This is a genomic window from Bifidobacterium merycicum DSM 6492, from assembly GCF_900129045.1.
GTDB lineage: Bacteria > Actinomycetota > Actinomycetes > Actinomycetales > Bifidobacteriaceae > Bifidobacterium > Bifidobacterium merycicum.
In genome coordinates, this window is the sequence record NZ_FQTX01000002.1 from 457,794 (window position 1) to 515,464 (window position 57,671).

Annotated in this window: 51 protein-coding genes and 3 pseudogenes (2 of these 54 cut by a window edge); 41 read left to right on the plus strand and 13 right to left on the minus strand. The window is 53.4% G+C overall.

Annotated features, from left to right (window positions below; all coding sequences use genetic code 11):
- From BUB29_RS04600 to BUB29_RS04660, 12 genes are all read left to right on the plus strand, one after another.
- Window positions 1–2,212, plus strand: the 3' portion of a protein-coding gene (locus BUB29_RS04600) for a type I restriction-modification system subunit M (protein ID WP_033523977.1). It extends 350 nt beyond the left edge of the window; the window shows 2,212 of its 2,562 coding nt (coding positions 351–2,562); its start codon lies beyond the left edge, outside the window; its stop codon occupies window positions 2,210–2,212.
- A 1-nt stretch (window position 2,213) separates the two neighbouring features.
- Entirely contained in the window at window positions 2,214–2,840 is a 627-nt protein-coding gene (locus BUB29_RS04605; protein ID WP_051915119.1) for a restriction endonuclease subunit S, read from the plus strand.
- An 8-nt stretch (window positions 2,841–2,848) separates the two neighbouring features.
- Complete coding sequence (locus tag BUB29_RS04610) at window positions 2,849–3,496, plus strand: DUF3990 domain-containing protein (RefSeq protein ID WP_033523982.1); 648 nt, start codon at window positions 2,849–2,851, stop codon at window positions 3,494–3,496.
- A 13-nt stretch (window positions 3,497–3,509) separates the two neighbouring features.
- Window positions 3,510–3,926 carry a hypothetical protein gene (locus BUB29_RS04615; protein WP_051915118.1) on the plus strand — a complete coding sequence of 139 codons (417 nt, stop codon included), beginning with the start codon at window positions 3,510–3,512 and terminating at the stop codon, window positions 3,924–3,926.
- Window positions 3,923–4,411: an NADAR family protein gene (locus tag BUB29_RS04620; RefSeq protein ID WP_033523978.1), complete on the plus strand. Its 489-nt coding sequence runs from the start codon at window positions 3,923–3,925 to the stop codon at window positions 4,409–4,411. Before BUB29_RS04615 ends, BUB29_RS04620 begins: the two co-directional genes overlap by 4 nt.
- 298 nt (window positions 4,412–4,709) lie before the next feature.
- Window positions 4,710–5,672 (plus strand): restriction endonuclease subunit S, encoded by a 963-nt coding sequence (locus BUB29_RS10105; RefSeq protein WP_167332714.1) that lies wholly within the window; start codon window positions 4,710–4,712, stop codon window positions 5,670–5,672.
- Window positions 5,659–8,859, plus strand: a complete 3,201-nt coding sequence (locus tag BUB29_RS04635; RefSeq protein WP_033523828.1) for a type I restriction endonuclease subunit R, EcoR124 family — start codon at window positions 5,659–5,661, stop codon at window positions 8,857–8,859. Before BUB29_RS10105 ends, BUB29_RS04635 begins: the two co-directional genes overlap by 14 nt.
- 286 nt (window positions 8,860–9,145) lie before the next feature.
- The gene (locus tag BUB29_RS04640) at window positions 9,146–9,352 is read left to right on the plus strand and encodes a hypothetical protein (protein ID WP_033523827.1); all 207 of its coding nucleotides are present in this window, start codon (window positions 9,146–9,148) and stop codon (window positions 9,350–9,352) included.
- A 101-nt stretch (window positions 9,353–9,453) separates the two neighbouring features.
- Window positions 9,454–10,200: a helix-turn-helix domain-containing protein gene (locus tag BUB29_RS04645; RefSeq protein WP_033508100.1), complete on the plus strand. Its 747-nt coding sequence runs from the start codon at window positions 9,454–9,456 to the stop codon at window positions 10,198–10,200.
- A 162-nt stretch (window positions 10,201–10,362) separates the two neighbouring features.
- Window positions 10,363–11,175, plus strand: coding sequence for a histidine phosphatase family protein (locus tag BUB29_RS04650; RefSeq protein ID WP_033523826.1), 813 nt, complete (start codon window positions 10,363–10,365; stop codon window positions 11,173–11,175).
- Window positions 11,176–11,307: 132 nt separating this feature from the next.
- Window positions 11,308–12,597, plus strand: a complete 1,290-nt coding sequence (locus BUB29_RS04655; protein WP_033523825.1) for a uracil-xanthine permease family protein — start codon at window positions 11,308–11,310, stop codon at window positions 12,595–12,597.
- Window positions 12,598–12,795: 198 nt separating this feature from the next.
- Entirely contained in the window at window positions 12,796–13,176 is a 381-nt protein-coding gene (locus tag BUB29_RS04660; protein WP_033523824.1) for an MmcQ/YjbR family DNA-binding protein, read from the plus strand.
- A 57-nt stretch (window positions 13,177–13,233) separates the two neighbouring features.
- Here the strand turns inward: BUB29_RS04660 and BUB29_RS04665 are convergent, their stop codons facing one another.
- From BUB29_RS04665 to BUB29_RS04675, 3 genes are all read right to left on the minus strand, one after another.
- The gene (locus BUB29_RS04665) at window positions 13,234–13,944 is read right to left on the minus strand and encodes an SDR family oxidoreductase (protein ID WP_033523823.1); all 711 of its coding nucleotides are present in this window, start codon (window positions 13,942–13,944) and stop codon (window positions 13,234–13,236) included.
- A gap of 71 nt (window positions 13,945–14,015) precedes the next feature.
- Window positions 14,016–14,804 (minus strand): ABC transporter permease, encoded by a 789-nt coding sequence (locus tag BUB29_RS04670; protein ID WP_033523822.1) that lies wholly within the window; start codon window positions 14,802–14,804, stop codon window positions 14,016–14,018.
- A complete protein-coding gene (locus tag BUB29_RS04675; RefSeq protein ID WP_033523821.1) occupies window positions 14,801–15,595 on the minus strand; it encodes an ABC transporter ATP-binding protein in 795 nt (264 codons plus the stop codon). The genes BUB29_RS04670 and BUB29_RS04675 overlap by 4 nt, the downstream gene beginning before the upstream one ends.
- 183 nt (window positions 15,596–15,778) lie before the next feature.
- Between BUB29_RS04675 and BUB29_RS10320 the strand changes: the two are divergent.
- A pseudogene (locus BUB29_RS10320) lies at window positions 15,779–16,015 on the plus strand (DivIVA domain-containing protein); the annotation flags it as partial.
- Between the two features lie 1,485 nt (window positions 16,016–17,500).
- Window positions 17,501–17,863: pseudogene (locus BUB29_RS10325) on the plus strand (DUF4839 domain-containing protein); the annotation flags it as partial.
- Between the two features lie 167 nt (window positions 17,864–18,030).
- Here the strand turns inward: BUB29_RS10325 and BUB29_RS04685 are convergent.
- A complete protein-coding gene (locus tag BUB29_RS04685) occupies window positions 18,031–18,297 on the minus strand; it encodes a hypothetical protein (protein WP_033523820.1) in 267 nt (88 codons plus the stop codon).
- A gap of 377 nt (window positions 18,298–18,674) precedes the next feature.
- Window positions 18,675–20,147: a hypothetical protein gene (locus BUB29_RS09685; RefSeq protein ID WP_143155149.1), complete on the minus strand. Its 1,473-nt coding sequence runs from the start codon at window positions 20,145–20,147 to the stop codon at window positions 18,675–18,677.
- A 219-nt stretch (window positions 20,148–20,366) separates the two neighbouring features.
- On the opposite strand from BUB29_RS09685, the gene BUB29_RS04695 reads away from it, so the two are divergent.
- The 21 genes from BUB29_RS04695 to gndA all read left to right on the plus strand — a co-directional run bounded on the left by BUB29_RS04695 (window position 20,367) and on the right by gndA (window position 46,379).
- Window positions 20,367–20,993: a type I restriction-modification system subunit M N-terminal domain-containing protein gene (locus tag BUB29_RS04695; RefSeq protein WP_234945692.1), complete on the plus strand. Its 627-nt coding sequence runs from the start codon at window positions 20,367–20,369 to the stop codon at window positions 20,991–20,993.
- 154 nt (window positions 20,994–21,147) lie between these two features.
- Window positions 21,148–21,495, plus strand: coding sequence for a hypothetical protein (locus BUB29_RS04700; protein WP_033523833.1), 348 nt, complete (start codon window positions 21,148–21,150; stop codon window positions 21,493–21,495).
- 55 nt (window positions 21,496–21,550) lie between these two features.
- The gene (locus BUB29_RS04705) at window positions 21,551–22,333 is read left to right on the plus strand and encodes an AAC(3) family N-acetyltransferase (protein WP_033523817.1); all 783 of its coding nucleotides are present in this window, start codon (window positions 21,551–21,553) and stop codon (window positions 22,331–22,333) included.
- A gap of 44 nt (window positions 22,334–22,377) precedes the next feature.
- On the plus strand, window positions 22,378–24,432 hold the full coding sequence (gene pglX, locus BUB29_RS04710) for a BREX-1 system adenine-specific DNA-methyltransferase PglX (protein ID WP_051915114.1): 2,055 nt from the start codon (window positions 22,378–22,380) through the stop codon (window positions 24,430–24,432).
- Window positions 24,433–24,447: 15 nt separating this feature from the next.
- Entirely contained in the window at window positions 24,448–27,054 is a 2,607-nt protein-coding gene (pglZ, locus tag BUB29_RS04715; RefSeq protein WP_033523815.1) for a BREX-1 system phosphatase PglZ type A, read from the plus strand.
- Between the two features lie 11 nt (window positions 27,055–27,065).
- A complete protein-coding gene (brxL, locus tag BUB29_RS04720; RefSeq protein ID WP_033523814.1) occupies window positions 27,066–29,132 on the plus strand; it encodes a protease Lon-related BREX system protein BrxL in 2,067 nt (688 codons plus the stop codon).
- A gap of 15 nt (window positions 29,133–29,147) precedes the next feature.
- The gene (locus BUB29_RS04725) at window positions 29,148–30,947 is read left to right on the plus strand and encodes a GmrSD restriction endonuclease domain-containing protein (protein ID WP_033523813.1); all 1,800 of its coding nucleotides are present in this window, start codon (window positions 29,148–29,150) and stop codon (window positions 30,945–30,947) included.
- Window positions 30,948–30,982: 35 nt separating this feature from the next.
- On the plus strand, window positions 30,983–31,636 hold the full coding sequence (locus BUB29_RS04730) for a hypothetical protein (RefSeq protein ID WP_033523811.1): 654 nt from the start codon (window positions 30,983–30,985) through the stop codon (window positions 31,634–31,636).
- Entirely contained in the window at window positions 31,629–32,663 is a 1,035-nt protein-coding gene (locus tag BUB29_RS04735) for a hypothetical protein (protein WP_033523810.1), read from the plus strand. Before BUB29_RS04730 ends, BUB29_RS04735 begins: the two co-directional genes overlap by 8 nt.
- A gap of 11 nt (window positions 32,664–32,674) precedes the next feature.
- Window positions 32,675–34,087 (plus strand): AAA family ATPase, encoded by a 1,413-nt coding sequence (locus BUB29_RS04740; RefSeq protein ID WP_051915112.1) that lies wholly within the window; start codon window positions 32,675–32,677, stop codon window positions 34,085–34,087.
- 2 nt (window positions 34,088–34,089) lie between these two features.
- Window positions 34,090–34,407 carry a hypothetical protein gene (locus tag BUB29_RS04745; protein ID WP_033523809.1) on the plus strand — a complete coding sequence of 106 codons (318 nt, stop codon included), beginning with the start codon at window positions 34,090–34,092 and terminating at the stop codon, window positions 34,405–34,407.
- Window positions 34,404–34,589 (plus strand): hypothetical protein, encoded by a 186-nt coding sequence (locus tag BUB29_RS04750; protein WP_033523808.1) that lies wholly within the window; start codon window positions 34,404–34,406, stop codon window positions 34,587–34,589. Before BUB29_RS04745 ends, BUB29_RS04750 begins: the two co-directional genes overlap by 4 nt.
- A gap of 3 nt (window positions 34,590–34,592) precedes the next feature.
- On the plus strand, window positions 34,593–35,336 hold the full coding sequence (locus BUB29_RS04755) for a hypothetical protein (protein ID WP_033523807.1): 744 nt from the start codon (window positions 34,593–34,595) through the stop codon (window positions 35,334–35,336).
- A 62-nt stretch (window positions 35,337–35,398) separates the two neighbouring features.
- Window positions 35,399–35,830, plus strand: coding sequence for a hypothetical protein (locus tag BUB29_RS04760; RefSeq protein WP_033523806.1), 432 nt, complete (start codon window positions 35,399–35,401; stop codon window positions 35,828–35,830).
- Between the two features lie 242 nt (window positions 35,831–36,072).
- Complete coding sequence (locus BUB29_RS04765) at window positions 36,073–37,041, plus strand: HsdM family class I SAM-dependent methyltransferase (protein ID WP_234945693.1); 969 nt, start codon at window positions 36,073–36,075, stop codon at window positions 37,039–37,041.
- Window positions 37,034–38,233: a restriction endonuclease subunit S gene (locus tag BUB29_RS04770; protein ID WP_051915110.1), complete on the plus strand. Its 1,200-nt coding sequence runs from the start codon at window positions 37,034–37,036 to the stop codon at window positions 38,231–38,233. Before BUB29_RS04765 ends, BUB29_RS04770 begins: the two co-directional genes overlap by 8 nt.
- Before the next feature lie 86 nt (window positions 38,234–38,319).
- Complete coding sequence (xerA, locus tag BUB29_RS04775) at window positions 38,320–39,291, plus strand: site-specific tyrosine recombinase/integron integrase (RefSeq protein WP_033523489.1); 972 nt, start codon at window positions 38,320–38,322, stop codon at window positions 39,289–39,291.
- Window positions 39,288–40,586: a restriction endonuclease subunit S gene (locus tag BUB29_RS04780; protein WP_051915109.1), complete on the plus strand. Its 1,299-nt coding sequence runs from the start codon at window positions 39,288–39,290 to the stop codon at window positions 40,584–40,586. Before xerA ends, BUB29_RS04780 begins: the two co-directional genes overlap by 4 nt.
- Before the next feature lie 19 nt (window positions 40,587–40,605).
- Entirely contained in the window at window positions 40,606–44,013 is a 3,408-nt protein-coding gene (locus BUB29_RS04785) for a DEAD/DEAH box helicase family protein (RefSeq protein ID WP_033523491.1), read from the plus strand.
- A 213-nt stretch (window positions 44,014–44,226) separates the two neighbouring features.
- Window positions 44,227–44,844, plus strand: a complete 618-nt coding sequence (locus BUB29_RS04790) for a Type 1 glutamine amidotransferase-like domain-containing protein (RefSeq protein ID WP_033523492.1) — start codon at window positions 44,227–44,229, stop codon at window positions 44,842–44,844.
- Between the two features lie 86 nt (window positions 44,845–44,930).
- Window positions 44,931–46,379 carry an NADP-dependent phosphogluconate dehydrogenase gene (gene gndA, locus BUB29_RS04795; protein ID WP_033523494.1) on the plus strand — a complete coding sequence of 483 codons (1,449 nt, stop codon included), beginning with the start codon at window positions 44,931–44,933 and terminating at the stop codon, window positions 46,377–46,379.
- A 117-nt stretch (window positions 46,380–46,496) separates the two neighbouring features.
- Here gndA and BUB29_RS04800 read toward each other — a convergent pair.
- A pseudogene (locus BUB29_RS04800) lies at window positions 46,497–46,838 on the minus strand (ABC transporter ATP-binding protein); the annotation flags it as partial.
- Between BUB29_RS04800 and BUB29_RS09945 the strand changes: the two are divergent.
- Window positions 46,783–47,049 (plus strand): helix-turn-helix domain-containing protein, encoded by a 267-nt coding sequence (locus tag BUB29_RS09945; protein WP_033523496.1) that lies wholly within the window; start codon window positions 46,783–46,785, stop codon window positions 47,047–47,049. The pseudogene BUB29_RS04800 and the gene BUB29_RS09945 sit on opposite strands and share 56 nt — an antisense overlap.
- A 411-nt stretch (window positions 47,050–47,460) precedes the next feature.
- Here BUB29_RS09945 and pgl read toward each other — a convergent pair whose 3' ends face one another.
- From pgl to zwf, 3 genes are read right to left on the minus strand one after another with little or no spacing between them, the layout of a single operon-like run.
- Window positions 47,461–48,252 carry a 6-phosphogluconolactonase gene (pgl, locus tag BUB29_RS04805; protein WP_033523497.1) on the minus strand — a complete coding sequence of 264 codons (792 nt, stop codon included), beginning with the start codon at window positions 48,250–48,252 and terminating at the stop codon, window positions 47,461–47,463.
- Between the two features lie 56 nt (window positions 48,253–48,308).
- The gene (locus BUB29_RS04810; RefSeq protein ID WP_033523558.1) at window positions 48,309–49,265 is read right to left on the minus strand and encodes a glucose-6-phosphate dehydrogenase assembly protein OpcA; all 957 of its coding nucleotides are present in this window, start codon (window positions 49,263–49,265) and stop codon (window positions 48,309–48,311) included.
- Entirely contained in the window at window positions 49,262–50,821 is a 1,560-nt protein-coding gene (gene zwf, locus BUB29_RS04815; RefSeq protein ID WP_193349153.1) for a glucose-6-phosphate dehydrogenase, read from the minus strand. Before zwf ends, BUB29_RS04810 begins: the two co-directional genes overlap by 4 nt.
- 94 nt (window positions 50,822–50,915) lie before the next feature.
- Here zwf and BUB29_RS09950 point away from each other — a divergent pair, with 94 nt between their 5' ends.
- Window positions 50,916–51,647, plus strand: coding sequence for a 1-deoxy-D-xylulose-5-phosphate synthase N-terminal domain-containing protein (locus BUB29_RS09950; protein ID WP_073117585.1), 732 nt, complete (start codon window positions 50,916–50,918; stop codon window positions 51,645–51,647).
- On the plus strand, window positions 51,607–51,888 hold the full coding sequence (locus BUB29_RS09955) for a transketolase C-terminal domain-containing protein (protein ID WP_033523501.1): 282 nt from the start codon (window positions 51,607–51,609) through the stop codon (window positions 51,886–51,888). The genes BUB29_RS09950 and BUB29_RS09955 overlap by 41 nt, the downstream gene beginning before the upstream one ends.
- Here the strand turns inward: BUB29_RS09955 and BUB29_RS04830 are convergent.
- The 4 genes from BUB29_RS04830 to BUB29_RS04845 all read right to left on the minus strand — a co-directional run bounded on the left by BUB29_RS04830 (window position 51,842) and on the right by BUB29_RS04845 (window position 55,638).
- Window positions 51,842–52,678, minus strand: coding sequence for an SDR family NAD(P)-dependent oxidoreductase (locus BUB29_RS04830; RefSeq protein ID WP_033523502.1), 837 nt, complete (start codon window positions 52,676–52,678; stop codon window positions 51,842–51,844). The two genes, BUB29_RS09955 and BUB29_RS04830, sit on opposite strands and share 47 nt — an antisense overlap.
- Before the next feature lie 177 nt (window positions 52,679–52,855).
- Window positions 52,856–54,040: a MalY/PatB family protein gene (locus BUB29_RS04835; RefSeq protein ID WP_033523503.1), complete on the minus strand. Its 1,185-nt coding sequence runs from the start codon at window positions 54,038–54,040 to the stop codon at window positions 52,856–52,858.
- A 10-nt stretch (window positions 54,041–54,050) separates the two neighbouring features.
- Window positions 54,051–54,974 (minus strand): DUF3737 family protein, encoded by a 924-nt coding sequence (locus tag BUB29_RS04840; protein ID WP_081888419.1) that lies wholly within the window; start codon window positions 54,972–54,974, stop codon window positions 54,051–54,053.
- 148 nt (window positions 54,975–55,122) lie between these two features.
- Window positions 55,123–55,638, minus strand: a complete 516-nt coding sequence (locus BUB29_RS04845) for an NAD(P)H-dependent oxidoreductase (RefSeq protein ID WP_033523504.1) — start codon at window positions 55,636–55,638, stop codon at window positions 55,123–55,125.
- 217 nt (window positions 55,639–55,855) lie between these two features.
- Between BUB29_RS04845 and BUB29_RS04850 the strand changes: the two genes are divergently transcribed.
- From BUB29_RS04850 to BUB29_RS04860, 3 genes are all read left to right on the plus strand, one after another.
- Complete coding sequence (locus tag BUB29_RS04850; protein WP_052109195.1) at window positions 55,856–56,650, plus strand: AzlC family ABC transporter permease; 795 nt, start codon at window positions 55,856–55,858, stop codon at window positions 56,648–56,650.
- Window positions 56,647–56,979 carry a branched-chain amino acid transporter permease gene (locus BUB29_RS04855; protein ID WP_033523505.1) on the plus strand — a complete coding sequence of 111 codons (333 nt, stop codon included), beginning with the start codon at window positions 56,647–56,649 and terminating at the stop codon, window positions 56,977–56,979. The genes BUB29_RS04850 and BUB29_RS04855 overlap by 4 nt, the downstream gene beginning before the upstream one ends.
- A 152-nt stretch (window positions 56,980–57,131) precedes the next feature.
- Window positions 57,132–57,671 carry the beginning of a carbon starvation CstA family protein gene (locus BUB29_RS04860; protein ID WP_033523506.1) on the plus strand. Its footprint extends 1,875 nt past the window's final position, so 540 of the gene's 2,415 nt are visible here — the first part of the coding sequence; the start codon lies at window positions 57,132–57,134; its stop codon lies off the right edge, out of view.

The window sequence follows — 57,671 nt, forward strand, 5'->3', positions numbered from 1 at the left end:
AGTGTTCGATGGTATTTTCGACACGTTGCAGACTGGGCTTTCCAAGCTCGGTACCGACGCGAGAAGCCAGTCCAAGGCCGCGCGAGATTTGATTTACCTCATTAAAGACATTCCGATGGATGGTCGTCAGGATTATGACGTGCTTGGTTTCATCTACGAGTACCTCATCAGCAATTTCGCCGCCAATGCGGGCAAGAAGGCCGGCGAGTTCTACACGCCTTCCGAAGTCTCTCAGCTGATGAGCGAAATTGTCGCATGGCATTTGCAGGGGCGCGAGCAGATCAAGATCTACGATCCGACATCCGGCTCCGGTTCCTTGCTGATTCATATCGGCCAGGCGGTGGCTCGGCGCAACGGCAATCCGGATTCCATCATGTATTATGCGCAGGAGCTTAAGGAGAACACCTATAACCTCACGCGTATGAATCTGGTAATGCGTGGCATTCTTCCCGATAACATCGTTGCCCGCAACGGCGACACCTTGGAGGACGACTGGCCGTGGTTCGACACGTTGGAGAACAAGGAGGAGACCTACAATCCGTTGTTCGTGGATGCGGTGGTTTCCAATCCGCCCTACTCGCAGAATTGGGATCCCACTGATAAGGAGATCGATCCGCGCTTCAGTTATGGCATAGCTCCGAAGTCCAAGGCGGACTACGCCTTCCTGCTGCATGACCTGTACCATCTGCGTGCCGATGGCATTATGACCATTGTTCTGCCGCATGGTGTGCTGTTCCGCGGCGGCGAGGAAGGTCAGATTCGTAAGAATCTGATCGAGAACCGTCATATTCAGGCGATTATTGGTCTACCTGCGAATATTTTCTTTGGTACAGGTATCCCCACCATCGTGATGGTGTTGCGCAAAAAACGCGATGATGACAGGGTGCTCATCGTTGATGCGTCCAAACATTTCATCAAGGACGGCAAGAACAACAAGCTACAGGCTTCTGATATCAAACGCATTGTCGATGTGGTGTCGAGCAATCGCACGGTACCCAAGTTCAGCCGTCTGGTGTCCATCGATGAGATTCGCGCCAATGATTACAACCTCAACATTCCCCGTTATGTTGATTCATCCGAGGATGCGGAGACGTGGGATGTGTACGCTTCGATGTTCGGTGGCGTTCCGAAGAGTGAGGTCGAGCAGCTTGAGGAATATTGGAACGCCTGGCCGAGTCTGAAGGCCGAGCTGTTCCGTGATAATGGTGCCTGCTACGCCTGCGACCATGACGACATCGCCACTGTGGTGCGCAACAATGCCGACGTACAGGCGTTCATCGCCTCGTATGGTCAGGCCATTTCCGGATTGCCTGTCGATTTGCGCTCCCGCTTGGTGGAGCATCCCGAACAGGTGGATGCGCTCGGGCAGGAAACGGCCATTGGCAAGGAACTGGATGCGATGATTGCCGGAACCCCACTGGTTGACCCATATGACGCCTATCAGAAGCTTGATGACGCATGGAACGGCATTTCCATTGATCTGGAAGTGTTGGGGTCCGAGGGCTTCGATGCGGTAAGAGCCGTGGACCCGAATATGGTCGTCAAGAAGAAGGCCGGCAAGGATGTGGAAGTGCAGGATGGCTGGATTGGCCGCGTTCTGCCGTTCGACCTGGTTCAGCGCGAGCTGCTGCACGATGATTTGACTGCAATCGAGACGGACGAACGCCGTGTGCAGGACATCGATTCCGAGATTGAAACCATTTTGGAGGGTTTCGATGAGGATGACAAGCAGAACAGTGATGCGATCAATCAGGACGGTGATGCCTTCGTTGCTACCGAGCTGAAGAAAGCGGTCAAGGCGATCGGCAAGAATCCGGCTTCCGACTTCGAGCGTGGCTTGGTGCAGGCTCAGAAGCTATTCGATGAGACGAAGAAGCTGAAATCTGGTATCAAGACCAAGCGAAACGCGTTGGAGGAGAAGACCTGCAACACGATTAAGGCGTTGACCGACGAGGAAGCCAGGCAATTGCTGGAAGCCAAGTGGATTACGCCATTGCAGAAGCAGTTGGAAGCATTGCCGAATGCCGTGATCGACGAGCTCATTGGCAAAGTGAACGCGTTGAAGAACAAGTACGCCACCACATATGCCGATGTATGCGGTCAAATCGATGAAGCGGAGAAGGAATTGGCCGGAATGCTTGGCGATTTGACCGGCAATGTTCGTGATATGGCGGGCTTGGAAGAGCTCAAAGCACTGCTCGGGGGTGAATGATATGGCCGAACAGCATGGAAAAGCGTTGGTTCCGCAGATTCGTTTCTCTGGTTTCACTGACCCTTGGGAACAGCGTAAGCTGGGTGAACTGTTCGTGATTGGCGGTTCCGGCGGCACTCCATCCGCCACGAATGCTTCGTATTATGGAGGAGACATCCCCTTTCTTGGGATTTCGGATATCAAGAATCGTGATATTACGACCACTGCGAAAAGTATTACCGAAAAAGGTCTAGAAAATAGTGCGGCATGGATTATTCCTGCAGGAAGCATCTGTCTCGCAATGTACGCAAGCGTGGGAAAAGCAGGAATTAATAGGGTTAGTCTCGCAACAAGCCAAGCTTTCTATAACATGGTCTTTGAAGATGAAACGCTTCGAGATTTTATATATACAAGATTGGAAAAAGCAGACACGGACAACGAGTGGAACCCCTTGATTTCGACGGGCACTCAGGCGAATCTCAATGCCGACAAAGTTAAGAGTTTCCGAATCTTGCTGCCATCCTCCGGCGAACGGCGATTGATAGCGAAATACTTCGCTGATCTCGACTCGCTCATCACCCTTCATCAGCGTAAGCTCGAATTACTGCGGAATATTAAGAAATCCATGCTTGACAAGATGTTCGTATAGGGGTGTTCATGGCAACGATCACGTTATTTCACGGTTCCCCATGCAAATCCGTGACCCCCGAGTACGGTTTGGGTAACGACAAGCATGACTACGGTCGTGGTTTTTATCTGACTAAAAGTGTCGAGCTCGCCAAGGAATGGGCCGTGTGCAGGCCGGATGAGTCCAATGGCTGGGTCCACCAGTACGAACTGGACACGAATGGGTTGCGCATCCTGGATTTTCAGGAACATAGCGTGCTTGCCTGGCTGGCCGAGCTGATGAAGCATCGTGATGCCGCCGATTCCAAGCGTTATCGCGTGCTTGCTGCAAAATTCATCGCTCAATACGGCATCGATACCAGCGGTTATGACATCATCAAAGGTTGGCGTGCGAACGCCTCGTACTTCTACATCGCTAAGGAATTCGTCCGAGACAATGTGGACGTCGATATCTTGGAGGAACTGCTGTCGCTTGGCGGACTGGGAATTCAGTATTGTGTCAAGACCGAAAAGGCATACGGGCAACTGCGCGAAGTCAATGAGGGCTTGCTTTCCGTGAGCTACGGCGAATTCAACGACAAATACAATCAGAGGGATGTTGAGGCGCGGCAGAACATGCGTGATCTCATCGATTCCGATGCCAATACGGTGACCAACGTGTTTAGCACGTTGCTCTAGGGGGGTGGTGACAATGCGGGCATATCCAGAGGTCTACCGGGATGATGTGGTGGAAAGCCAGGGCAAGCTTTTCGACTACGTGGCGCAGTCGTTCCCTAACAAGAGCACGGAGGATTTCATCGCCACGTATATGACGAGCAAAACACGCAAAAGCATTGATGAAGCCAAAGCCTACGTCAATACGATGGATGCGGACGAGCTGTGGAAGTATTTCACCGAGACCGAGCACTACCAGTTGAAGGACGGCAAGGCGCTTAAAGGGTTCATGCCCGATTGGATCGGTGAGTTCTATGCCTACTACCAATGGTTCTACGGTATTCCCAGTGCTGAAGTGATCACCAGGGTGCCCTTGGACTTCCTGAAGAAAGCCTATTTCGGGCTGCATGATCTCGATCTGGAACTTGCGGTGCGGAAAGTCGGCGAAGAATGACAGGCATCATCTGCTTCCATAATCCCGATGAGGAGAACGGGTACCTGAGCAACTGGTATCCGTCGCATTTCGTTATGAACGGCATTGAATTCTCCTCGATGGAGCAGTACATGATGCATCGCAAGGCCTGCTGTTTCAATGACGCTGAAACAGCCGCGCGAATCCTCGAAACCGATGACGTGGCTGAGATTAAACGCCTTGGTCGACTGGTGGCCGGTTATGACGATCACGTGTGGAACGGCGTTCGCCAAATCGAAGTTTATGAAGGATTGCTTGCCAAATTCAGCCAGAACGCCGAACTTGGGGCACGGCTTGAGGCAACCGGCATCGCGCTGCTGGCGGAATGCGCCGTCAAAGACCGCATCTGGGGCATCGGCCTGTCGATGCATGACCCAGCCAGGTTCAATCCGAGCCAATGGCGCGGTCGGAACCTGCTCGGATACGCTCTAATGCTCACAAGAAGGAAGCTCAGCCGTATAGATTGACGGTAATACGGCTGTTTTCCTGGTTTTAATTGCCCCCGCTTGGGAACAGCGTAAGCTGGGGAAAGTAGCATCTAAGCGAATTGAAAAGAATACAAACGGGATTAAGGAGACGTTCACCAATTCCGCTGAGCACGGTATTGTAAGCCAATTAGACTACTTTGATCATGACATCACAAACGATGCGAATATTGGGAATTATTCCGTAGTGTATCCAGATGATTTCGTATATAATCCCAGAATCTCGGCCATAGCTCCATGCGGCCCCATTAATCGGAATAGACTTGGCAGAAACGGTGTTATGTCGCCTCTTTATACTGTTTTTTCAGTGGATGACATGATAAACAAGTTATATCTGGAGCATTATTTCAAGACAAATAGATGGCATCAATTCATGTTTCTTGAGGGTAATTCTGGTGCGAGGTCTGATCGTTTTTCTATTTCAGATTCGACTTTTTTCGAAATGCCTATCCAGTGCCCAGTTCTAGAGGAACAAGAATTAATTGCGTTGTTCTTCGACCGTCTGGACTCGCTCATCACCCTTCATCAGCGTAAGTATGACAAGCTCTGCGTGCTGAAAAAATCCATGCTCGACAAGATGTTCCCTAAAGGGGGTTCGCTATATCCGGAGATTCGTTTTGCCGGTTTCACTGACCCTTGGGAACAGCGTAAGCTGGGAGATGTCGCCACTATTGTGGGCGGCGGCACGCCGAGCACCAATAACGATGCGTACTGGGATGGCGATATAGACTGGTATTCACCCGCCGAATTAGGTGAGCAGGTGTACGCCGACAGAAGTGTCCGAAGGATAACCCAGGCTGGTTACGATAGCTGCTCGGCAACATTGCTTCCAGCTGGTAAAACAATTCTCTTCACAAGTCGCGCGGGCATTGGCAATACAGCGATTCTTCGCAGGTCAGCATGTACAAACCAAGGCTTCCAGTCTTTAGTCGTGAACGATGATACCGATGTGTATTTCATCTACTCCATGACCGATCGAATCAAGAATTTCGCTGAACAGAAAGCTTCTGGATCAACCTTCCTAGAGATATCTGGAAAAGGTCTGGCGGCCGGAGAATTCGCCTTTCCTTCAAAGGATGAGCAGACTGCAATAGGGTCTATGTTCAAGCAACTCGACCATCTCATCACCCTTCATCAGCGTAAGTATTGTGGTGTTGCTTCTTGGATGTTAGGGGTTGCGCTCGTAAGATTGGGCTCAGAAGGTGACGGTGCATTCGGGGAGATGAAACATGTTCTACAGTAAAGAATCGGATTTCGAAGACGATCTGGTCGCGGTGCTGAAGCGCCATGGATGGACCGATGGCGTGCTGGAATACCCAACCGAACAGGACCTTATCGGCAATTGGGCCAACATCCTGTTCGACAACAACAAAGGCATCGATCGATTGAATGGGCAGCGTCTTACCAAAGGTGAGATGGCGCAGATCCTCGAACAGATCGAAACATTGCGCACGCCATTGGCGCTGAACTCCTTCATTAACGGCAAGACCGTATCCATTAAACGTGATAATCCAGCAGATCCGGCACATTTCGGCAAGGAAATCAGCCTGAAGATCTATGATCGCCAGGAAATCGCCGCCGGGCAAAGCCGGTACCAAATCGCAAGACAGCCGATGTATCCGGCGAAAAACAAGATGCTGAACGATCGCAGGGGAGACGTTTGCCTGCTTATCAACGGCATGCCGGTCATCCATATCGAACTGAAGAAAAGCGGCATCCCCATAAGCCAGGCCACCAATCAAATCGCCAAATACGCGCATGAAGGCGTGTTCACCGGACTGTTCAGACTCGTGCAGGTCTTCGTGGCCATGAATCCGGACGATGCCGTGTACTTCGCCAATCCTGGCGAAGGCGACTTCAACAGCAACTACTTCTTCCACTGGGCTGACTTCAACAATGAGCCCATAGCGGCGAACAAACACGTTGGGCAGGACGAGTGGAAACGGTTCGCGTCGGACCTGTTGTCCATTCCCATGGCTCATCAGCTCATCGGTTTCTACACGGTTGCAGATTCCGCGGACGGATGCCTCAAAGTGCTGCGCAGCTACCAATACCAAGCGGTGAACGCCATTTCCGATCGTGTACGCACCTGCAAATGGGATGAGCCGGTGCCAAGCGGTACTCCGGGACGCCCAGGCGGCTATGTGTGGCATACCACCGGCTCGGGCAAAACCATGACCAGTTTCAAAGCGGCGCAGCTCATTGCCGGCTCGAAAGATGCCGACAAAGTGGTCTTCCTTATGGACCGTATCGAGTTGGGTACGCAGTCGTTGCTGGAATACCGGTCGTTCGCGGATGATGCCGATGACGTGCAGGGTACGGAAAACACGGATGTGCTCAAGGCGAAGCTGGCAAGCATCGACCCGAAGGACACGCTTATCGTCACGTCTATTCAGAAAATGAGCAACATCAAAGCAGGCGAGGGGCATATCACCGAAGAGGAAGTGAAGAAGCTCGCCGGCAAACGCATCGTGTTCATCATCGACGAATGTCATCGTTCCACATTCGGCGAGATGCTGCAGGATATTCGCCGTTCCTTCCCGAACGCACTGTATTTCGGTTTCACAGGTACTCCAATCCATGAGGAGAACCGTAAGAAGGGCTCGACCACATCAATGGTGTTCGGCGATTGCCTCCACCGGTACAGCATCGCCGACGGCATCCGTGACGGCAATGTGCTCGGCTTCGACCCGTACATGGTGCTGACGTACCGAGACAGGGACGTTCGCCAGGTGGTCGCCTTGGAGAAGGCGAAGGCGTCGACGATTGAGGAAGCCCAAGCGGATCCGGCGAAAGCCGAAGTGTTCTACCATTACATGGATCCGAATCAAATGCCGATGGGACCTATGGAAACGCAGGCCGGAGAACGCATCAAGGGCATTGAGGATTACCTGACTTCGGCACAGTACGCGCAGGGCACCCCGCATGAGGGCAAGGTTGTGGAGGATATCCTCGACCAATTCCCATTGCTGAGCAGGGGCAACAAATTCCATGCGATGCTGGCCACGAGTTCCATTCCCGAGGCGATCAGCTATTATCGCTTGTTCAAGGAGCATGCGCCGCAAATGCATGTGACCGCGCTGTTCGACCCCAATGTCGATAACTCCAACGGCGCGATTCTCAAAGGGGACGCGCTTCAGGAGATCATCGGCGATTACAACGAACTGTTCGGCAAGGATTTCATCATCCCCACATGGCCGAAGATGAAGAAGGACATCACGGCGCGGCTTTCCCACAAGCGGCCATATCTGACGGTCGATCAGCATCGCGAGGAACGGCTGGATCTGCTGATCGTGGTCGACCAGATGCTGACGGGCTTCGACTCCAAGTGGGTCAACACGCTGTATCTCGACAAAATCATCGATTACGAGAACATCATTCAGGCGTTCAGCCGTACGAACAGACTGTTCGGCCCTGATAAGCCCTTCGGAACGATACGCTACTACCGTAAGCCGCATACCATGAAAGGGTATATCGAAGCAGCGGTGAAACTGTATTCCGGAGATAAGCCGCTTGATCTGTTCGTGCAGAAACTACCGGAAAACGTGCGGCTGATGGATGCGCGTTTCGAAGAAATCGCCTCCGTGTTCCGCACCGGAGGTGTAGAGGATTTCATGAAGCTGCCGGAGTCCGTGGAAGCATGCCGGAAGTTCGCGAAGCTGTTCTCGGAACTCAATGATTTTCTTGAAGCCGCCAAAGTACAAGGATTTACATGGCAGCAGCGGGAATACTCCGTCACCCATGACGATGGTTCGGTGGAGGTTGTGCGGCCGGAACTCGATGAACGCACATATCTGATTCTCGTTCAGCGATACAAGGAGTTGTTTGCTGGAGATGGCGAAGGCCATAGTGAGGGTCCTGAGGCTCCATACGATCTTGATGGGCATATCACCGAAATCGACACGGGATTGATTGATACGGATTACATGAACGCTAACTTCACCAAATGGCTCAAGGCGCTTGGTGGAGGAGATCCAGACCTGTTGGCATCAGCTGAGGAGGAATTGCATAAGTCGTTCGCTTCGCTCAGCCAAGAGGAACAACGGTACGCCGAACTGTTCATGCATGATGTGGAACGTGGCGAAATCGAGTTGGAGGAAGGCAAGACGCTGCGCGACTACATCACGTATTACGCTGACAGTGCTCAGAATAGCCAAGTAGAGAAAATCACAGAGAAGCTTGGTGTTGACAGCAATCTGCTCAGAGAGATGATGCGGCTTGATCTTACGGAAAACAGCCTGAACGAGTTCGGCCGGTTTGATCGATTGAAAGCTTCGGTTAACAAGTCTCTGGCGAAGGCATTTTTCGATAAGCCGGATAGTCCGGTCTCACAATTCACTGCAAATCTTCTCGCCACCAAATTGCTGAGGAACTTTATTCTTGAGGGAGGATTTGACCTAGACACGTGGGAACAGCATAGTAGCCATTAATGTGGAGAGAATATCAGCTCGGAACAGTTGCCATACTGACCAGCATCATCTTCGCCTTAGTCTGTGCTGGATTTTTTAGAATTTCTCCGTCTACAGCTTCTTGCAAGGTGCAAAAACCGAGCCATATTGCTCATATGGCTAACGGTTATAAGCCGAAAGCGCAGGTTGTTCGCTCTCCCGGCAATATGAAGCAATGTGCACATTGCCGGTTCGGCAATCCTGAGGATGCCAAGTTCTGCCGTCGCGCCGCAGAACGGTCAGGAACCCGTTGAAGGTTTTGCCGTAGATGCCGCTGCAGATGCTCGGCCTGGGCCTGTTCTCCATGTGGCAGCCCGTCGTGGTGGCGCAGGGCAATTCCACCGCCAAGCGCGACCCCCACTGGGGCTGGATTCTTGCCATGATCGTGCAGATGCTGCTCACGTTGCTGGCTATCGTGCTGATCTTCGCGGTGATTCTTGGCGGGTTCGCCGCCTTGCTTGGTAGCATGCCGTGAGACTGCCGGCCACGTCGACTCGCTTTGGGCGAAACGACGTGGCCGGCTGCGTATAATCATCGTGTTATGCCGACGAAACCGCAACGATGGAGGTCTGGCATATGGCAGTCGTTAATGAGGCAAAACTCGGGTATCTTGACTTTCTGTCGCGTGAAGACAGGGTGCGTCATCACCGCTATGTCGAAGAGATGAAGCAATACGACATGATGCGTTCCGGCGACATCAACGCGATCAACGAAAGCACCAGACTGTGGGATTCTGGACTGTATGGCCACCTGTCGGATGATCCGCTGCTCAATGTGAAATACCGGTTCGTCACCACGATCACGCTGGCCACACGCTTCGCCATCGAAGGCGGCATGGACGAGGAGGATGCCTACAACGCCTCCGACCTGTACATCCAGGATTTGGAACAATGCAAGACGCCCGACGATGTGCGCCGATTGCACACCGACATGATGACCTTCTTCACCTGGGCCATGGCCGACATGCAGAAGCTGGAGACGCATTCCAAGGCCGTCAACGAATGCATGGATTACATCCATTACCATCTGCATGAGAAGATCACCGTGCCCATCCTCGCCGAGCATGTGCACTTGAACCCTACGTACCTTTCCGAACTGTTCGCCCGCGAAACCGGCACGACCATCTCGCAATACGTTACCGACAAGCGCATGGAGGCCGCGGAGAACATGCTCAAGTACTCGGAATACGGGTTCGCTGAGATCGCGCGTATTCTGGCCTATCGTTCCCAAAGCCATTTCACCAAGGTGTTCAAGAAGCACAGCGGCATGACACCGGGGGAGTACCGCAGGAAATACGCGCAGGCCGGCATCTGGCCGGAATAGGTAGGAATAGGCCGATTGGCGGGTGGCGTGGGTGAACGTGGCGTGTCGTGCCTGCGAATTCTTCGCTTCGGGCGCAACAATGCCGTCGTCTGCGTGCATCATCGGCTACGGTAGAAGGTATTCAACGACGAACACGAAGTATGAGGTAAGGAACGATCGAATATGGGAATGCCACTAGATCTGTATGTGATCCGCCATGGCGAGTCCGAGGCGAATGTGATTATCAGCGCCGGCGAGCAGGGCGATAACTCGCTGTATACGCAAGACAACGTGACGGTGCCGGACCGGTCGTGGAGGCTTACGGCCACGGGACGCAAGCAGGCCGACTGCATCGGCCGTTGGCTGGTAGCGCAGCAGCAGCTGTTCGACCGTTATCTCGTCTCGCCTTACGTGCGTACGCGCGAGACGGCTGCCACCATGGCTTTGCCGAAGGCGAAGTGGGAGGAGACGCGCGTGCTGCGCGAACGTTCGTGGGGTGAGATCAGCACCATCACCAAAGAGGAGTTCCGCACCAGCTACAAGCGCAACTGGCTGTTCAAGAACACCGACCCGTTGTACTGGTGCCCGCCGGCCGGTGAGTCCATCGCCGATGTGGCGGAGAACCGCGTGCATAACCTGCTCACTTCGCTGAACCGTAAGTCCGATGCGGAGTCGGTGGTCATGGTCAGTCATGGCGATCTGATGCTTGCGCTGATGCTCACGTTGGAGGATCTGTCCGACGAGGAGTTCATGCATCGCGCCGATTCGCCCGACTGGCGGATCACCAACTGCACGTGCCTGCACTATTCGCGCAGGGATCCGCAGACCGGCCGTACATGCAAGCGTTTCCGCTGGGAGCAGACGGCTCGCCCGGTGTTCAACGAGCAGGCTGGCAAGTGGGAGATGCAGGTGGAGCCGTGGCGTGAATTCAAGCGTCCGTTGCTTTCCAACGGCGACCTGGTGGATGTGGTGCACGCCGTCGACCCGCACCTGTGATATCGCGGTACGACTCGCGGGATTAGGGGGTTGCACACCCGGAAAATAATGCTCTGACAATGCCTTGATTACAATGGACGCTCAGTGCGCGGACGGCAAGAGCCGCGCCCTGATCCCCGATTGAGAGAAAAGATGAGTAATATTTTCCAATGGAACCTGCATGGCGACGGCAAGACGCTGCTGCCGGGCGAGGTCGTAGAACCCGATGAGCGCCTGACTTGGCCGCGTACCGCCGAAATCGGTGCACAGCATGTGATCGCCATGTTCGGTGCCACCTTCCTGGTGCCGATCCTGACAGGCTTCGACCCGTCCACCACGCTGTTCTTCACCGCCATGTCCACGGCGCTGTTCCTGTTGATCAACAGGAATGTGCTGCCGAGCTACCTGGGTTCGTCGTTCGGCTTCATCGCCCCGATCACTGCGGTCACCACCGCGCATAAGGGCATCGCCGTCGCGTCCTTCGGCATCATGGTCACCGGCCTGCTGCTGGCTCTGATCGGCATTGTCGTGCACTATGCGGGTGCCAAGTGGATTGACATCATCATGCCACCGGTCGTCAACGGCGCCATTGTGGCCATCATCGGCTTCAACCTCGCTCCAAGCGTGTGGAACAACTTCAAGGTCGCGCCCGACACCGCCATCGTCACCTTGGTGGCCGTGCTGCTGGTGGCTGTGCTGTTCAAGGGTCTGATGGGGCGTTTGAACATTCTTCTTGGTGTGATCATCGGCTATGCCTACGCATGCTGCCGCGGCCAGGTCGATTTCTCCGCCATCGGCAAGGCCGCGTGGATCGGTCTGCCTCACTTCCACACCCCGCAGGTCGACTTCTCCATCCTGCCGATGTTCGTTCCCGTCGTGCTCGTGCTCGTCGCCGAGAACGTCGGCCATGTCAAGTCCGTCTCCCAGATGACCGGCCGTGATTATGACGACCAGATCGGCACCGCTCTGTTCGCCGACGGCCTCGGCACCACCATCGCCGGCTTCGGCGGCGGCTCCGGCACCACCACGTACGGCGAGAACATCGGCGTGATGGCGGCCACCAAGGTGTACTCCACCGCGGCCTACTGGTGCGCCGCGGGCTTCGCCCTGATCCTGTCGCTGTGCCCGAAGTTCGGCGCAATCATCAACACCATCCCCGCCGGCGTGCTCGGCGGCGTGACCACTTTGCTTTACGGCATGATCGGCATGATCGGCATCCGCATCTGGGTCGAGAACAAGGTCAACTTCGACAAGCCGGTCAACATCATGGTGGCCGCCATCACCATGATCATCGCCATCGGCCAGTTCGCGTTCACCGTCAACGGCATTTCGTTCAACGGCATCGCCATCGGCACGATCGTGGTGCTCGTCGCCTACCACGGCCTCAAGGCCATCGGCAAGGCGACCGGCACCATCGCCAAGGACGATCCGGACGTGCTGTAGTATCGGCAATGCTTGGCGTGCAGCCATAGCGTGACTGCACAATAGATAGGCGTTCTTTCCTCGAATCATGGAAAGAACGCCTATATGTTATTAGGCGCGTCATCCTTTTGATAGGGTTTTCGGATTCCGCAAGCTGACCATATCCGCATTGCGATATCATGATTCAGTTTTGGTGCCTTGATGATGGGGGGGGGAGCTGTGAATCGCGGCGAATTGGAGTCGTTCATTGTGGAGAACTTCGGTGTGGACGCCGATTACCCGTGGGCCAGGTATCCGACTCATGCGGTGTTCCGTCATGGCGATAACCGGAAATGGTTCGCTCTCATCATGGATGTTCCAAGGAACAGGCTGGGATTGCAAGGCGCAGAGCCGCTGGCCGTGCTCAATGTCAAATGCGATCCGTTTCTGATTGGCTCGCTGCGTGAGGAGCCTGGTTGCTTCCCCGCATATCACATGAGCAAGGACACCTGGATCACCGTTGCGCTGGACGGCAGTGTGGCGGATGGCATGATCGCGATGCTGCTTGACATGAGCTACCAGTTGACGGCGTCGAAGACGCGCGGCTCCCGCACAAAGTAGCGGGAGCCGCGCAGACTGGTTCACTGTGCCTTGCCGGTTCAAGAACGCACTGCCGCGTTACCGGTAGTTGCGTTCGATGAGGATGTCGGAGACGGTGAGATTCGCCTCATTGACGAGGTTGAACAGAATCACTTCGGCAAGCTCGGCCGGGTTCATGAAGGAATGCTGCTTGTCGAGCGACACGTAATCGTGGCTGTCGCGGTAGAAGTCGGTGTCGATGCCACCGGGGTAGACGCCCACCACCTTCACGCTCGTGCCCTTGTAGGCCGCCTTGAGACTCTGCGTGTAGCCCTTTTCGCCCCACTTGGTCGCGCAGTACACGGATTCGTTGGCGTTGCCGCGCGTGGCGGCGGTGCTCATCACATTGGCGATTTTGAGATTCCGCTCATCGCAGACCTTCAACGTGGCCACGCTCCACAGGATCATGCCCTTGAGCCCCTTCAGGCACTTGTCCACGTCGGCCGCCACGTAGCCGGTCGGCACTTTGAACGAAGGCTGGCCGGCATTGTTGATGAGTAGGTCGATATGGCCGAGGGCCGCGATCTGGGCGATGGACTCGTTCACGAAACGCTCGTCGGAAACATCGCCGACGAACGCATGGTAGCTGTCCGCGCCGAAGCGTTCGGCGAGCTCGTTCTGACGTTCGGCGTTGAAGTCGATGCCGGCCACGAGCCAGCCGCGTTCGATAAGCTGGCGCGCCAGCTCATAGCCCAACCCCAGGGCGCTTCCGGTGATGATGGCGATGCGCTTGCCAGTGGCTGTTGTCATAGCAGGCTCCTTTGCTCTTTAGAATGCGACGCATATCGCATAAAACGATTGACGTGCATATATTATAGCCATCACGCCGGAACCGGCTGGTACTGGTCGAGTACGGTGAAGCACTTCCGATACGCCAGCACCATGATGACGCTATCGGCCAGCAGGGTGAGCGCCGCAATCGCAGCCAGCATCATGAACTGGTATTTCGCAGCATTGATCGGATCGCCGCCAGCAATGATCTGGCCGGCCATCATGCCCGGCACCGTGACGATGCCCGCCGAAGCCAGCGACGCAGTGGTCGGCATCAGACCCAGACGAATCGACGAAACGACGCTCGGCCGAGCCGCCTCCCACGCCGTCGCACCCAAAGCCAGCAGCGTATCGACCTCATCGCGGCGCTCGCGCATGCTTTCGAAGAAACGGCTCAGCCCAACGGCCAAAGCGGAGACAGTGTTGCCCAACAGCATGCCGGTCAGCGGCACCACCAGCTGCGGTGCATACCAGGGGTGCGGTCGAATCACCAGTTCGGTGACCAGAGACATCATGATGAGCATGGTGAGCACCAGGCTCAGCAATACCGGGCCGGCCAACCCTTTCGGCACGCCTTTGGCGCGTGAAAGCGTGATCTGCACCGCCGCGATCAGCATGAATGCGATGAGCAGCAGTACGAACCACGGGTTGCCTGAACGGATGACGAAGGCCATGATGAAGCCCATCGCGCACAATTGCAGCAGCGCACGGCAGGCCGACCACAGCAGCGTGCGTCCGATGCCCATGCGCATCAGGCTGGAAATGCCGGCCGCCACGGCCACCATGGCAAGTGCGACGAGCAGCCCCCAGATGTCGATGGAATAGTAGTTGCCGCTCATGCCCGTGCCTCCTGGCCGTCTTCCCGATTGTTGCTCTGGCTGATCTTCTGGCTGTTCGTGTATGTTTCGGTAAGCGCGCCGCCGTCCAGTGCGACAATCCGCGAGGCGCGCCCGTCCGGCGGGCGATGCCTGATGCGGACGATAGACATGCCGCGATCCGCATATTGCGCCATGATGGCGGCGACCTTCTCGGCATTCTCATCGTCAAGCCCGGCGTCCACCTCGTCGGCCAGCAGAACCTTCGGCTCGGTGAGTAGCGTGCGCGCAAGACTCACGCGTGCCGCCTGACCGCCCGACAGGTCATGCGGGGCCCGATCCAAGTCGATGTCCTCACAGCCGATGCTGTCAAGCGTTGCGCGAATGCGTTCACTGGGGAGCAGCGCCTTCGCTTGGGCGGCAGGGGACTGGCGGGAAAACAGTCGGCTCAGGCGCGAGGGGCGGCTGGTGCCCGTGGTGTTGCGGATACGCAAGGTCCACGGCAGGCGAATCGCCTCGTCCACGGTGGAACCGGTGAGCAGCGCCTTCTGCGGCAGGTACGCCACCTGGCTGCGCCACTGCTGCGGCGTGAACTCGCTTGCCGGGCGCCCTTCAAGCTCCATGGAACCATGGGCGTGCGGGTTCAGCTGGGCGAACGCGGTGAGCAGACTGCTCTTGCCCGAGCCGGACGGGCCGACCAGATCGACGATCTCGCCGCGTTCGATGGCGAAGCACAGACCCTTGAATATTGTTCTGGACGAATCGGTCCCCGGGACTTCGCATGTCATGCCGGAGGCCGCAAACACATACTGCATGGGTTCCAGCTTACTCGTTGGGGCGTGTGGGATGGGGCGGCGCTGTGACAATAAGGATGACTGAGGATTAGAGACTGATATTGAAATTAAAAATGGGAATCGGTGATTGTGTTGGTTGGATTGTCTCCTTTCGCTTGATGGTAGCATGGTGGCATTATTTCAGAGAAGACAAGGACGTCGAAAATGGGTTATGCAGTCAGACCGATCACTGTGGAAGAACTCCAATCCATCGAATTTCCGGTAGTACATTTCAAGGAGGGGTACGCGGCGGATGAAGTGAATGCATTCCTGGGGGAATGCGTCGAGGCGTTACGTGGCAGATCCGGATTATCCGCCGACGATGTGGAACATCATATATTCTCCACCACATACAAGAGCGGATATAACGCAGGTGACGTGGATCTGGTGCTTGATCGGATAGCCCAAACGCTGAGAAGCCGTTCGAACGGAAAGCGCACCGGGGTTGCTGATTCGCTGGGGATTCCGGGTGCGCCTGCTCAGCCAGCAAGACGACCTGCCGAGGGGAGTCTCTCGGATTCCGCTTCTGCTGGATTAGCGGCGGCTTCCAATGGTTTTCTCTCGAAAGCCTGGAGTGACGCTGAGAAATTCGCCAAGGACAATGATTTGGAGGGAAAGCTCAGATTAGGTAGGGCCAAGGCGCAGAAGGCGTTTGCCAAGGCCAAGGATGAAGCGGGCCGCATTGCCGCCGAAGACAGTCTCGAGGGGAAAATCGCTGTGATGCGCGAGCAGTCGGACCGTGCATGGAGTGGAATCCAATCCAATAAGACGGTGAAGAAGCTGACTGATCACGTACAGAGCGCGGCCCATACTGTAGGGAGTTCCGTCGGAGAAATGCGAACGGCATACGAGGATCGAAGAGCGCAGCGGGAACAGGAGGCCGAGGAACGGCGTCATCAACTTTACCCAGACGAGAATGAACCTCCGTATGGTGTCCCGTTGATCTCGCAGGCCGACTTGGATGCCGGCTACAACGAGCCGGGCTATGTGGGCTCTGATGCCACCGCCGATGCGAACCGGTATGGCGAACCCAGAACTGTGCCTGAAAACGGTGATTCGACCAGAACTATGGAAACAGCCGCCGGAGAGCAGGATTCTACGGCTGTGCTGCCGGATGCTGGGAACGATTCCGCAGCGGAACCGATACCGACGATGCCGCTGCCCGATATGGCGGTGTCGAGCGAAACGGCTGATGGGGGAGAAGCCGGCGACGAGTCGGATCAGCCCATCGCGGCGGATGCCGTTTCAAAGGGACAGAGGAATGGCATCCCCGATGCGGCAGTGCCGGCTGCATTGCATCGGCCTTCCGAAGAGAAGAGGAAGAACGAAAGGCCAAGCCACGCCAAAACCGGTGCCAATGCCATGGCAGGCAATGTCAGGGCATTGTTTGCGGATGAGAGAAACCGCCCCGTCCTCATAGGGTGCATCATCGCGCTCATACTGCTTATGGGTTTCGTCTACTGTGCGTTTCAGCCGTCGAAGGATTCCAAGGAGGATGAGACTCCGGCAAGTCCATCGTATTCAAGCGTGTCCGATTCGGAGGACGAAAGCACGTATGAGTCGTCCACGCCTTCGTTCGAGACGATTGATACGGATTCCCTGAAGGGCGATTCCGTGAAAGATGTGGTGAAGGAACTCGAGGAGAAGGGCCTGACCTATGGGTTCCTGTTCGAGGGCGGCGACGGCACTGATCAGTCCTCGACGGTGAAGACGTCCTTGGAGAAGGGCGAGGAGTGGACCGTTGTTGAGGCCAGACAGTCCGCAACGGACGGCGAGGTCACATTGACCGTTCAGAAGAAGGAAACGCCTAAACCGAAAGAGAAGAAGCAGGAACCGCAACAGCCAGCCAATGACAATGGCGTCATCACGGTCGCCAACAACCAGGAATTCGCCTCCCTGCTTGCGGTGAAGGATCCGTTTGACCCGTCGGTCGCCGCATTCGCGGAGAAATACAAGGGGCGCACCATCGAGTTCGACGGCAATATCGCCGGCACCGTTCCCAATGAAAAGCATCCCCGCTATCTTCTGGACTACATGCTGGTCTATGGCGGGGACTACAGCACGGAAAGCGTCAGCGGCCCAAGCTTCAGATTCGAGGGGGTCATGTGGAGCGATTTCCATGATGGATCGGTTGGATTGCCGCTCTATGTTCGCGAGGGACATAACGTCCATATCAAGGCGACAGTGGGCAGCTACAACCCTGAAAGCGGCATTTTCAAACTGGATTTGGAGAAGATGACCGAGCGCTGACTCTCCATTCAAAGAATGCGTCCTGTAGGTTCACTAGAAAAATGACGAGAGGGCTGCGGAACTGCCCAGGCCCACCGTCCCTGTCGATTGTGGCTACGTCGGGGCACAATCGACAGGGACGCCTGTGTGCGATGATGATGTTGGGCTGGCCTGTTTGTAGATTCGATCTAAAGCCCTCCCAGAGTGTCTTCCAGATCATGCCCATCATTAGGTTTCAACCCGAGTTGGTTTACCTTCTCGCGTAGCTTATCGAAATAATATGGGTCGCTCAAATCTTCCATAGTGGGCACGTCGCCGGTCGGCTGGATAAGCCCTTCGGCGCCTTCCGGCCACAGTGCGCGGGAATCCAGAGTACCTTCCAGGCAAGATGCGTTGTCCGGATTCAGATTCGGATCATTGGAGTCGAAATAGTCAGGGGCGGGTGAATTGTTCATATCGTTTCTTTGCTTGGCTGTTCTAATTCTCTTGTATGAAAAACACGGCATAGTGTGCCGAATAAGAGGGGCGCTGTGTTGTTATACTTCCTTGGTCAGGAAGGATCAAGCTCCTTCAGCGCAAGAGCGAGAATGAGAATTTGCTAGTTGTTTTTTGATCATATACAAATTGATAATTGTTGTGATTGCATTTGATGGTGGCAGGTTTATATCGTGAGCTATGTGAACCACATGATAGATTCAGTATGTACAAAGTTATTTCTGCCAGGGTGTGCAGGAAATTTATGATATATATAAGGCTGGGTGAAATGCTACAAGGATTGTCAGGTCATATCTGACAATCCTTGTAGCCGCCATGTTGAATAGCCGGAAAACGATTACTGCTTGCGGATATTGTTTATAATCTTGGTAAGACATCCTTTCGGCTTTTGCTGTTGCTCAATTAGCATGGATAGGTTTTGATTGATTACATTTTGCGTTTGCAAGAGATTGGTAATATTAGTAAGTTGTTTCTGCAATTTTCTCATATCCTCTTGTAAAATATACGACTCCTGTTCTCTTGACTCCTGTTCTCTTTCCTTTTCTTCTTCTTCTTCTCTTCTTCTTCTATATTCTATTTCTTTTCGCATTTGTTTCAGATCTTTGTTCAACAAGTACGTGCGACTTATTGAAAAACTCTTTTGAAAAAAATGGCTATGAGTTGTTGTAAGTAAATTCCATAAACATATCACGTGTAATGTAAATAAAACAAGGCTGATCCAGTTGAGCCTATATGTGTGTAATAATATGATCAGCAGTGAAAGATGATAAATAAATAATATACTAAATAATATTATTGAGTCAATACTAATTGGTTTATGTGCTAGTGCTCGAATTACATCTGATTGAGTTATTAACGGAGTGAAAATTGAAAAAAATAATAATAATACGCAAAATATAATCAAAGCACAAAGAATTATTTTGATAAAAAAATGCGGGCTACTGTTTATAAAAAAATGCGGGCTACTGTTTATAGAAAAATTAATACTAATAACAAGAACTAAGTAATAGACAAATTCGATGACTGTAGCCCAAAATGTAACTCGTTTAGTCTCCCATCTTTCTATTAATGTTTGTGTTTTATCGTCTTTGCTTTCTGGTTCCGACAGTTGAGAATCGAGTTCATAGTATTTTTCCTGCCAGTCTTTGAGTTTATCTTTCCATTCATTATTTTTTCGATCGATGTCAGCCGTCTTGATGTTGCTTACTCTAAGGAGTTCAATAGACGCCCAAAGAATTGCTAATGAAAAGAAGAGATAAGTATATTGAATATACGGTAAGTCAAGTGTAGAGTCTTTTAAAGCCTCTATAAATGTGTGAATTTGATAGATGCCATTAGGTGCGGCAAAGCCAATAATAAAAGCCGTAAAAAAACTTGTAAACAATGACAAATTAGATAAAATCTCTAAAGATCCGTTTATTCGCTCTTTTCCTGATTCAAATACAATAGCCAAAGCTACTGTAGCTTGAAAGGCAAGAAGTGCAACTAGCAAGGCAAATGAATCGGTATCCTTGGGAAAAGAATTAAGTGCGATTTCTAGAAGTGTTGGTACTTCACGGTGATTGTTCGATATTATTGTTCGAATGAAGAAGGCTGTGTATATTGACACAAATAAGCCTAATAAGATCATCAATCCCATGGAGACCCATAGTCGGAAACGTTTTCGGGTGAAGGCGTAGGGGAATGGGCGTTGTGCGCTTTTGTCGACTTGTTGAAAGAGATAGATAACATCAGAAAAATCTTTTTCTTCCATACCATCTGTATTTTCTTCGTTGCCTGATTCAAGCTGCACTGTGCTCTGATTTACCACGTAGCGAATCCTTTCCTTCTTCTTCAAATTTTAACTCTATTGCCTGCAATGAATGGATTAACCGGCATTTTCAGTATGCAATCGGTATTAGGGTTATGTTGTTTTTGCCAGTTGGCTTTGAATTGTGACTGATGAATGTAAAGCATCGGATGATACTTGGGCGTTTGGGCGGCTTAGGCCGGTAGAATACGATGAGTAGATGCAAAAGGAAGGGGAGCCGTGATTACCGGAGCCGTAAAGAACAAGGTCGATGACATCTGGCAGCGCATGTGGGAGGGTGGTATCACCAACCCCATTGAAGTCATCATGCAACTGACATATCTCATGTTCATGGAATCCCTTGATGACAAGGAACTGGAAATCGAGCAGATGGAGATGATGGGCGTTGCAGCGGGGAAGCGTGTGTTTCCGCAAACTGAGGAAGGCCAGTCTATTCGTTGGAGCCATTTCAAGGATCTTCCAGCCGAGCAGATGTTCGAAGTAGTCAGCCAAAAGGCGTTCCCGTTCATCAAAACCATGCACTCAGACAATGCCTTTGCAGAGAGCATGGAGGATGCTTCCTTCGGGTTCACCAAGCCCAAGACCTTGGAGAAGGCGGTCTCCGGAATTGATGATCTGCTCTCGAATTATGTGAACGAGTCCGATGATCTCGGCGACTTGTACGAATACATGCTGAGTAAGCTTAATACTGCCGGCGCCAACGGCCAGTTCCGTACTCCACAGCACATCAGAAACATGATGGTGGCATTAGCCGATCCAAAACCCGGGCAGCGTATTTGCGATATAAAAACACCGAGATTGATACAATTTAATTATTCGTCGGCGGCTTATCTCCAAGCAGGGTAAGTTTTTTATGAGCAGGGTAAGTTGCACAGGCAGCAGGGTAAGTTGGACACGAGGGGGGTAAGTTTTCATATTACCCCGTCGCTGCGGTAGATTTGGACACATTCGGTCTGTATAATGTGAAGCGGAAATCAGGAGCTTGACGGAGGGGAAAAAGGTGAATGATTATAATGAGGAATTTTGGGATGCATTGGATGAGCTGGTGAAGACTTCCGAAATTGTCGTCGACAGACCGAAGGGATCTATCCATCCAAGGTTTCCAGATTTCATATATCGGCTCGACTATGGTTACCTGAGAGGCACTTCCTCTATGGATGGAGCAGGAATTGACGTATGGGTCGGAAGCGGAAAGAAAACAGTCGATGCCATCATGTGCATTGTCGATTTGATGAAGCGAGACTCCGAGATCAAGATACTGATTGGCTGTACGGAAGAGGAAAAGATGGAAGTATATAAAACGCATAATGAAACGCAGTATATGAAAGGCGTTTTGATACGTCGATAAATCGGTATCTTTAGGGATAATATTCTGAATTGTATACTTTGGTGATGGGGGCAATATGAAAACAGTAGTTAAGTCAGAAATAGCAGATGCTTTAAGGACCATTGGCCTTGAAAGAGGAGATTCTGTGATCGTACATACTTCTCTTGGAAAGATTGGGTATGTATGCGGCGGTGCACAAGTTGTCATAGAAGCTCTGATTGAGACCGTTGGAGAAGAAGGAACCATCATGATGCCAACGCAGTCATGGAAAAATCTTGACCCTGAAACTGGTGTTCATTGGGATGCTGATAAAACTGACTGGGATAGAATCAGAGAGAATTGGCCTGCTTATAATAAGGCGATTACTCCTACCAATACGATGGGGGCTGTTGCAGAAATGTTTCGCTCATGGCCCGGAGCGGTGAGGAGCGATCATCCGTCCAGATCTTTTGCTGCGTGGGGGAGGAATGCTGAATATCTCACGAAAAATCATGATCTTTCTGATATTTTTGGGGACACATCTCCAATTGGAAAGCTTTATGATCTTGACGGAAAGATACTGTTGATTGGAGTGGACTATGACAAAAACACCTCTATTCATTTGGCAGATGTTCGTGCTGAGTATCGAGGAAAGCATACCTGTGTTGAACACAGTGCAGTCATGGAAAACGGGAAGCGAGTCTGGAAAGCATATGAAACGTTATTTGTAGATGGTGAAGATTTTAAGGATATAGGAATCGCTTTTGAAGCACTACATACTGTTAATACAGCAACACTTGGTGAAACAGAATTGAAAATTATGAGGCAGCGTGAGTTAGTGGACTTTGCTATTGAGTGGATTGAAAAGTACAGACAATAGTATTCATAAAGGTAAATTCCTATTTGCTTGGAGATTTCCATACTATGATTTGCCCTGTGGAAATCCTGAGGAAGAAGTATCCGGTTGTCGCAACAAACCCGCCCTATCTTAATAAGTATGATGCAAAACTCAAGGATTATATAAATCTGAATTATAAGGCATACGGAGATGACCTGTTCAGCGTGTTCATGTTCCGAAATTTCGGCTTTTGCAAGAAAGAAGGGTATTGTGGATTTATGACACCATTTGTTTGGATGTCAATTAAATCATACAAGTCTCTAAGAGAGTTTGTAGTTCAGAACAAAACGATTACAACACTTATCCAGTTGGAATACTCCGCGTTTGAAGAAGCGACGGTTCCGATATGCACATTCGTGCTTCAAAATTCTGAGGTCGGTTCCTGTAAGGGCTTGTATTTCAATCTTTCTGATTTTCCGGGAGGAATGGAGGTGCAAGATCAGAAAGTACTTGCGGCACAAAACGATAAGGATTGTGGGTATTATTATGAAGCGAATCAACGAGGCTTTGAAAGAATACCAAGCACACCAATTACAGCATATTGGGTTAGCGATTCCTTTGCTAACTTATATTCTCATCCGTTGATTGGCAGTGCCTTTTCAGCCAAGGAAGGCGTTGGTACTCGAAAGGACGATGTGTTTCTAAAGCAGACATGGGAAGTGTCAACGGATAAAGTCGGTCGGGACAAGCGGTGGATTCTAACTGATAAAGCGGGTGGCTACAGAAAATGGTATCTTGGCTCAACATATGTAATGGATTGGGAAGATGATGGACGTCGGATTAAAGACTATCGCGATGATAAAGGGAAACTACGCTCAAGACCACAGAACACCCAGTATCTGTTCTTGCCCGGGATTTCATGGGGAAAAATAGGATCAGGTGCTACTTCTTTTAGATATAGAGGTGAAGGCTTTGGATTCAATGATGCTGCTCCTACATTATTTGGGGATAACCCATTTCCTCTTTTGGCTGCATTGAATACGAGCATATATAAGGTTCTTCTGCAGATAAGAGGAGGAACGCTTAACATGACTTGCGGTGTTGTCGAAGAATTACCTCTTCTTGGGTATGACAGTATTCAGATGCAAGAGACACTTTCCAGAATTGTCGAAGAAAACATTGCTCTCTCGAAGGATGACTGGAATGCATTTGAAACATCATGGGATTTCCAGATTCATCCGCTTATCAAGTATAACTGCCATCATATTAAAGAGGCTTTTCAAGAGTGGGAGAAAGAATGCGATAATCGTTTTCAGCAGCTTTGGTTTAATGAAACCGAAATCAACAGGCTCTTTATCGAGCAGTATCATTTAGCCGGAGAAATAAAACCAGAAGTTGATAAGGAAAGTGTATCCGTATCGCTATCGGATTTACAGCGGGATATTCGCTCTTTCATTTCATACTCTGTTGGTTGTATGTTTGGTAGATACTCGCTGGATTCAATGGGATTGATTTACGCTGGTGGTAAATGGGATGAAACCAAGTATACGACCTTCCATCCGGATAGAGATGCCATCATCCCTATTTGTGATGATGAATATTTTGAAGACGATATAGTAGGTCGCTTTGTCAAATTTGTAGAGACAGTCTATGGCAAGGAGACTCTTGAAGAGAATCTTCGTTTTATTGCCGATGCTCTTGGCGGGAACGGTTCTTCCCGCGAGGTCATTCGCGGCTACTTTATCAACGACTTCTATGCGGATCACTTGAAGGTATACCAGAAGCGACCGATCTACTGGCTTTTCGACAGTGGTAAGAAGAACGGCTTTAAGTGCCTTATCTACATGCACCGGTATCAGCCCGACACCATTGCTCGCATTCGCACTGACTATGTCCATGAGCAGCAGTCCCGCTATCGCACGGCCATCGCCGATCTGGAGCAGCGCATCAATGGCGCGTCCACTTCCGAGCGCGTGAAGCTGTCCAAGCAGCTGGCCACGTTGCAGGCGCAGGCCGAGGAGATCCGGGTTTACGAAGGAAAAATTCATCACCTTGCCGACCAGATGATCAAGATCGACTTGGATGATGGTGTGAAACACAACTACGAAATCTTTAAGGATGTGCTGGCAAAGATCAAGTAAAGGTAGGTGCCGATTATGGATTCGGAAAAAATCATACAGGACTTGAATCGAAGATTCGCGGCACCGTTGCCAGAGTTCTATAAACGCCGGGTTGTTGTCTGGATAGACGAGGATGCGGAGTTTTTGGACAAGCTGGATGAAATCACGTTGAGCGGGGCCAAGATCATCGCGCTCACTGGCTCCAACAACTTCTATGTGAAGAGGCTGCTGGCAGTGGACGATCCTACCAGCAATTATCTGGTGTATCGGCCTTTCGCCTATGAGTCCGACGAGGATAACTGGCTGTTGGACGTGGAGCTGTACGGCGAGGAGTTCCGCGCCGATCTGGTTTCCATGTGGATGGACGAGATGGGCATCCCGCAGACGCCTGCGCTCCGTCGTGGCTTCAAGCAGTACCGGAAGTTCTTCAACGCGCAGGCTCGTCGAAGCAAGGTGTCCGCTCAGCCGGTCACTCCGGCCACGCCTGCTCAGCTGCAGATGGCCATCATGGCGGCGCTGGCAGGGTTGAAAGACGCCAAGCCGAACACGATCATCAAGGCGGTACTGAAAGCCGGTCTCTCAAAGGACAGCAATGCGGTATATCAGGAATTTGTAAGCTACGGTATCGACGAGGCTTTCTGGCGCATGGTGGCGCAGGGCACCGGATACCAGGACATGGATTCCGACCTTGCTCAACTTGCCACGCACCTGCTGATGACGGCCTCCACTCGAACGATGCGTCAGGAGTTCCTTGCTGGACTCCAGATGTTCATCTCCTCCGCGCATCAGGCGTATTGCTATGACTTCGTGTCCGACTGGATGCACAGTGAGGACGCCGGTGATATCTGTGCCATCGCGGAGCATGTGGAGAACGAGCTGAAACTCCCGCAGCGGTTCATGAAACTGCAGGTGGCCGATCTCGTGGATACGGAGACCTTCCCGTGCGTCAATGAGGTCATCCTCGTGAAGCTGATGACTGAGATCAGCGATCATATTATCGACGTGGACACGATCACCCAGACCGTGGAGAAGCGCCGGACCTGCGTCTGGTATGAAGACGTAAAGAACTACTATGAAGGCATCCTGCAGGTAGCGAAGATGCAGGCCTTCTTCAAAGAGCATTCTTCTGGGTTCCATACCGTGGAGCCTGTGAAGGTGTGGAAGGAATACACAACGGAATACTACATCATGGACACCTACTACCGGGAGTTTCATAAGACCTATTCCGAGAGCCTGAAAAACTACCACGAGGAGCTGTCCGACCTCTTCACCCATGTGATGGAGAAGGTTGAAGGGCTCTATACCACGTGGTTCCTCGGTCAGCTGGGAACCAACTGGTCAGATGCCTGCGCGGACAATCTGCGCGAGTATGGCCGGGTTCTGGAAGTGCCGCAGCAGGCGGATTTCTATCGCCAGAAGGTGGCAGCTTCCGATAGCAAGGTGTATGTGATTGTTTCCGATGCCCTGCGCTATGAAGTGGCAGCCTCCCTTGCAGAGCAGCTGCAGCGGGAGACGCAGGCCAAGGTGGACCTGAAGTCCATGCAGGCAGTCTTCCCGACGATCACGAAGTTTGGCATGGCGGCGCTGCTTCCGCACAAGCACATCCATACGGAGATCAAGGGCGCTGACAGCTCTGAGCGGCTGGTGGTGCTGGCAGACGGCCAGTCCACCGAAGCGAATAATCGGGACAAGCTCCTGAAGGCAGCAGACTCAGCCAGTGTTGCGCTTAAGTATAAAGACATCATCGGCATGAAGCGAGCTGACCGGCAGGCGCTCATAAAGGGCATGAACGTGGTCTACATCTACCACGACACCATTGATGAGGCCGGTCATCTGGAGAGCTCCATCTTTACCGCCTGCGACACGGCGATTGAGGAGATCAAGAACATGGTCCGTATCATCGCCAATGAGTGGGGCGGCGCGAATATCATCATCACCTCCGATCACGGGTTCCTGTACACCTACAGCCCGCTGAAGGAGGATGACAAGGTAAACCTCGAATCGCAGGACGATCAGCGGATAGAGGTTGGCAGGCGTTATGCGATCATGCACAACAGCTATCACTCTAACTTCCTGCTCCCGGTGAAGTTCATTGCTGGAGACAATCCGCACTATGATGGGTGGGCTCCACGCGAGACGATCCGGATCAAGATGAAGGGCGGCGGCCTGAACTTCGTTCACGGTGGCATCAGCCTGCAGGAGATGGTTGTGCCGTTGATCGAGTACCACTTCCTGCGGAACCAGAGTAAAGAATACAAGAGGAACAGGAGCAAGTACGACACGAAGCCTGTGGAGATCAGCCTGCTCTCTGCCAACCGGAAGATCAGCAATATGATCTTCTCCCTGAACTTCTATCAGAAGGAGCCTGTTGGTGGGAACCGAGAAGCGGCGACCTACCAGCTGTACTTCACGGACAGCGCTGGAAAGGCGATCAGCGATGTCCAGAAGATCATCGCTGACAAGACCAGCGACAACGGGCAGGATCGTACCTTCCGCTGCAGCTTCAATCTGAAATCGCTGAAATACAGTAATACCGAGACCTACTATCTTGTCATCGCTGATGAGAACGGCCTGCAAGTGCAGCGCGAAGAATTCCAGATCGATATCGCATTTGCGGTGGATGAATTCGACTTCTTCGGTTAAGGAGGAACATCATGGATCAGTTCATAGAGGGTACGATGGATACCCGTGAAATCATCAAGGGCAAGCTCCGTCAGTGCTTCGACGGAAAGATTGTCCGGAAAGACCTCACAAAGAAGATCAAGGAAGGGGCCAATGTACCCGTCTATGTACTTGAGTTCCTACTGGGGCAGTATTGCAGCTCCGATGACGAAGAAGTCATCGAAAAAGGCGTCGAGAACGTCAAAAGGATTCTCGCCGATAATTTCGTCCGCCCGGATGAGGCCCAGAAGATCCTCTCCATGCTCCGCTCCCGTGGCAGCTATACCGTCATCGACAAGATCACGGTGAGCCTGAACATCAAGCGGGATGTGTACGAGGCAGAGTTCTCCAACTTGGGTCTGAAGGCCGTTCCGATCTCCGACGAATATCCGGAGAAATTTGACCGGCTGCTCTGCGGCGGTATTTGGTGCATCGTTCAGCTGGATTACGAGTACATCGAAGAAGATAAGAAGAACGGGAATCCGATCCAAATCCGTAAACTCACGCCAATCCAGATGCCCCACGTAGATATCAACGAACTGAAGGAAGGCCGGAAGTCATTCACCAAGGAAGAGTGGATGGATGTCCTGCTCCGCTCCATCGGCATGGAGCCAGACACCCTGACAGAGCGTGAAAAATGGCTGTTGCTTCTCCGTATGGTGCCGCTGGTAGAGAATAACTTCAATCTGTGTGAGCTTGGGCCGAGAAGCACCGGCAAAAGCCACCTGTTCAAAGAAATCTCTCCCAACAGCATCCTCGTTTCCGGTGGCCAGACGACTGTAGCGAATCTGTTCTACAACATGGCTCGGAAACAGGTCGGCCTCGTCGGCTTGTGGGACTGCGTCGCCTTCGACGAGGTGGCCGGGATCAATTTCAAAGACAAAGACGGCATCCAGATTATGAAGGACTACATGGCATCCGGTTCCTTTGCCCGTGGCAAGGAAGAAAAGGCCGCCAGCGCTTCGATGGTGTTTGTTGGCAACATCAATCAGAGCGTGGACGTTCTCCTGAAGACCAGCAGCCTCTTTGATCCGTTCCCTCCGGAGATGGGAACCGATACGGCGTTCCTCGACCGCATGCATTGCTATATCCCCGGCTGGGAGATTCCGAAGTTCCGTCCGGAGCATTTCACCGATGACTACGGCTTCATCACAGACTACCTCGCCGAGTTTATCCGGGAGCTGCGGAAGGAGCAGTATGGCGATGCGCTGGACCACTTCTATCATCTTGGTAAGAACCTGAATCAGCGCGATACCATCGCTGTCAGGAAGATGGTTGGCGGCCTCATCAAACTGCTGTATCCGGACGGTGAGTACACCAAGGATCAGCTGGAAGAAATCCTGAAACTGGCACTGGAGATGCGCCGTCGTGTCAAAGAGCAGCTCAAGAAATTGGGCGGCATGGAATTCTACGACGTCAACTTCTCCTACATAGATAACGAGAGCTTTGAGGAGCATTTTGTTTCCGTTCCCGAGCAAGGCGGTGGCAAGCTGATTCCGGAGGGGCTCTGCAATCCTGGTCAGGTATATACCATTGGCCACGGCAAATCCGGCATGATCGGTGTCTTCCGGCTGGAGAGCCAGATGCTGCCCGGTAACGGAAAATTAGAGCGGACCGGCATCGGGACGGACCGGGATGCCCGTGAATCCTCCAATACCGCCTTTAACTTCCTTAAGGCCAACGGAAACCGGATCAGCGGGTCCATCAGCACGACCACGAAGGACTACATCATCAACTATCAGGACTTGCAGGGCATCGGGATGACCGGAAAACTGGCGCTTCCAACACTGATTGCACTGTGCTCTATCGCTCTGAACAAGCCAACACTGAGCAGCCTCGCCGTGCTGGGTGAAATCAGCATAAGCGGCACGATGATCAAGGTCGAGGAGCTGGCCAATGCGCTGCAGGTGTGCTTGGACAGCGGAGCCAAGAAGGTACTCCTGCCGATCACGTCGGCGGCAGACCTCGGCACAGTACCTGCAGAGCTAATCGGCTGCTTCAACCTCATCTTCTACAACAGCGCGGAAGATGCAGTATTTAAAGCGCTGGGAGTCGAGTAAAGGGGGACAGCAGGCATGGCGCAGTTTGATGTAAACAGCACATCCGTTGAGAATATTATCAGCTCCATAAAGGCTGGCGAGATAGCCATCCCGGAGATTCAGAGGCCTTTCGTATGGGACGGATCGAAGGTCCGTGACCTGATGGACTCCCTCTACAAGGGATTCCCGGTCGGATACATCATTGTCTGGAAGAATCCGGACGTCCGACTGAAGGACGGGAAGATTTCATCTGGCAAGAAGATTCTGATTGATGGTCAGCAGCGCATTACAGCGATTCAGGCTGCGGTCGTTGGCCAGCAGGTGGTGGATTCAACTTATAAAAAGAAGCGGATCACCATAGCCTTCAATCCCATCGATGAGGTCTTTGAGGTCTGCAATCCGGCCATTGAGAAGGACGTGAAGTGGATTCCGGATATTGCGCAGGTCTTTGACGTCAGCTTTAATGCGTGGGAGTTCGTGAACAACTACTGCCAGATCAACGGTCTTGACGGGCAACAGCCTGAGATCAACAAGACGCTTATGAAGCTGATGTCCATCAAAGGCATCAACCTCGGCGTAACTGAGCTGTCGCAGGCACTGACCATTGATGAGGTTACGGATATTTTCATCCGCATCAACTCTCAGGGCGTTGTGCTGTCACAGGCGGATTTCGCCATGTCCAAAATCTCCTCCGACGATAAATACGGTGGCAACGAGATCCGAAAGATGATCGACTACTTCTGCCACTTCATGCAGAGGCCTTCAGACTACGAGCAGATTATCAGCAATGACGCTGACTTTGCCAAGTCAGATGCCCTGAATAAGATCAAATGGATCGTGCAGGAGCAGGAAGACATCTACGTTCCAAACTATGCCGACGTGCTCCGCGTTTCCTTCACCCATAAATTCAAGAGAGGCAAGATTGCCGATCTGGTCAGCCTGCTCTCCGGACGTAATTTTGAAACCAGAGAGAATCTGGAAAGCATCGCGCAGGACTCCTTCCAACAGCTGCGGGAGGGCGTTGAGGCCTTTGTCAGCGAGACCAACTTCAAACGGTATCTGATGATCGTCCGCTCGACCGGCATCATCGATTCTTCATTGGTGCGCTCCCAGAACGTGCTGAACTTCGGCTACATTCTGTATCTGTCACTGAAGGACATGAAGGTTGAATCCGCTGTGATTGAAACACTGGTCCGGAAATGGATCGTGCTTTCCATCCTGACGGGCCGCTATTCCGGTTCCGCAGAATCCGCCATCGACTATGATATCAAGCGTTTCACGGAACAAAACCCTGTGCAGTTCCTGAAGAATACTGAAGCCGGTGAGCTGTCAGATGCCTTCTGGGATACCGTTCTGGTACAGCGGCTTGATACCTCTGTCTCCAGCAGCCCGTACTTCCTGACCTTCCTCATGGCTCAGGTCAAGAGAGGTGCACGCGGGTTCCTGTCCAGTCAGATTGACGTTCAGTCCCTGATTGAACAGCGTGGAGATATCCATCACATCTTTCCGAAGAAGTACCTGCAGAAGAACGGCGTCAACAACCGGAAGGATTACAACCAGATCGCGAACTATGTGTACACGCAGTCCGAGATCAACATCAAGATCAAGGACGATGCTCCCTGCGAGTATATGGCGAACATGAGAAAGCAGGTCGCCGGAGAGGGCAACTTCTATGGCAGCATCACCACGATGGAAGACCTCGAAGCGAATCTGGCCGAGAACTGCATTCCGGTGGAGTTCATGGAGATGGATATCTTCGACTACGCGCTGTTCTTGGATACTCGCCGGACGATGATGGCACAGTACATCAGGGATTACTACAGGAGCTTGGATTAGGTCTTGATCGAGAGATTAACTTATGGAGGCAGGCAATGACATATAAAGAATTTGTAGAAGCGACAATCTGCAATTTGAGCCAACCAGTATATGAAGAACTCAAACAGTTGTTGCTCGGAGTATACATATCTTTCTCCATCATAAACCATGAGGATGTCACTATAGATATTCTCGCCGAGAAGGTTTGTGATTACTTTGGCACGCTTGAAATCAAAACAGGTAAGACGTTCGATAAGCATATCGAAACCTACATGAATGATATTGATTCCATTGTGGGGCCACGCATTGCCAAAACTCCACAGGCAAAGAAGGGCGATACGACACCGATCGTTGTTCCTCGGTCAAGGAAGTATTACGAAAAGGCTATTGCTACCAAAGGATTAAAAAAGCCTTCTATGACCCAGCTGGTTGATTATTCTCGGATCATGATGTGCCTTTACACTGCGGCGAATAACAGCGAAGGAAAACCAATTACAAATTTTGACTACGCTGCAGATTGCCTTATTCCAGCAAGTATCATTGATGCCATGAAAAGAGAGGAAGTCTCGGTCGTGTTTCCTCCTTCAAAAAAGAAACGGTTTGACACGAAGGAGCTATACAGCGGTGACGTGTGCACATTGATATTATCTATTCTGATCCTCTGCTCGATCATCAACGGAAAAGTAGAAGGAGAAACTGATCATGAGTAATACGGTAGTTATTGAGACTTTGGAGCAACTGAAAGCATTTCTGAATGAAAAAGGCGTTATGGAAATTGCGGTCAGGAATCAGAACAAGCGGTTCAAAGCCTTTCAGAAGGTCATGATCAACAATCTTCCGGAAACGCAGGAAAAAGAGCTTGCTCAAAAAGTTATTCATGCACTCAATAAAAATACGCTGCTGAACGAACGAAATCTGAATCTTCTGGGAAACGTGGCGAAGTTGCAGCAGATTGGCATACTTTTAAATGGCCTGAATCTGTGTGCTACCTGCGCTGGTTTTGCGATTATGTACGCGAAACTGGATGCGATGAGTTCAGAAATCAATCAGCAGCTCTACCAGCTTCAGAAGACAATAAAGCAGACTCAAGACATACAGAATGATTATGAGTTCAATAAGGTCCTTGCAGAGCATACGGATATGCTGGACAGCCAGCGTAAACAGCAGCCTTATTCCGAAGGGAAAATGCGTGAACTTGTTGATCGCGAGTACAATGTCCTGATGCTTCTGATCAGTTCTTTTCAAAAGGATATCTCAGGGGACCGTAGTGCATTGATCTTTTCGATCTTCTCTATGCTTGCTATGTTTACTGTATCCCTGCGTAGTTTTGACGAGCTGTATTACTTCAACAATCGTCAGGCACTGGGCGAAAAAGACGCATGGCATCTGGCCCATGATAAATGGATGAGTGTATACGACACTTTATCATCCGAGTGGTTTATTGAAAAGCTGCAGGATTATGGGACGTTCGAAACAAAGCTATCAACACTGGGTGTCGATATCTACTACATCAGTTTACTGGATCAGGTGGCTGAGCTGAGAGGCGAAATAGAAGATAATCAGGCCTTGATTATTGCTATAGGAGACATTGAGCTTTTCAGGCAGTTTAAAGAAATGAGTGCACAGGAAGTGGCTGATTCCATTGAATCAGCATTCAGAGAAGCTGGTGGCGATTTGGATGATGAAACCATCAGGGCAGCTTATCAGAATGCAATGCAACAGGCAGCTATGGCATGAGGTGAACGGTTATGGATGTTTCCGTCAAGAATGCTTTTGAGAAGCTCACAAAAGCGTGCGAGCGAGTAGATTCTCTCCGGCAAAAACAGAAGAATGGATTATCCCTGAAAAGACTTCTTGCGGAGGATATCTATGCCTTTATATGCCTGATCTCAAAATCTGGAACAGAAGAAAGATATAGCTATTTCAACGAGGTGTACCAGGGTGGAGCCTTCCCCTCATCTGAATTGAATTGCATCAAGGAAGGCGGCTTGCCCAGAGCATTTATTGCGTTAAATGAGTTTGATCGCTCTGTTCGAAATACGAATACTGTGCAAACAGCCGGTCTGTTTGTGTCCTTCATTTCTGAACTGGGCAAGTCCTATCTGCTCAGCAGATTTGACAAAAAAGAAGTTGATTCCAAGAAATATATAGACTATATCCGGTCATTACAAGATGCTCTTCCTTGCCAAGATGAGGACCGGTCCAACGATAGAGCCAAGGCTTCAGCTGGTGTGGCATCACAGAACAAGCCCTCCCAAGGGATGGAGCTGGAGGAAGGCAAGAAAAGTGAAGAGCCAGCGGAATCCGTACAGGAAGATGTACCGGAAGAAACTTTAGAGGAACTGTTGGAAAAGCTGAATGCCCTGATCGGACTTGCAGGAGTAAAGCAGGAAGTCACGACCCTTATCAACATGATAAAGATAAAGAAGATTCGTGACTCTCGTGGATTGGAAACAGCCAGCATTTCAAAGCATCTGGTTTTTCTGGGAAATCCCGGAACAGGAAAAACTACGGTTGCAAGGCTGCTCTCTAAGATTTATAAACAGCTCGGTGTTCTCGAAAAAGGACAGCTGGTGGAGGTTGACCGGGCAGGCCTGGTAGCCGGATACGTGGGTCAAACAGCACTTAAAACAAAAGAAAAAATCGATGAGGCGATGGGCGGCATCTTGTTTATTGATGAAGCCTACACTTTGGCAAAAGGCGGATCGGACTTTGGACAAGAAGCTATCGATACCATACTGAAAGCAATGGAGGATAATAGGGAGAACTTTGTTGTCATCGTGGCCGGATACCCGGAACCGATGGAGCAGTTTTTGGGATCAAATCCAGGCCTCAAATCCCGTTTCAATAAGAACATTATGTTTGAGGACTATTCGGAAGAAGAACTGTTGTGTATCTTTAATGCCTTCTGTAAGCCCTTCAATATGAAACTCAGCATTGAAGCAGAGTATTGTGTCAAGGAGTACTTGCACTGGCTCGTCCAACATAAATCAGAGAACTTTGCAAATGGACGTGAAATGAGAAATCTATTTGAATTGGCACTTTCAAATCAGGCGAATAGACTGGCTGAAAAAGTAGACATCACAGACGACGAGTTAAACGAGATCGCCAAGGATGATCTTCCTGTATGGGTAATCCATCCGCAGAATAGCGAGGAGTGATTATGGTCGGCAAGTATAAGGTCATTACACTTTGTGGCAGTACCCGGTTCAAGGACGCATTCATGGAGGAACAGAAACGACTGACGCTGGAGGGCAACATCGTGATCAGCGTGGGACTCTTCGGCCACTCTGGCGATGATGAGGTCTGGACCGAGGGCACCAAGGAAATGCTGGATGACATGCACAAACGGAAAATTGATATGGCGGATGAGATTTTCGTGATCAACGTTGGTGGCTATATCGGGTCCAGCACCCGGTCCGAGATCGAGTATGCGACCGCAACTGGGAAGACTGTGAACTATTTGGAGCCTATGTCATGAAACAGAACAATACGGAGAACACCGAATGGTCCTTCCTAAGCTACGAGGAGAAGAACCGACAACTTTTCCTCCGGCAGAAGAAAACGCTCGATATGTTTTTGGAACGCGGTGCCATATCGCAGGCCCAGCACGATAAAAGTCTCCATGACCTGATCGAAAAGATGGGAATAAAGGATAGCTGAGGCATGAAAAATCAATACTTTGGGGATGTTGGCGATTATGGAAAATACGGACTACTGCGCTTTATTGCAAAGCGTGGTGTGACAATTGCGGTCAATTGGTATCTGACGCCTGACGATCAATCGAATGATGGGCACATACGAGGCTATCTTACTAATGACAGGGATCGTAAATATGATCCGGAACTGTTTGATGTACTTCGGGAAATGAGTATTCATAAAGAGAAAAATGTCGGTCGCTTTGCAGAGCGAGAAATGATCCCCGGCACGATTTACTTTGATAGTATCGTTCAGCCACAGCTTTCTGACTCGACATTGTCGGTGACTGACAAGCGACTGGCACGGGAACGATGGCATCAGCAGGCACTTGCGGGATGCTACGGACCAGAACTCGTATTCATGGACCCGGACAATGGATTGAGAGAAGGCAGTCCCACGGCACGGAAAGATGCGCAGAAGTTCGTCTATGCATCGGAGGTATATAGCTACTATAACCGGGGACAGGACGTATTTTACTATTGCCACAAGGGACGACGGACAGAGACCCAGTGGGAAAAGGCAAAGCGCATTATGCAGGAGTCTTGTCCTGATGCGGTAATGCTGGGTATCACATATCATCGTGGAACGCAGCGAAGCTACATTTTTGTGTTGCATCCAGAGAAGGAAAAGTTATATCGCGTCCTACTGAAGGATTTTCTGGAAACTGCATGGAAAGACTGCTTTACATCAGAGCCCATCTCACAGGCATAACACGATAAATACTATTATGTTTTATTCGAGAAAATGGGCGTACAGAAGAATTGAGGTGCAGCATGGCAGACATTTTCAGGATCGTGATTAAAGGCGGTTCCGGGTACGGTCCGGTGGACGAGGCCTTTAGCGACAAAGTGACTATCGACTGTGATTCCATCAGATATGAATATACGCCAGTGGTGGAAAGTGAAATCAATATGCCGAGGAAATGGACATATAAAACCTCCAGCCCGATCTTTCAAAAGCTGTTTAGAGAGGCGGCGGCTGCGGTTGAGGTTATCCTTAACTGGGAAGAGGAACCGTTTGTAACAGATCTCGGTGTTACCTCATTCACAGTCACATACGCGGATAAAACCAAGGCCACAAGGGATTTCATCCTTCCGGGAGATGATTTCAAAGAGTGCTTTGCCATTATCAAACAGATGGTGCCGGGATGTGAATACACTCCAGCGGTACTTCTTACATCGGACGACTACGATGAAGAGGGGTGAGAAGCAGGCTCCACATGACACCTTTTAACGATTCCCCGCACAGTTTAATTATTCCAGCACCTTTTAATTATTCGACCACATTTTAATTATTTGCCGGTCGGCGGTGTGCAGGAGGGTAAGTTTCTCCGGTACCGCACATGCACAATGACAATTGCATAAAGCATCAAGGGCCTTCACAGCTCTGCCGGAATGACCGGTGGGACCGCGAAAGCCCTTGATTTCTTTATGTTTTGGGCACGTATGTGCCGGATGCTGACTTTATCATTTGTATCAAAGACAGCGTCTTTATAGATCCGGCCTGTGGAACTGCCGGCTTTCTTATTTCCGCAGCGGAGTCCATTCGCGCGAACTATGAGAAGAAGATGACCGAGGACGAATGGAGCATGTTCTCCGGCGAACAGTTCACCGGCTTTGATACGGATCAGACCATGGTTCGCATTTCGGCCATGAATCTGTTGCTGCATGCCATTGACCACCCTGACATTCGTAATCAGGATAGCCTTTCCCGCTTGAACACCATCAGAGACAAGTTTGATTTGATTCTTGCCAATCCGCCGTTTACCGGCAGCGTGGATGTTGAGGACATCGATGATTCGCTGAAGGCGGTTGTGGAAACTAAGCAGACGGAGCTGTTGTTCGTCGCATTGTTCCTGCGCATGCTCAAGCTTGGTGGCCGTTGCGTGTGCATCGTGCCGAACGGCGTGCTGTTTCACTCCAACTCGAAGGCCTACCGGCAGTTGCGCGCCGAACTGGTGGACAACCAGAGGCTCGAAGCGATTATCTACATGCCGTCAGGAGTGTTCAAGCCGTATTCAGGCGTAAGCACCGCTATTCTCGTGTTCACGAAGACGGACGCAGGCGGCACGGACAAGGTTTGGCTCTACAACATGGAGGGCGACGGATACACGCTCGACGACAAGCGCGATTCGGACGAGAAGCACAACGACATTCCCGACATTCTCGAGCGATGGGGAAACCTCGACACGGAAGAACAGCGCGCCCGTACTGATAAGAGCTTTCTGGTGCCGAAGAGCGAAATTGTGGAAAACGATTACGATTTCAGCTTCAACAAGTACGCGGAAACAAAGTACGAACGTATTGAATATCCACCGACTGAGGAAATCCTCGCCGATCTTGATGATTTGAACAGGAAGATGACGGAAAGCCTCGCGGAACTGCACAAAATGCTCGGAGGTGCCCAGAATGACTGACAAACCCCAATTTGTCGGAAAGAAAGTGAAGCTCGGAGAGCTGTGCGAGATATGCTCCGGTGGAACTCCCAAACGTTCCGTTGCTGAATACTGGAAAGATGGAACCATACCTTGGGTGAAGATTGGAGACATGTCCGAAAAGTATGTTTCATCAACTGAAGAGCGCATAACAGACGCTGGATTTAACAACTCTTCTGTGAAAATGCTTGAGCCTGGAACCCTGCTATATTCAATATTCGCTTCGATTGGTGCTGTGAGCATCTTGAAGATTCCTGCGACAACGAATCAAGCAATTGCTGGTCTCAAAATTAAAGATGATTCACTTGATCGCGATTTTTTATACCATTATTTAAAATCCCGAGAATCGATATCGAAATCATCGGGCAGGGGCGCTGCACAGAACAACATCAATCTGACCATTTTGCGTAATATGCAGGTCACGTTACCCTCGATAGAAATTCAAAGGAGTATTGTTCGGAACCTCGAAATGATTTCGAATCAAGTGACGATAGCAGAATCGCATCTTATGGACCTTGATGCTCTCGTCAAATCCCGGTTTGTCGAAATGTTCGGAGATCCAATACGCAACCCATTAAGAATGTCTGTTTCTTCGGTAGAAGAACTTGCCGCGCCAATTAAAAACTCAATGAAAGCAGGCCCATTTGGTTCGGCTTTGAAAAAAGAAGTCTATGCTGAATCTGGGTATAAGGTCTATGGACAAGAGCAAGTCATCTCTGGCGATCAATTTTTGGGGAACTATTACATTGATAAGGCGAAATATGAGCAGCTTAATAGTTGTAAAGTAATGCCGGGCGATGTCTTAATTAGCCTAGTGGGCACGGTGGGAAAAGTTCTGATTCTTTCAGAGGACTGTCAGCCTGGAATCATCAATCCGCGACTTGTCAAAATTATTTTTGATAAAAGAAAGATTTTTCCAGAGTATTTCGCTATTGCGTTTTCTCTGGAGTCCGTTCGCAGTTCGCTGCTTGGCAGAGCACATGGACAAACAATGAATGTTCTAAACCTTGGAATGATTAAGAAATTGAAATTGCCCGTACCGCCTATCTCGCGGCAAAAGGAGTATTTGAATTTCGTTGCGCAGGTCGATAAATCGCGATTTGTCGCCCAGCAACAGATCGAAAAACTGCAAATGCTTTACGATAGCCTCGCTCAGGAGTATTTCGGAGATTAGAGTTCGTTAAACCCTGATATTGCAAGGTTCTCGATGGCTTACGGCACCTTTTTTGTAGGGAAACCAACAAGGAGGTGCCTTTTCTCATGCAACAGACAATCGAACGAATTGACCGTCTTATGGCCCCTATGCTGAATGATGAGCAGGCTTCGGAACTTCATACGGTGCTTGTGGCCTGTCTAACTGAGAAAGGTGGGAATCCACGCGGTCCCGAAACAATGACCGAATGCATAGACTTGTTTCTTGCCGCGAAGAAGCTCGAAGGTTGTTCAGAACGGTCGTTGCGTTACTATGCGACCACATTGTCCCGTTTTGCTACGGAAATCTCCAAGCCGGCTCACGACATCACCACCGACGATATTCGCGACTATCTCACACGATATTCGCGTGATGGCCGCGTAGGCAAGACAACAATCGACAACATCCGCCGCGTCATCTCCAGTTGCTTCTCCTGGCTTGAAGAGGAAGACTACATTTACAAAAGCCCTGTACGTAGAATCAAGAAAATCAGGACTTCGAGAACGTTGAAACCCGTGTATTCGGACGAATCGCTTGAACAACTCCGTGACTCCTGCAAGGAGACGCGTGACCTTGCAATGATTGATTTATTGACATCTACGGGCATCAGGGTAGGCGAGCTGGTGCAGCTGAATCGTCGTGATATCGACTTCGATGCACGCGAATGTGTGGTCCACGGCAAAGGGGACAAGGAACGACGAGTCTACTTCGATGCCCGTGCGAAAACTCATCTGCTCGTATACCTTGAACAGCGAATGGATGACGAGCCCGCCTTGTTCGTTTCCCTGCAACGTCCATTTAATCGATTGGAGATCAGCGGTGTGGAGGCTAGGCTTCGCAAGCTTGGCAAGGTCTCAGGCGTCAAGCATGTGCATCCGCATAAATTCAGGCGAACGCTTGCGACGAAGGCTATTGATAAAGGAATGCCAATTGAACAGGTGCAGGTGCTGCTCGGACACAGTAAAATCGACACGACTCTTTGCTATGCGCAGGTGGATCAAAGCAACGTCAAGCGTTCCCATCGCAAATTCATATCATGACACCCAGCAAACACCAATTTGACGGACATAGAGTACGTATTCCCGATGTATTTGATTTGCAGATGGGAAAGACTCCGTCGCGGAAGAATCCCTTGTACTGGCGCGATGGCAATCATGACTGGGTCTCTATAGCAGATTTGGGTTCCTTCGGTAAGTATGTTGGCAAGACGAAAGAACGGATTAATGATTTTGCAGTAAAAGAATCTGGCATTAAACTGACTCCGGCGAATACGGTGTTGATGAGCTTTAAATTATCCCTTGGCAAGACATCGATAACGACAGAGCCTGTGTACACAAACGAAGCCATTATGGCTTTTATCAATAAAGGCTTGTATCCGGTTGACACCAGTTTTATGTACCATCAATGCCGCTCAAAAGATTGGGCTGCGGGGACGAATGCTGCTGTTATGGGGAAGACACTGAACAAAAGGACACTTGGACGGTCCGTTATCTTTTTGCCCTCACTTGAGGAACAGGAAGATATAGCAGCAAAACTTGATTTCATCGATGAACAGCTTCAAAAAGCGAAGGATGTTCTTCATGAGCTTGATTCTCTCGTCAAATCCCGGTTTGTCGAAATGTTTGGGAATGACAAACTATTTCAAGCTCGTCAAATGGGGCAGTTGTTTTCAGGAATAGTGTCAGGCACTAATGTAAGTGGCAAGCAGAGGTCAATATTGCCGGGTGAGTTTGCAGTACTAAAGATCAGTGCTGTTACGAAAGGGTTCTTTAAGCCAAATGAATATAAAGTGGTTGATGATGTCTCGAATATAAAAATGATTCACCCGCGAAAAGGAGATTTACTTTTTAGTCGAGCAAATACGAGTGAGATGGTTGGAGCTACTGCAATTGTTGATGATGACTATGAACAATTATTCCTCCCTGATAAGCTGTGGCGTCTTGATCCTGCTGAGGGGGTCAATTCTCTATTTCTCAAATACTTATTGTCGACAGAGAGAGTTCGGGCTGAAATATCCAAGGCGTCAACCGGAACGAGCGGTTCAATGCAAAACATTTCGATGGCAAAATTCAGCCGGATTGATGTTTTCTTACCCTCGGCGGAGCTGCAGCAACAATTCGCTGATTTTGCTGCGCAGGTAGACAAATCGCGATTTGCTGGAACGTTCACTGGGACAATAAATGTGAAAAACTATGCAATAAGCTGTAGTGTGCATAATAATTCTGGTCGTATTCCCAATGAGGCTCTGCACAGCGTAAGAGAAGTGACGGAATGCGCGTTATTCGAGCTGCAAGAGTTGTACGATAGCCTTACGCAAAAGTATTTCGCTCTGTGAATGAACGAAGGGGTCTGTCATGAGCAATTTTGCATTCCTGCTTGATCAGGATGATTACAAGATGTTCGCTGTTCCGTGCGTAGAAGCAGAGCATAGTTTCTCCATTTCGCCAACACTGTGTGCCATGGCCGCACGCAAAGCATTGGAGCTCGCGGTGAAATGGGTGTTCGCGGTGGATTCCTCCATCACATTTCCATACAGGGGGAACCTCCAATCATTGCTGCATGAGCCTACATTCCAGCGGGCCATAGGCAGCGAGCAGATGCTGAAATCGTTCCAATACATCGTCAAGAACGGTAACAACACCATTCACAGCAAGATACGCATCAGCGCCAGCGATGCGATGTTTGACTTGAAGCTGCTGTTCCAGTTCATCCAGTGGATCGACTACACCTACGGTAAGCAGTACAAGAAGCGTTCTTTTGACATCCAACAGGTACCGCGCATTCAGCAGGCCCTTTCACAGAAGGAGGTCAAGGCCAAGGAGGAAGTGGCTCGAAAAGAGCTTGCTAGCGAGCTTGATGAGAAAGACAGGCAGATTGACGAGCTCAAGCAGCAGCTTGAGCAAGCCCGCGAAGCACTGTCTGTAGAGAAAACCAAGCGACCGCCCATGCCGGACAGTGAGCTGGACCTGAGTGAATATGAGACGCGTCAGCAATTTATCGACTTTGACCTGCGCGTAGCCGGCTGGAATGTCGACTCCGAAACGGAAGTTGTCAAAGAGCGCAAAGTCCTCGGCATGGAAGGCAACGAAGGACAGATCGGTTATATCGACTACTACCTCAAAGGCAGAGACGGTAAGCCGCTGGCCATCATCGAAGCCAAGAGGACCGCCTACGATCCGAAGAAGGGACTTGAACAATCCCGCCAGTACGCCGCCTGTCTGGAACGTGAATTCGGGTACCGTCCGCTGATTTTCCTCAGCAATGGGTACACCACGTATTTCGTGGATGACGAGAACGGGCCGTATCGCCCTGTCGGAGGTGTATTCTCGCAGGATGATCTGCAGAGGCTGATGAACCGTCGTAAGCAGGCCTTGGACCCGTTGACGGTTCAGGTGAATCTGGCGGTTGCCGGACGCTACTATCAGGTCGAAGCGATCCGGGCATTCTGCGAAGCCCTTAATCAGGGTAAGCGCCGTGGACTGCTGGTCATGGCCACGGGAACCGGCAAGACCCGTGTCTCCGCTGCGCTGACGGATGTGCTTATGCGCTCCCACCTTGTGAAGAACGTGTTGTTCCTCGCCGACCGCGTTGAACTGGTCAGACAGGCGAAAAGCGCTTATGGCGAATACTATCCGGAATGGTCGCTGTGCAATCTTTGTGAGAACAAGCATGATACCGATGCCCGGGTAGTGTTCTCCACGTACCAGACGATGATCGGCGCGATCGACGTGGAGAAATCCGATGAAGGCAAGCTTGTATTTTCTCCGGGGCATTTCGACCTCATCATCGTGGACGAAGCGCATCGTTCCATCTTCAAGAAGTACAAGGACATCTTCAACCATTTCGACGCACTGATTGTCGGTTTGACGGCAACGCCTCGCAACGAGGTGAGTCGCAACACCTACGACTTCTTCCAGGTCGAGCATGGAGTGCCGACCTACCTCTACGAGTACAAGACCGCAGTGGAACGGGATCATTACCTCGTGCCGTTCTACAACATCGAAGCCACCACCAAGTTCACCAATGAAGGCATCACCTATGATGACTTGACTGAAGAAGACAAGGAACGATACGAGGAGGATTTCGGCGAAGATGATGGAGAGGACGGCATCGCGGTGCCGGATCATATCGATGCGGCGGCATTAAACAAATTCGTCATGAACGCCAACACCGTAGACATTGTTCTGCAGGACCTCATGGAACACGGCATTCGTACCAAAGGCGGTGAGCAGATCGGCAAGACTATCATCTTCGCGCAGAATCAGAAGCACGCCCATTTCATCGTGGAACGGTTCGGTGCCCTTTACCCCAACCTTGCCAAGAACGGTTTCGCCAAAGTAGTGGTGCATAGCGAAGACTATTCGCGTGCCATTATCCAGGATTTCAAGCGTAAGCCGTTACCCGTCATCACCGTCTCTGTGGACATGATGGATACCGGTGTGGATGTGCCGGAAGTCATGAATCTCGTCTTCTTCAAGAAGGTTCGCTCCCGTATCAAGTTCTGGCAGATGATCGGCCGTGGCACCCGCCTATGCGAAGGCCTCGACTGCGTGGACGGCATTGATGGGGAATACACCGACAAGCGACGCTTCTGCATCTTCGACTACTGCGGCAACTTCGAATTCTTCCGTGAGCAGACAAAAAGCATTGAAGAGAAGCCAGTTGCCTCGTTAAGCGAACAGATTTTCGGTCGGAAAGTGGAACTGATCCATGCGTTGCAGGCGAGCGAATTCACTTCCGAGGAAAAGCTCTTGGGCTGGCGTAAGGAACTCGTTCAGGATGTTCACGACCAGATAGCATCGCTTGATGCGAACAAGACATCCGTTCGATTGAGGCGCGAATTCGTTGAAAAGTATCGGAACATCAAGGCTTTCGACTACATTAACGAAATCGCCGTTCATGATTTGACGGGCGAGCTTGCGCCTTTGGCTCATTATGAAGGCGAAGATGAATATGCGTTGCGTTTTGACGTGCTGATGTATGGGCTTATGATTGCCTCGATGATGGGGCAGAACACCGCGAAATATACATCGAAGATTCATGCCACCGCCTCGCAGCTCAAGGAGCGTATGACCATCCCTCAGGTCAAGGCGCAGGAAAGCATGATTAGGCGAATCAGCGATGAACCGGACTATCTGGAGAATGCCTCGCTTGAAGAGCTGGAAAGAATCCGCATTACGCTTCGTGGCCTCATACGATTCATCGTCGACGCGAACACGCGCAAGACCATCATCACCGATCTGAAAGATCCGGTGCTCACCCGCATGGAAGGACAGGAATTTGACACCACCGAGCACTACGAAAGCTATAAGCAGAAGCTCAACCGGTACGTCAACGAGCATCGTGACGATGAGGTGATTCAGAAGCTCCATTACAACAAACCTCTTACCAAAGAGGACTACTCCGAGCTTGAGGACATCATGACCCACAAACTCGGCTCGAAGGAGGAATATCAGAAGGAGTATGATGTTCCGCTTGGTTTGGCCATACGGCGGATCGTCAAGCTCGATCACCAAGCAACAATGGATGCCTTCGCCTCGTTCATCAATAGGCATGCTCTCAGCTCCTCGCAAAGCGCGCTGATGGAGAAAATCATCGCTTATGTTGAACAAAACGGTTATCTGAAGATGGAAGATCTTGTCAAGCCCCCGTTTGACAAGCCCAAGCCGCTCTTCCAATTGTTCGACAATGGTGATGACTTGATGGCTCTGAAAGCCTGCATCGACCGATTGAATGCCAATGCGTTGGAACCTGCGGCGTGATATCGGAAGAGGAAAAGCTTCGTTTAGGCACAGCGCTCCCCGGTGTGCTGTGCCTTGCCATTCCTGCTTCCGATTCCGCCCAGAGCCATACGCCCAGTGTTCTGTAAGGGGAAGCCGCTACCGTGAAAACGTTCAGACAAATCACGCGGTTATGCGCAAACCGCTGTGGCGAAACCGCAGAAACACAAAGAAACCACAAGGGGGGAGGGGATCATGAGCAAGCTGATGCTGGTATCCGCATTCGCGCCGGTCAGCCACAAGCTCGAACGCATCGAACCTGATCTCAAAGGCAGAACAGTCACCTTCATCCCCACTGCAAGCATGAAGGACTTCACCGGCTTCTTCAACCGCATGGCCAAATGGAAGCTACGCGCCCTCGGCCTCAACGTGCAGGAGATCGACGTGGCCGTCGCCTCCTACCACGACATCAAAACTACCATCGCCTCCAGCAGCATGATCTACGTAACCGGCGGCAACACCTTCTATCTTCTCCAATCCCTGCGCTACTCATCGGCCGATGAGCTCATCGCACAAGCCGTGCGGGAAGGCAAAACCTACATCGGCGAATCAGCCGGAGCCGTGGTGGCCGGGCCCAACATCGAATACATCAAACGCATGGACAGCGAAGACCCCGCCCCCTACCTCGACAGCAACTACGCGGGCCTGGGACTCGTGGACTTCAACATCGTGCCCCACATCGACGGCCCAGCCCTCGGCGAATCCGCGGCCGAAATCATGCGCCACAGCAACAGCGACGACCACATGGTGCCCATCCGCGACGATCAGGCCGTACTTGTCAATGGCCCACACATCGAACTCGTCGAACGCTGAAAGCGAGACGCACGGCAACGCTGGGCAAGCAGGGTTATAGACTATACAGCGTTTGATCCAAGCCTCTTCTCAATGGAAGGTAACGCATGTCAGCTGAAGCAAACGTCGGCGTCGTCGGCCTGGCCGCAATGGGCGGCAGCCTCGCACGCAATCTCGCACACCACGGCAACAAGGTCGCCGTATTCAACCGCACCTACGCCCGCACCGAAAAGCTCATGAACGAGCACGGCACCGAAGGCGAATTCTACCCGGCCAAAACCCTTGAGGAATTCGTAGACAGCCTCGTCAAGCCGCGCACCGCCATCATCATGGTCAAGGCAGGCGAACCCACCGACGCCATGATCAACGCGCTCGCCGACCTGATGGAGCCGGGCGACATCATCGTCGATGCCGGCAACGCCTACTTCCCCGACACCATCCGCCGTGAGAAGGAAATCAGCGCACGTGGCCTGCATTTCGTGGGCTGCGGCGTCTCCGGCGGCGAGGAGGGCGCCCTGCTCGGGCCGTCCATGATGCCGGGCGGTTCCGAGGAATCCTGGAAGACGCTGAAGCCGATCTTCGAATCCATCGCGGCCAAGGCCGAAGGCGAGCCGTGCGTCGCCCACATCGGCTTGAATGGTGCCGGTCACTTCGTCAAGATGGTGCACAACGGCATCGAATACTCCGACATGCAGCTCATTGCAGAAAGCTACGATCTTATGCGCCGCGGCCTGGGCATGACCCCGGCCGAGATCGGCGACGTGTTCGAGCAGTGGAACAAGACCGAACTTGACTCCTACCTCATCGAGATCACTGCCGAAGTGCTGCACCAGGTCGACAAGAAGACCGGCAAGCCGCTGGTCGACCTGATTGTGGACCATGCCGGCATGAAGGGCACCGGCACCTGGACCGTGCAGACCGCGCTGTCCCTGGCCGTACCGGTCACCGGCATCGCCGAAGCCGTGTTCGCCCGTGGCCTGTCCTCCGAGGCGGATCTGCGTGAGGAAGCCGCCAAGCAGGGCTTCGCCGGCCCGAACGGCGAACTGAACCTGAACAGCGAGGAGAAGAAGGCCTTCATCGAAGACATCCGCCAGGCCCTCTACGCCTCCAAGATCGTCGCCTATGCCCAGGGCTTCAACGAGATCACCACCGCCGCCAAGGAATACGGCTGGGATATCGACCTGGCCGCCGTGGCACGCATCTGGCGTGGCGGCTGCATCATCCGCGCGAAGTTCCTTAACCGCATCTCCGAAGCGTTCGAATCCGGTGAGGCCAACGTGTCGCTGCTGTTCGCCCCGTACTTCAAGAACGCCATCGAAACCGCCGAATCCTCCTGGCGCAACGTGGTGGCCCAGGCAGCGCTTAACGGCCTGCCGACCCCGGCGTTCGCTTCGTCGCTCTCGTACTTCGACGGTCTGCGTTCCCCGCGTCTGCCCGCCGCCCTCATCCAGGGCCAGCGCGACTATTTCGGCGCCCACACCTACCAGCGTGTGGATCAGCCGGGCGCGTTCCACACCCTGTGGGCCGAGCCGGGCCGCGAGGAGATCGAGGCCTGAACAAAGGCCTGAACCCGTAGTAAAAAACGGTAGAATAAGGGGCTTTGCAATCTGGTGTTGCAAAGCCCCTTATTCTGTCTCGTCGGTGTTCGGGGAACAGCGTGCCATGATGCATTGCTAGCGTGCCGTTGCCTCGAATTGGCTGTTGTACAGGTCGGCATAGAAGCCGTGTTTTGCGATCGGCTCGTCATGGCTGCCCTGCTCGATAATGGTTCCGTGGTTCATTACAAGGATGCGGTCCGCGTTCCGAATGGTGGAGAGGCGATGCGCGATGATGACGCTGGTCCGGCCCCGCATCAGCGTCTCCATGGCCTTCTGTATCTCCAATTCGGTGCGGGTGTCTCCACTGGAAGTGGCCTCGTCCAAAATCAGAATGGTCGGATTCGCCAGAATCGCCCGAGCAATGGCCATCAGTTGCTCATGTGTGCCGATTCCGGCTACGCATCCCTCATCCAGAACGCGCGAGGACGGGAACAAAAAGAACAAGCACATCTATCTGACCGTTTCCGGCAGGGAACTCGTCGACGGCATCATGAAGCCGTTGGCCGAGGCCGAGGGGGAGGCGTTTGGAGCATTGACCGTGGAGGAACAGGATGTGTCTCTGCCGCTGTTCCGCAAATACGCCGATGCGCTGGGCGTCTTTATCGGGAATATCACGAAGCGGCGGTAGCGCATCTGCATGGAGGCTGTCACTGAGATCTTCAGGTAGGGGTGTTCTTGTCCCTGCTATGGCGCCGTTGCTGATGGGATGGAGGAGCTCCTTGTCTTTGACGGATCGGGATTTTGAAGTTGTCTGAGTAGTTTTCGCCAGTCGGAGGAATGGGCGGCAGCACGGGATTCCGTAGGAGGTTTTTGCGTTCCGTAGGTGGTTGGCCTTGGATACTCGCTGCGGAAAAGGCCGGAAACCAGCCTTTTCATGGCCTTGATACTTGAGATAACCACCTACGGAAGCCCCAAACCACCTACGGAAGCCCCAAACCACCTACGGAACCAGACATGCCTTCCGACATGAGATAAAAAGAGAGGTTGCTTTCACGATTCATGTCGCGAAAGCAACCTCACCCATGCCGTTCCTATGAAATCACAGTTCGGAGGCGGCGCCACTGTCGATGAGCCAAAGCAGTTCCTCGCCGTCGGCGTAGGAGCTTGGGGCGTGCGGGTTGTTCCGCTGGGCGAAGGCGGCCTTGACCGCGCCCGCCTTGCGCTCTTCGGAGGTGAACACCCACGTGTGCTTCGAACGGGCAATCATTGGCACGGTCAGCGTCAGTCGCAGCGGCGGCGGCTTCGGCGAATCGCGCACGCCCGCCACCAGTACGTGGGGGTCGGCGATCTCGGATTCGCCATGGTCGGGGAACAAGGATGCGAAATGCGCGTCCGGTCCCATGCCGAACATCGCGATATCCAATGCCGGATTTTCTCCCAGCTGCGCAGTCAGCTCACGCTGGTATTCGGCGGCGGCCTCGGCCAGCACCGCATCGGTCTGTTCAGGGGAGGCCGCCGCAATCTCGGTAGCGCTACGGGTGTCGGCAGGCATCGCATGGACGTTCCCGGCAGGCATGCGTCCATCTTCCACAAGCGCACCGTACCAGGCTTCGCGAGCCTGCTTCGCATTGCGGTCGTCGTCATCGGCCGCCACGAAGCGTTCGTCGCCCCACCACACGTGCACGCGGCTCCAGTCCACGGCATCGTTCAACGGACTGGCATTCGCCGCGGCGAATACGCGGTTGCCGTCGGTGCCGCCCGTCACGGCGATATCCACGCGGGTCCGCCCCGGTTCGGCCAGCAGGTCGATGATGGTCAGCAGCGTGCGTGCGGCCACGGCCTCGGCCAGCACCTGCGGGTTCGGATAGACGATGGTCTTGCGTTCTGTCACGTTTGTTCCTTTGATAGGCGTTCTTGATACAAGCGGTATCGGCTTTGGCACGCCGACTACCGTTTGGGCTTGACGAGCTCCAAGCCTTGCGAGACGACCTCGCTGTAGATCTCATCGGGGTAGAGGCGTCCGAGCTCCTCGCTGAGGCATTCCTCAAGCGTTCGCGCCGGCACGCTGATGGTCTGCGGGGACTGGCCGGGCACGCTGATCACGGCGAACCCGTCATCCGTGGAGGGGCGTTCCAGGCTCAGCACGCCGTCACCGCGCGTCAGATACACGCCGGTCACGGCGGTGGCGTTCGGATCATCCTCGATCATCACGGGCACGTTGAGCCTCAATCGCAGCCATGCGGCCAACAGGGTCAACGGCAGGTAATCCTTCTCGCCGGTCACGCGCACATTGCTCACCGGCAGATACGGCGGCTGGTCGAGCATCGAGGCGATCATCGCGCGCCATATGGTCAGACGCGTCCACGACATGTCCACGTCCTTCACGGAACGGTTGCGACGCAGATCGTCCATCGTGCGCTGCGGATTCGAGGAGTGCATCGCGTCGGTGATGCGACTGCTGGCCATGGAACCCAACAGATCCTTCGACAGGTTCGCGGGTGCCTCGTTCGGCCACCACGCCACCACGGGCGTATCGGGCACGAGCAGCGGAATCACCAAAGTGTCGGCGTGACGCACGAGACCGCCGCGCGGACGCAGCACGATGATCTCACCGGCGCCGGCATCCGAACCGAAACGGATCTGTGCGTCAAGGAAAGTGGAACGCTCCTCGCCATCCTCCGAGGGAACGGCCCTGCGACTGCTGGGGGCCACGGCGATCACACGGCAGGGATGCTCGCGGCTCGCGTTGTTGGCGACCTCCAAATCACGTTCGAGCGCCTCCTCATTGGTGGAGATGAGCAGGGTGAGCACACGTCCGAGCGCGGCCTCGCCACGCTCCTCATGCAGTTCGTCGATCTTCGCCGAGATCTCACGGGTCTCGGTATTGCGCATGGTAATGATCACGGCATCCTCCAACGATGTCCATCGCGGGCGAGCATTTCAACGGCCTCCTCGGGGCCCCACGTGCCGGAACGGTACGGTTGCGGCTGGCCGAGCGTCGACCAGAACTCCTCGATCGGATCGAGGATCCTCCACGAAAGATTGACCTCCTCGGTGGTGGGGAACAGCGGCGGATCGCCCAACAGCACGTCGAGGATCAGACGCTCATAAGCCTCCGGGGAGGATTCGGTGAACGAACGGCCATAACCGAAGTCCATCGACACGTCACGAACCTCCATCGACGTGCCGCCCGGCACCTTCGCGCCGAACCTCATGGTCACACCCTCATCCGGCTGCACGCGGATCACGATCGCGTTCTTGCCGAGCTCCTTGGTGGCGGTCGACTCGAACGGCAGGTGCGGGGCGCGTTTGAACACCACGGCGATTTCCGTGACGCGCTTGCCCAGGCGTTTGCCGGTACGCAGATAGAACGGCACGCCGGCCCAGCGGCGGGTGTCGACGTCCAGGCGAATCGCGGCATAGGTCTCGGTGGTGGACTCGGGGTCGATGCCCTTCTCGTCCAGATAGCCGACCACCTCGTGCGAACCCTGCCAGCCGGCGGCGTACTGGCCTCGCGCGGTGTGCGCAGCCAGATCCTTGGGCAGGCGGACGGCGGAAAGCACCTTGGTCTTCTCGGCGGTCAGGTCGGCGGCGGAGAAGGAGACGGGCTCCTCCATGGCGGTCAATGCCATGAGCTGCAGCAGATGGTTCTGGATGATGTCTCGCGCGGCGCCGATGCCGTCGTAGTAGCCGGCACGTCCCGACACGCCGATGTCCTCGGCATGCGTGATCTGCACATGGTCGACGTAGTTGTTGTTCCAGATCGGCTCGTACATGGCATTGGCGAAACGCAACGCCAGGATGTTCTGCACGGTCTCCTTGCCCAAATAATGGTCGATGCGGAACACGCTCGACGGGTCGAACACTTCGGAGACCACGCGATCGAGCTCCTTGGCGCTGGCCAGGTCGTGGCCGAACGGCTTTTCGATGATGACACGGCGCCATGCGCCCTGTGAGGATTTCGCTAGGCCGCAGTCGGCCAGCTGACGGGAGACCTGCGGGAAGGCGCGCGGCGGCACGGACATGTAGAACGCGTGATTGCCGCGCGTACCGCGGTCGCGGTCAAGCTCGGCCACGGTGTCGGACAGGCGTTCGAATGCCTGCGGGTCGTCGAAGGTGCCCTGCACGAAGCGGATGCCCGAGGCAAGCTGCTTCCAGGTCGATTCCTTGAACGGCGTGCGGCAGTGCGCCTGCACGTTCTCCTTGACGAAATCCTTGAAATGGTCTTCGGTCCAGTCACGGCGTGCGAACCCCGTCAGACCGAAGCTCGGCGGCAGCAGGCCGCGGTTGGCCAGATCATAGATTGCGGGAAGCAGCTTCTTGCGGGACAGATCGCCGGTCACGCCGAAGATCACGATGCTGCATGGGCCTGCGATGCGCGGCAGACGCAGATCGCGAGGGTCGCGCAGCGGGTTCGACCACGAGTCCGTGTCGAATGCGGTTGAAACGGTTTGAGTCATGCGACACATACTAGCCCCATGACCGCACCCGATGCTGCGATAATCCGCATGTCGCATACGTTGTCGTGTTTTCCGGCGAGAACGTAACGATTCCGTGGGAAAAGCGAACAGCCTCGCAGTCTGTATAGTCCACTGGTCGCCTAGGCTGATTGGAACGATATGGACTCAAGTTCATCTCCATGGCGGTGGGCATGGCCAGGGGCGTGACCTGTGCGGGCGCACGGAGAACGTCATCGCCTTCATCGGCGACGGCTCGCTCAGCGAAGGCGAAGCGCTCGAAGGCCTCGACAACGCGGGCGAGATGAACACCAACCTCATCATCATCGTCAACGACAACGAGATGTCCATCGCTCCGAACCACGGCGGCATCTACAAGGGGCTCGCCGAACTGCGCGCCACCAACGGCGCATCCGAGCACAACCTGTTCCGCGCCTTCGGACTCGATTACCGATATGTGGCGGACGGCCAGTTCGTCGATGCCGGCATCGCCGAACAGCATGCGGTGGCCGAGATCTCGGGTATCGCCAAGGCCGGGGGCAAGCCGGTGTACGAGGTGGCCTCCACGTTCCTGCAGCGTGCCTATGACCAGTTGCAGCAGGATCTCGTCCTGCAAGGCAATGCGGCCGCCATCATCACCGCTGGATTCGGCGACGCCATCGGCCCCGGCGACAATACGCACGCCAGCTATTTCCCCATCGCCATGACGAACACCATTCCCGGTCTGACCGGTCTTGCGCCGGCCATCAAGGAGGAGTACTTCGCCATGCTCGACTGGTCCATCGACCATGCTGGCGGGCCTCGATCCGCGCGTCTACTCCGATCTTGATGGGGCCATGCTTGAAGCGCTCAAGGACGGCCACAGCGTGATCGTGACTTTGGAGGACGGTTCGCTGGTCGGCGGCTTCGGCGAGCGCATCGCCGCCTACTACGGCTCCTCCGATATGAAGGTGCTCACCTATGGCGCGCATAAGGAACTCACCGACCGTGAGCCCACGGAGACGCTGTATGCGCGTTACCGTCTCAATCCTGAGCAGATCGTTCAGGATGTGCTTGAGGTGTTGCGCTGACGGATCGGCTATTCGGCTCGCCGCCGTTCATGAACGCGGCGAGCCGGCGGATGGCGGCTCGAGGGAGCAGTCGTTCCGCAAGTGCGCCCGCCCTGGTGAGTGGGCCATGGTAGGCGAGTGTGGTGCCGCGCATCATCCTGCGGTAGGCGTATGCCGCCAACTGGCGTGCGCTGGCCGGCCTGGTCATGGTGAAGAAGTTGCGTCCGTGCATGTTGGCGGCCTTGGCGAAACCGGTGGTGGTCGGCCCGGGGCATACGCAGGTCACCGTCACACCCGTATTGCGTAGCTCGTAGGCTACGGCTTCCGACAGCGAGCGCACGAACGCCTTCGAGGCGAAGTAGACCGCCATGTAGGGGCCGGCCATCATCGAGGCGACCGATGATATGTTGAGGATTCTGCCGTGCCCGGCGCGGCGCATGTCGCGGCCATAGCGGTAGGTGAGTTCGGCGAGCGCCTCCATGTTGAGCCGCATCATTTCCTGTTGGCGGCTCCAATCGGCATCGAGATATCCGGTCCAATCCGCGAAGCCGGCGTTGTTGACCAGATATTCGATGGAGATTCCATGCGACGTGGTGAAGTCATGCAGCCTTTGCGGTGCGTCCGGTTCGCTCAGATCGGCGGCGAATACCACGACCCGCACCTGGTATTGCTGTTTCAATGCGGTTTGTACGGTGTTGAGGCGTTCTTGGTTCCGCGCCGTGATCACTATGTCGTAGCCGTTTGCCGCGAACAGTGACGCCAGTTCGCGGCCGATGCCGCTGGATGCCCCGGTGATGAGTGCGTATGCCATATCAACCTCGCCGTCGATGAGTGCCGTTGCTTCCAGTGTAGAGGCGTCGGGCCGGGAGCAGGGGATCGATGGCGTAATGCGGTCGGGCGACTCACCCCGCCGGCCCGGGTGTTCCTCGACTGTGTGCGCGAAGTGGCGAGCGAACCCGGCGAATAGGCCGCTGCCGTGGCTTGCCCGCTAGGCGTGGTACGTGTTCAGCCCTTCGAGGAAGCGTGTGAGCCCTTCGACCATGCGTGCGCGGGGGCAGGCCACGTTGATACGCACGAAGTCATGGCCGTTGCCACCGTATTTGGAGCCTTGCGAGAACATTACCTTGCACTCATGGTTCAGATAGTCGCACAACGCGTCGGTATCATGCGTGATGGCCGAGCAGTCGACCCACAGCAGGTAGGTGGCGTGGCCTTCGACCATGATGATGCGTCGGCCGGCCGGCACGGAGGCGTTGTATTCGTCGAACATCGAGCGTGCGACCGTCTTGTTGCCGGCCAGATAGGCGCGCAGTTCGTCCAACCATGGTTCGCCTTCGGTGAACGCGGCCAGTGTGGCACTCATGACGAACGCGTTCGGCTCGGCCACCTCGTCGGTGTTCAGTGCCCGCCATACTTTGTGTCGCAACACCGGATTCGGAATCATCACGGCCGCGGAGTTGAGCCCCGCGATGTTGAAGGTCTTGGTCGGTGCCATGCAGGTCACCGAGTTCATCGCGCAATGCTCGCTCACCGAGGCGAACGGCACGTATGCGAAACCCGGGTCGGTCAGGTCGCAGTGGATCTCGTCGCTGATCACCGTCACATGATGCTCCCAGCACAGCTCTCCGATACGCTCCAGGGTCTCGCGATCCCAGATGCGGTCGATTGGATTGTGCGGGTTGCATAGGATCATCAACGTGGTCTGCGGGTCGGCGAGCTTCGCCTCAAGATCGGTCCAATCAATCGCATAATGGCCCTCGCCGTCGTAGACAAGCGGGGATTCGAGCACCCGACAGCCGTTGTTGAGAATCGAATTGAAGAAGATGTTGTAGACCGGCGTCTGGATGAGCACGTTCTCGTTCGGCGTGGTGAGTTTCCTGACCATGCTGGAGATCGCCGGCACCACACCGGTGCAGAACACCAGCCATTGCGGATCAACGGCGAGGCCATGCCGCCTGCCCCACCAGTCCGCATACGCCCGGTTCCACTCGGATGGCACGATCGAATAGCCGAACACACCATGCTCGACGCGCCGGCGCAGCGCCTTGCGGATCTCCGGCGCGGTCTGGAAATCCATATCCGCCACCCACATGGGCAGCGCATCTCCCGCCTCCTCCCATTTGAGCGAGTAGGTGCCGGAACGGTCAACAGGAATATCGAAATCATAGGTCATGACGGTAATCCTACTGCTGCGAAGCATTCCATGCCGTTGCCGCGGTCACGATCGTCGTCGCCGACGGATCGACCCTCTCCGGGTCAAGCGTCAACTCGCCGATCGCATCGGCCCGAATCATGCCTGCACTCGGATTGAGCACGCTGTCGATCGTGCCACGCACATCCGCATCCACCGTGGAATACTCGAACGCCAGCGTCGTATTGACCAGACGGCAGTCGCGCAACACCAGATTATCCACATAACACAATCCCTGCAGACTCTCGATCGTGCAGTTCTCGAACGTCACGTTGCGCGAATTCCACGCCAAGTACTCGCCCGAAATGAACGAGTCACGCACCGTCACGTTCTCACAGTTCCAGAAGCAATCCTTCGAAATCAGACGGGAGTGAGAGATCTCCACGTCATGCGCGCCATCGAACGGATAATTACCCACCAGACGCAGATTATCGGCCTTCACATCCGCGCAGTTCATCGCCAGATAATCGCCATGCGCGCTCACATTCTCCAAACGCACACCACTGCACGACCACAACGTCTCCTCGGCATTGGGAAAATCCACATTACGCAACACCACATCATGACAGCGGCGGAAATTCTTCGGCGCCTCGATCGTCGAATCCTCAACCACAATATGATCCGTATACCATACGCCGGCACGCCCCATCTCGAACCACGTGCAATCACGCGCCACCACATTCCGGCAATACCACAACGGATACTTCCACTTGAACGAACTCTCCACCAGCTCGATATCACACGCATGCTTCAACGGCGACTCGCCATCGGCGAAAACAGTATCGACATACCGACGCTTCCGCGCAAAGAACTCGGCGCGCTCGCCGGTGAGAAACGCTTGCCGGATCTCGGTCATGCCATCGGTGTCAGTGGTATCAGTGGTGTCTTGGATACTGTTCAACATGTGCTCCTTCATATGTTCCGTTGCATAAAATAGAAACTTCAAGTACTTGAAGTCAAATGGGGAGTCATGTTCCTTCCAAACGAACATGACTCCCCATTGCTTCCAGCTACAACGGCAACGCCGGTATAGCCGAGATGGCCGAGGCGGACGGCCGGATCGGTCAGGCGGTAAGCGCCGCCGGATACTTGGCCACGGCGGCATCAATCTGCTCGTCGGTGGCAGTGGCCACACCCTGGATAAGGAACGGCTTCAAATATGTGGCATGCGTATGACGGAACGTGGTCTCGAATGGCGACAGCAGCTCCTCCATGGTGCGCACATGGGACCCCTCGCGCGTATACGATTCGGCCGGAGAGCCGGTGGACACCGCCACCATGAACTCCTTACCCTCCAACGCACGACCGCCGGCATACGCCCAACCGGCCTTCAGCACGGCATCCTCCCACTGCTTGAGCAACGCAGGGGAGCTGTACCAGTAGAACGGGAACTGCAGCACAATACGGTCATGCGTTTCGATCAGCTCCTGCTCACGCTCCGCATCAACCACAAAATCCGGATACTGCGCATACTCATCAACCACCGTCACACCATCAACACCAGCAGCCACATCCATAAGCGCACGATTCACCCGAGACCGATCCAAATGCGGATGAAACACCAAAACCAACGTCCTCAACAGACACTCCTAACCAAAACAGCCAAAACTACACCGGCCATTGTAAACATCACACACCACAACACCCACACCTACGCGCTCGCGGACCCACAACCACAACGAACACCATATAGACGCAATCAATGGCACCACAGACGTTTCCCCACGCGCTCGCGGTTATGATATTTCGGATACCGGCGCACGGGGTGCCGGCGGAGATGAGAGGAGACGGACCGGCATGCGGGTGAACAGGGAGACGCTTTCCAAGGCACTACGCGCAGCGGTGCCGAAAAGCCTGCCGGTATGCGTCAGCTTCCTCTTCCTCGCACTGTCATACGGCGTGCTCATGGGCACCAAAGGCTTTTCCTTCGTATGGCCCATGTGCATGAGCGCGTTCATCTTCACCGGCTCCATGGAGTTCGTCACCGTCAACCTGCTGCTCTCTGCCTTCAATCCCATCGCGGCGTTCCTGCTGGCGATCATGATCGGCGCCCGGCACATCTTCTACGGCATCTCCATGCTCGGCAAATACCGGAACATGGGAGTGAAGAAGTTCTATCTCATCTACGGCCTGTGTGACGAGACCTTCGCGGTGAACTCCGGCGCGAAGATCCCGCAGGGCGTGGACCATGGCTGGTTCTACTGCTTCGTCACCCTGCTCAACCAGTTCTACTGGGTGCTCGGCGCGACGCTCGGCGGCCTGCTGGGGGAGCGGCTCTCCTCTTTGAACACCAACGGACTTGAATTCATCCTCACCGGATTGTTCGTGGTGGTGTTCCTCGACCAGTGGATGAGTTCGGAGCGCAAAAGCCATATGGCGGCCCTGCTGGGCATTGTGATCCCGGTGATCTGCCTGACGTTGTTCGGCCCCGACGGGTTCATGGTTCCCTCGCTGGTCATCATGCTCGTGCTGTTCCTTGCGTTGCGGCGGTATCTGGATGATCTCAAACCGGAGGATGGGACGGATGCAGGAGCAGGCGCGGATGCGGGTGTGGACGCGTTGACCGCTGAAGGGAAGGAGAGCGAACGATGACCATGGAAACCTGGCAAGGCGTCGTGACCATCCTCATGGCCGTGCTCGGCACCGTCATCACACGATTTCTGCCCTTCATCGTATTCCCCGAATCGGAACGCCCGCCGCGCGTCGTCGAATACCTGGGCAAGGTGCTGCCCTACGCCATGGGCGGACTGCTTGTGGTGTACTCGCTCAAAAACGTGACGCCGTTCTCCGGCACCCACGGCATCCCCGAAGCGGTGGCCATCACGGTCATCGTCGCCCTGCACGTATGGAAACGCAACATGCTGCTCTCAATCGCCGGCGGTACCGCGGTCTACATGCTGCTCGTGCAGGTGGTGTTCTAGGTCTGAGCGTCTCACCGGCGCCGCGCGTGTCCCATATCGTGAGAAGTAACGCGGTGATGCGATTGTCAGGCTTACGCTATGTTCCATAGCCATGGAAAGGTCCAACGAGGGTCTTGGCTACAAGCAATAACCTGCAACTGAGAGAGAAGACAATGACAAGTGCAGCTAGCGCTGCCGGGGCTCGTGTGCCTGCGCCCGGCAAGCTGGAGTTCAAGGACGATTACACGCCCACCGAGGCGGAACGCGTCATCCGCAATTCGAAAGGCCTGCCGGTCGGCGTGAAGCCGAAGATGGTATGGACCTGGCCGAAGGCCGTCATCTGGGCCGTCGTGGCGATCGTATGCGCCATCGGCTGGTCCGTGCTGGCCGTATCGCGCGGCGAGGAGATCTCCGCCATCTGGTTCATCGTGGTGGCCCTGTGCTCCTACGCAATCGCCTACCGTTTCTACGCGTACTACATTCAGATCAAGATCATGCGCACCAATGACGCGAACGCCACTCCGGCCGAACGCGTGCACGACGGCGCCAACTTCGAACGCACCGATCGCCGTGTGCTGTTCGGCCAGCATTTCGCCGGCATCTCCGGCGCAGGTCCGCTCGTCGGCCCGATTCTGGCCGCGCAGATGGGCTACCTGCCCTCCACCATGTGGATCATCCTCGGCGTGATCTTCGCCGGCGCCGTGCAGGACATG

Bases quoted from the DNA above. Each gene is read 5' to 3' on its own strand.
- BUB29_RS09945 (WP_033523496.1), top strand. From the start codon at position 46,783: ATGGCCATCAGTTGCTCATGTGTGCCGATTCCGGCTACGCATCCCTCA.
- BUB29_RS04705 (WP_033523817.1), top strand. From the start codon at position 21,551: ATGAAAACAGTAGTTAAGTCAGAAATAGCAGATGCTTTAAGGACCATT.
- BUB29_RS04735 (WP_033523810.1), top strand. From the start codon at position 31,629: ATGAGTAATACGGTAGTTATTGAGACTTTGGAGCAACTGAAAGCATTT.
- BUB29_RS04615 (WP_051915118.1), top strand. From the start codon at position 3,510: ATGCGGGCATATCCAGAGGTCTACCGGGATGATGTGGTGGAAAGCCAG.
- BUB29_RS04610 (WP_033523982.1), top strand. From the start codon at position 2,849: ATGGCAACGATCACGTTATTTCACGGTTCCCCATGCAAATCCGTGACC.
- BUB29_RS04670 (WP_033523822.1), bottom strand. From the start codon at position 14,804: ATGAGCGGCAACTACTATTCCATCGACATCTGGGGGCTGCTCGTCGCA.
- brxL (WP_033523814.1), top strand. From the start codon at position 27,066: ATGGATCAGTTCATAGAGGGTACGATGGATACCCGTGAAATCATCAAG.
- pglX (WP_051915114.1), top strand. From the start codon at position 22,378: ATGATTTGCCCTGTGGAAATCCTGAGGAAGAAGTATCCGGTTGTCGCA.
- BUB29_RS10105 (WP_167332714.1), top strand. From the start codon at position 4,710: ATGTCGCCTCTTTATACTGTTTTTTCAGTGGATGACATGATAAACAAG.
- BUB29_RS04645 (WP_033508100.1), top strand. From the start codon at position 9,454: ATGGCAGTCGTTAATGAGGCAAAACTCGGGTATCTTGACTTTCTGTCG.
- BUB29_RS04850 (WP_052109195.1), top strand. From the start codon at position 55,856: ATGCGGGTGAACAGGGAGACGCTTTCCAAGGCACTACGCGCAGCGGTG.
- BUB29_RS04755 (WP_033523807.1), top strand. From the start codon at position 34,593: ATGAAAAATCAATACTTTGGGGATGTTGGCGATTATGGAAAATACGGA.
- BUB29_RS04605 (WP_051915119.1), top strand. From the start codon at position 2,214: ATGGCCGAACAGCATGGAAAAGCGTTGGTTCCGCAGATTCGTTTCTCT.
- BUB29_RS04640 (WP_033523827.1), top strand. From the start codon at position 9,146: ATGCCGCTGCAGATGCTCGGCCTGGGCCTGTTCTCCATGTGGCAGCCC.
- pglZ (WP_033523815.1), top strand. From the start codon at position 24,448: ATGGATTCGGAAAAAATCATACAGGACTTGAATCGAAGATTCGCGGCA.
- BUB29_RS04725 (WP_033523813.1), top strand. From the start codon at position 29,148: ATGGCGCAGTTTGATGTAAACAGCACATCCGTTGAGAATATTATCAGC.
- BUB29_RS04745 (WP_033523809.1), top strand. From the start codon at position 34,090: ATGGTCGGCAAGTATAAGGTCATTACACTTTGTGGCAGTACCCGGTTC.
- BUB29_RS04620 (WP_033523978.1), top strand. From the start codon at position 3,923: ATGACAGGCATCATCTGCTTCCATAATCCCGATGAGGAGAACGGGTAC.
- BUB29_RS04685 (WP_033523820.1), bottom strand. From the start codon at position 18,297: ATGAACAATTCACCCGCCCCTGACTATTTCGACTCCAATGATCCGAAT.
- BUB29_RS04780 (WP_051915109.1), top strand. From the start codon at position 39,288: ATGACACCCAGCAAACACCAATTTGACGGACATAGAGTACGTATTCCC.
- BUB29_RS04665 (WP_033523823.1), bottom strand. From the start codon at position 13,944: ATGACAACAGCCACTGGCAAGCGCATCGCCATCATCACCGGAAGCGCC.
- BUB29_RS04740 (WP_051915112.1), top strand. From the start codon at position 32,675: ATGGATGTTTCCGTCAAGAATGCTTTTGAGAAGCTCACAAAAGCGTGC.
- BUB29_RS09955 (WP_033523501.1), top strand. From the start codon at position 51,607: ATGCTGGCGGGCCTCGATCCGCGCGTCTACTCCGATCTTGATGGGGCC.
- BUB29_RS04675 (WP_033523821.1), bottom strand. From the start codon at position 15,595: ATGCAGTATGTGTTTGCGGCCTCCGGCATGACATGCGAAGTCCCGGGG.
- BUB29_RS04830 (WP_033523502.1), bottom strand. From the start codon at position 52,678: ATGGCATACGCACTCATCACCGGGGCATCCAGCGGCATCGGCCGCGAA.
- BUB29_RS04650 (WP_033523826.1), top strand. From the start codon at position 10,363: ATGGGAATGCCACTAGATCTGTATGTGATCCGCCATGGCGAGTCCGAG.
- BUB29_RS04730 (WP_033523811.1), top strand. From the start codon at position 30,983: ATGACATATAAAGAATTTGTAGAAGCGACAATCTGCAATTTGAGCCAA.
- BUB29_RS04770 (WP_051915110.1), top strand. From the start codon at position 37,034: ATGACTGACAAACCCCAATTTGTCGGAAAGAAAGTGAAGCTCGGAGAG.
- xerA (WP_033523489.1), top strand. From the start codon at position 38,320: ATGCAACAGACAATCGAACGAATTGACCGTCTTATGGCCCCTATGCTG.
- BUB29_RS04785 (WP_033523491.1), top strand. From the start codon at position 40,606: ATGAGCAATTTTGCATTCCTGCTTGATCAGGATGATTACAAGATGTTC.
- BUB29_RS04835 (WP_033523503.1), bottom strand. From the start codon at position 54,040: ATGACCTATGATTTCGATATTCCTGTTGACCGTTCCGGCACCTACTCG.
- BUB29_RS04855 (WP_033523505.1), top strand. From the start codon at position 56,647: ATGACCATGGAAACCTGGCAAGGCGTCGTGACCATCCTCATGGCCGTG.
- BUB29_RS04790 (WP_033523492.1), top strand. From the start codon at position 44,227: ATGAGCAAGCTGATGCTGGTATCCGCATTCGCGCCGGTCAGCCACAAG.
- gndA (WP_033523494.1), top strand. From the start codon at position 44,931: ATGTCAGCTGAAGCAAACGTCGGCGTCGTCGGCCTGGCCGCAATGGGC.
- BUB29_RS04760 (WP_033523806.1), top strand. From the start codon at position 35,399: ATGGCAGACATTTTCAGGATCGTGATTAAAGGCGGTTCCGGGTACGGT.
- BUB29_RS04840 (WP_081888419.1), bottom strand. From the start codon at position 54,974: ATGAAGGAGCACATGTTGAACAGTATCCAAGACACCACTGATACCACT.
- BUB29_RS04635 (WP_033523828.1), top strand. From the start codon at position 5,659: ATGTTCTACAGTAAAGAATCGGATTTCGAAGACGATCTGGTCGCGGTG.
- zwf (WP_193349153.1), bottom strand. From the start codon at position 50,821: ATGACTCAAACCGTTTCAACCGCATTCGACACGGACTCGTGGTCGAAC.
- BUB29_RS04655 (WP_033523825.1), top strand. From the start codon at position 11,308: ATGAGTAATATTTTCCAATGGAACCTGCATGGCGACGGCAAGACGCTG.
- BUB29_RS04750 (WP_033523808.1), top strand. From the start codon at position 34,404: ATGAAACAGAACAATACGGAGAACACCGAATGGTCCTTCCTAAGCTAC.